The organism is Allobosea sp. 05L423 (genome assembly GCF_056397745.1).
Window position 1 is genome coordinate 115,083 of sequence record NZ_JBFTOA010000010.1, and the last position, 53,155, is coordinate 168,237.

A 53,155-nucleotide genomic window follows, 5' to 3' on the forward strand; every position below is an offset into this window, starting at 1 on the left:
GCGCCTACGGCATGATCCGCTGGAAGCAGGCCGTCGACAAATTCCCCGATTACGGCATGACCTTCGGCAACCCCGACTTCGTGCGTTATGCCGAGTCCTATGGCGCCAAGGGCTCCCGCGTGACCTCGGCCGAGGCGCTGGTGCCGACGCTGGAAGCCGCCTTCAAGGGCGGCGGCGTCCATCTCGTCGACTGCCCGATCGACTATTCCGAGAACACCCGCGTCCTCGTCGAGGAGTTGCGCAACAAGGTGCCGGACGTCGATCTGGCCTGAGCAGTGCTCCGATCTTCGAGAACTTCCGCTTCGTCGCCCATCGCCGGGTCATCCCGGGCGACCGAAGGGAGACCCGGGATCCATGCCGGAGCTATTCCGATATATGTTCCGGCATGGATCCCGGATCTCCGCTCCGCTGCGTCCGGGATGACCCGCGCCTTTTTCGGAAGAGAGAGCCATGCTTCAGGTTGTTCAAGCCTATGACCGCGCCCCGATCACCGAGATCGAAACCGACGACGAAGCCGCGCTCGAGCGCAAGCTCAAGGCGGCGCAGGATGTGTTCAAGGACCGCGACAACTGGCTGAAGCCGCATCAGCGCATCGCGATCCTGCGCAAGCTCGCAAGCCTGCTCGAAGCGAAGCGCGACCATTTCGCCATGCAGATCGCCCGCGAGGGCGGCAAGCCGCTGCCGGATGCGATCGTCGAGGCGAACCGGGCGGTCGACGGCGTCCACAACGCCGCCGACGAGCTGCGCAATTTCGCCGGGCGCGAGATCCCGATGGGGTTGTCGGCCGCCGCCGCCGACCGCTGGGCCTTCACCACCAAGGAGCCGATCGGCATCGTCGCGGCGATCTCGGCCTTCAACCACCCGCTCAACCTGATCGTCCACCAGGTCGCGCCGGCCATCGCCGTGGGCTGCCCGGTCATCGTCAAGCCGGCTGGCACGACGCCGCTCTCCTGTATCGACTTCGTCAAGCTGGTGCATGAGGCCGGGCTGCCGGAGGCCTGGTGCCAGACCTTCGTTCCCACCGAGACCGCGCTCGCCGAGAAGCTCGCGACCGATCCGCGCATCGCGTTCCTCAGCTTCATCGGCTCGGCCAAGGTCGGCTGGTACCTGCACTCCAAGCTCGCCCATGGCGCCCGCTCGGCGCTGGAGCATGGCGGCGTCGCACCCGCTATCGTCGACAAGAGCGCCGATCTCGATGCGATCATCGAGCCGATCGTGAAGGGCGGCTACTACCATGCCGGTCAGGTCTGCGTGTCGACGCAGCGCATCTATGTCCATGAAGCCATCGTCAATGACTTCACCGAGCGGCTCGTCGCCCGCGTCAAGAAGCTGCGCACCGGCGACCCGACGCTGAAGGACACCGAAGTCGGCCCGCTGATCATCCCCAAGGAGGCCGATCGCGTCGCCGCCTGGATCGACGAGGCGGTGAAGGGCGGCGCTAGGCTCGCGACCGGCGGCAAGCGCCTGTCGGAGACGACGCTCGAACCGGCCGTGCTGATCGACCCGGCGCCGGAAGCCCGCATCTCCAGCGAGGAGGTGTTCGGCCCGGCCGTCGCGATCTATCGCTACAGCAAGCTCGACGAGGCCATCGCGCGGGCGAACTCACTGCCCGTCGCCTTCCAGGCCAGCATCTTCGCGCAGGACATAGACGTCGCGCTGCGCGCCGCGAACCGGCTCGATGCCTCGGCCGTGATGGTCAACGACCCCACGACCTTCCGCACCGACTGGATGCCCTTCGCCGGCCGGCGCGTCTCGGGCTACGGCACCGGCGGCATCCCCTACACCATGCGCGACATGACGCAGGAGAAGATGATCCTGCTGAAGCGGCGTTGAGTGCGGGGCGCGGCGGAGCGTGACGCTTCGCCGCGCCCGGCCGATCCGGCAGCATCCGGAGCGACCCGAAAGAAAAAGACCGACGATAGCTACACTTTCAGCAAGTATCCGACGCGATATCGTCAGTTTACGACAATTCTAAACTATCAGGATTTGGTTGACCCTTCTGCAGCGGCTGCCTAGTCACGAGCTGACTGCGCCGCAATTATCTGATCGCGACGCGCAATCGAGTCAGATTCGCCGTGATCGTACCGTTTCTCATCATGCTCCGCGAAGGGATCGAGGCCGCGCTGATCGTCGGCATCGTCGCGAGTTATCTGGTCAGGACGGGGCGGCGCGAATGGCTTCCGGCGCTCTGGGTCGGTGTCGGACTCGCCTGCGCCGTGAGCCTCGCCGCGGGTGCAGCGCTCGACATCATTGCCGGAGAGCTGCCCCAGCGCGGGCAGGAACTGTTCGAGGCTGTCATTGGCCTCATCGCCGCGGCGATGCTGACCTCGATGGTGTTCTGGATGCGCAGGGCAGCACGCTCGATCAAGGGCGAGTTGCATGCCGGCGTCGACGCGGCGCTGGCCGGCGGGCATCAGGGGCTTGCGCTGGTCGGCCTCGCCTTCCTCGCCGTCGTGCGCGAGGGGCTGGAGTCGGTCTTCTTCCTGCTCGCCATCTTCCAGCAGAATGGCGGCTGGGCTCCCGCGCTCGGCGCGGGGCTCGGCATCCTGCTCGCGGCAGCCGCCGGCTACGCCATCTATGCGCTCGGCGTAAAGCTCAACCTGCGCGTCTTCTTCCGCTGGACCGGCATCCTGATCCTGTTCGTCGCGGCCGGACTCGTGGCGAATGCCGTGCGGTCCCTGCACGAAGCCGGGCTCTGGAACCACCTCCAGCAGACCGTCTACGACCTCGGCACGACCCTTCCGGCCGATGGCGCTCTCGGCGCGATCCTTTCAGGCTTCTTCGGCTATCAGGAGCGGGCGGCGCTCGGCGAGGTCATCGCCTATCTCGCCTTCCTGATCCCGATGCTCGCCCTGTTCCTGGCTGGTGGCCGGCAGGAACAGACGGCGGCAGTCGCACCCCGCTCCGAAGCACGACACTCGCCGCGCCTGAGGCTGGCCGGCGCCGGCACGCTGCTCCTCATTTGCGGCGGGGTCGGCGCCTTCATCTATGCGGCGGGCAGCGGCGGCCGGCGCGTCGCCGAGGCGAGCGCGACCGACATCGCCATCGCGATCACCGACCGGACATGCGAGCCCGCGACGCTGACGATTCCCGCCGGCAAGGCGAGCTTCGTCGTGACCAATCGCGGCGAGCGCGTGCTGGAATGGGAAATCCTCGACGGCGTGATGGTGCTGGAGGAGCGCGAGAACATCGCGCCGGGCCAGTCGCGGCGGCTGACGACGCAGCTCCATCCCGGCGAATACGCCATCACCTGCGGATTGCTGAGCGCGCCGCGCGGCCGGCTGATCGTGCAGGCCTCGACAAACCAGCCGCGCCCCGCGCTGACACTGATGGATATGGTCGGCCCGGCCGCCGAATACCGCGCCCTCCTCAGCGAGCGCTCGACTGCGTTCGGAGCCGCGCTCGACGCCTTGGCGCAGGCGCAAGCGGCGCATGATCCTGAGGCCGCGGACAAGGCCCGCCGTGACGCCGCTACCCTCCTGCCGGCACTGCGCCCAGCGGTAACGGGCGATGCCGAACTCGAAGGCCTGTTCGGCAAGCTCGAGGCCGCCCTGGGCGGCAGCGAAAGCGCTCCCCGCGCCGAGCTCAGGCCGACCGCCGACCAGTTCCGTGCGGCGCTCGGCCAGCGTACCGTCCTGCCTGACACGATGCTGGCTGGCGCCATCGCGCTTCTCTCCTCCCCGGACGGAGAGACGGTCTCACCCGAGGCTGTCGCGGCAGCGAGCCATATCGCGCAACTCCTGCTGCCGCTGACGGCACGCATCGACCCCGATCTGGCCGCGCGGACCAAGGCCGTTCTCGTGGCCCTGCCGAACGACGCCAAGCCGGGTGGCACGCTCCGCTCACTGGCCGAAGACCTCTCGGCCATGCGCAAGGCGCTCGCCCTGCCTGAAGCGGAGCGCAGATCATGACCCGACCGGGCAAGACCTTCACAGCCTCGCGGCGATCGCTCCTGATCGGCGGCGCAGCGGCTCTCGGCAGCGCCTCGCTGGCACAGGCGGCAGGCGAGCCGGCACGGAACCCCGCAGCCGCACCTGAAAGCGACGCGACCACCCAACGCCAGCCCTTCCACGGCATTCACCAGTCCGGCATCGTCACGCCGCGCCCGGCGACCGGCCTCGTTGCGGCCTTCGACGTCACCGCCACTTCGCTCGACGAGCTCGAACGGCTCTTCCGGCTGCTCAGCGAGCGCATCACCTTCCTGATGCAGGGCGGGCCGGCTCCAACGGCCGATCCAGGCTTCCCGCCGCCGGACAGCGGCATCCTCGGCCCCGTCATCGCGCCCGACAACCTGACTATCACCGTCGCGCTGGGCGCCTCGCTCTTCGACGAGCGCTTCGGCCTCGGCCCGCTCAAGCCGAAGCGCCTGCAGCGGATGAAGCGCTTCCGCAACGACGCGCTCGACGGCGCGCTCTGCCACGGCGACCTGCTGCTGCAGTTCTGTGCCAACACGGCCGACACCAGCATCCACGCGCTGCGCGACATCCTGAAGAACGCGCCGGACCTCATCCTGCTGCGCTGGAAGCAGGAGGGCACGGTCCCGGTGCTCAAGCCCAAGCCGAGCGAGCCAGCGGAAAGCGCCCGCAATCTGCTCGGCTTCCGCGACGGCACCGCCAACCCCGACGCCGCGGACAAGACGCTGATGGACAACCTCGTCTGGGTCCAGACCGGTTCGGACGAGCCGGAATGGGCCGCCAATGGCAGCTATCAGGTGATCCGGATCATCCGGAACTTCGTGGAACGCTGGGACCGCACGCCGCTCGGCGAGCAGGAGGCGATCATGGGCCGCGAGAAGGCGAGCGGCGCGCCGATCGGCGGCCAGCGCGAATATGACGAGCCGGTCTATGCCGACGATCCCGAGGGCAAGCGCACCAGGCTCGACGCCCATATCCGGCTCGCCAATCCGCGCCGGCCGGAGACGGAAAGCAGCCGCATGCTGCGCCGGCCGTTCAACTATTCCAACGGCGTCACCCGCGCCGGACAGCTCGACATGGGGTTGCTCTTCATCTGCTTCCAGCAGGACCTCGAGCGCAGCTTCATCGCCGTGCAGAAGCGCCTCGATGGCGAGCCGCTGGAGGAATACATCAAGCCCGTCGGCGGCGGCTATTTCTTCGCCCTGCCCGGCGTGCCCGATGCCGGGAGCTATCTCGGCGCCGGGCTGATCAAGGCGGCGCGCGGCATCGCACCCGCCGCGGCCAATAGCCCATTCAGCAACACTTCACCCCGCAAGACAGGAGACTGATATGAGCTTGCGCTTCGCATGGCTGGCCGGGGCCGGCCTGTTCGCCACCGTGACGGCCGGGCCGGCCTTCGCCGTCTCACCGCTCGACCTCGTGGCGCCGGTCTCCGAATACAAGCTCTACGTCTCGCAGGGCGTCGACCAGCTGGTGAAGGACACCAAGGCCTTCACCGATGCGGTCAAGGCCGGCGATCTCGCCAAGGCCAGGGCGCTCTATGCGCCGACCCGCGTTTCCTACGAGAGGATCGAGCCGGTCGCGGAGCTGTTCAGCGACCTCGACGGCAAGATCGACTCGCGCGCCGACGACCATGAGAAGAAGGAGGAGGACCCGGAGTTCACCGGCTTCCACCGCATCGAATACGGGCTCTTCGCCAAGAACAGCACGGAAGGGCTCGCACCCTTCGCCGACAAGCTGCTTGCCGACGTCACCGAGTTGCAGGGCCGTATCAAGGGTCTGACGGTTCCGCCGGACAAGATGGTCGGCGGTGCTGCCGTGCTGATCGAGGAGGTTGCGGCCACCAAGATCTCCGGCGAGGAAGACCGCTACAGCCACACCGACCTCTGGGACTTCCAGGCCAATGTCGACGGCGCCAAGAAGATCGTCGACCTGCTGCGGCCGCTGGTCGCGAAGGAGGACAAGGCGCTCGCGGCCAAGATCGACGCGAACTTCGAAACCGTCGACAAGACGCTGGCGAAGTACAAGCTCGGCGATGGCGGCTTCGAGACCTATGACAAGCTGAGCGAGGCCGACCGCAAGGCGCTCGCCGCGATGATCACCACGCTGGCGGAAGACCTTTCCAAGCTGCGCGGCGTGCTCGGGCTCGGCTAAGTCGGCATCGGGCCTTCAAGGGAAGCGGCTTCCGCAGTTCGGGAAGCCGACCTGACACAGAACGGTCACGCGAGCGCGGCACTCGACAGGCGGAAGCCGATGCGCCATGGACGGCGCATCGGCGACGAACGCCCCTTCGCAGACACGGACAGCCTGCTCTCATGACCGACATTTCCGCCAAGAACCCGGCCGTACAGGGTCGCATCGCCCTGCTGGGCTGCCCGATCGAGGTCGGCGCCTCGCGCCGCGGCGCGCTCATGGGGCCGGCCGGCCTGCGCACCGCCGGCCTGGTGCGGGTGCTCGAAGATCTCGGCTACGCCGTTGCGGACCATGGCGACATCCTCGCGCGTGACCTGAAGCCGGTCGACGGCCCGGCGCCCGACAATGCCCGCTTCTACAGCGAGATCGCCGCCTGGATGCGCGCGCTGAGCGCCCGCGCCTACGAGCTCGCCCGCACGGGCGACACGCCGATCTTCCTCGGCGGCGACCACAGCCTGTCAATGGGCTCGGTCAACGGCGTCGCGCGCCACTGGCAGGAGCAGGGCCGCAAGCTCTTCGTGCTCTGGCTCGACGCCCATGCCGATTTCAACATGCCGGCGATCTCGCCCTCCGGGAACATGCACGGCATGTCCTCGGCCTTCCTCTGCGGCGAGGGCGGCCTCGACGACCTGCTCGGCTCGGAGCCGCGTGCCTCGATCTCCCCGGAGCAGCTCAGCCTGTTTGGTATTCGCTCGATCGACCCGCTCGAGAAGGCTGCAGTGAAGGCGCGCGGCATCGACATCGCGGACATGCGCGCCATCGACGAGCACGGCGTCGGCGTGCTGATCCGCCAGGTCATCGAGAAGGTGCGCGCCGCCAACGGCGTGCTGCATGTCAGCTTCGACGTCGATTTCCTCGACCCGCCGCTGGCGCCGGGCGTCGGCACCACCGTGCCGGGCGGCGCGACCTATCGCGAGGCGCATCTGGTGATGGAGCTGCTGCACGATTCCGGGCTGGTGCGCTCGATGGACATCGTCGAGCTCAACCCCTTCCTCGACGATCGCGGCCAGACGGCCCGCCTCGCCGTCGAGCTCGCCGGCAGCCTGTTCGGCCAGCAGATCACCGACCGGCAGACCCCGTCGAACGCCATCGGCGCGGCCTGAGCATCCTTCAAGATCCGCCAGCCGCCCTCGCGTCATTGCGAGGAGCGACAGCGACGAAGCAATCCAGGAGACGTAGAGCTCTACGATGCTGGATTGCTTCGCTACGCTCGCAATGACGAGCCGGTCGGGGAACCGGCTTCACACGGCCAGCGCGAAGCCGTCCTTGCGGTGGTCGGAGGCGCCGAACATGACGCCGCGCGCATGGTCGACCCAGATCGCCTGGCAGCCACCGAGCGGCTCCTCGGCCCAGACCACATCATGGCCGCGCGCCTTCAGATCGGCGGCGACAGCGGCCGGGATCGTTGTCTCCAGCGAGAGCTTGCCGTCATAGGCGAAGCTGCGCGGGGCGTCCGAGGCCTGCTGCGGATCGAGGCCGCGGTCGAGGATGCCGGAGAGGAAGTGGACGTGACCGGTCGACTGGTACTGTCCGCCCATCACGCCCATCGGCATGATCGGCTTGCCGTCCTTCGCCAGCATGCCCGGAATGATCGTGTGGAACGGGCGCTTGCGCGGCGCGATGGCGTTCGGATGTCCCTCGATCAGCCGGAAGCCGGAACCGCGGTTCTGCAGCATCACGCCGGCCTTCGGCGCGTAGATGCCGCTGCCGAAGGCCGAGAACAGCGAGTTGATGAAGGAGACCATGTTGCCGTCGCCGTCGACGACGCAGAGATAGATCGTGTCCTTGTGCAAGGGCATGTCGAAGGCTTCGGGCGCCGCAGCCTTCTCCAGGCTGATCTCCTTGCGAATGCGACCGACGAACTGATCCGACAGGAAGGCTTCCGTATCGAAGGGGCTCACAGTGGGATCGGCCACGAGGGCGTCGCGCTGGCGATAGGCGGCCTTGCTGGCTTCGGCGAGGAGATGGATGCGGTCCGCCTCGCTGAGCTTCTCATCCTTGAGGTCGAAGCCTTCGAGGATGCGCGCGATCAGCAGCGCGGCGATGCCCTGGCCGTTCGGCGGGCATTCCCAGAGGCGATGGCCGCGGTAATCGGCGCCGATCGGATCGACATAATCCGGCTTCGAGGCGGCGAAGTCTTCGAGCTCGATCAGGCTGCCGGCGGCCTTGAGCACCGCGACCATGTCCTCGGCGGCCTCGCCCTCGTAGAAGGCCGAGCGGCCCTCGCGCGCGATGCGGCGCAGCGTCTTGCCGAGCGCGGGATGGACCATCTTGTCGCCGACCGCCGGGGGATTGCCGCCCGGCAGATAGACGGCGTTGCCGAGGCCGTGCTTCTCGATGCGGCCGCGGGCCTTGGCCCAGTCGAGCGCGACGCGCGGCGTCACCACGAAGCCTTCCTCGGCGGCGCGGATCGCCGGGGCGAAGATCTCATCCAGGCTCTTGCTGCCGTAGTCGGCGACGAGGCGGCACCAGGTGTCGATCGCGCCGGGCACCGTGACGGCATGGGGCGAATCCGCCGCGATCGCCGTCATGCCCTGGCTGAGGAACCAGCCGAGCTCGGCCTTGGCGGCCGAACGGCCCGAACCGTTGATGGCGACCATCTTGCCATTGGCCGGGGCATAGATCGCGAAGCAGTCGCCGCCGATGCCGGTCATGTGCGGATCGACCACGGCCTGGACGGCGACGGCAGCGATGGCGGCGTCGATGGCGTTGCCGCCCTTGCGCAGGATTTCGACGGCGGCCAGCGTCGAAGCCGGATGCGAGGTCGCAGCCATACCGCGGTCACCCACCGCCACCGGCCGGCCCGGCACCATGAAATCGCGATTGCCCCAGCTCATGCGTCGTCTCCGCCTCTGCAGCGCCGTCGCTTCGCGGCGCCTTGTTTCGCACAAGGCTTTGACCGCTGGGGGAAGCGCTGGCAATCCCGCATCGCGCATGGCCGACATAACCGCGCCAAAGACAGGCAGCCCTCATCCTGAGGAGCGCCGCAGGCGCGTCTCGAAGGATGTTCGAGACGCGCCTGCGCGGCTCCTCAGGATGAGGGCTCGCACAGCTGGAGCGCCTTACGAACCAGCGCCAGCGCAGCCGTTGCGATTGACATCGCGGTATGGCGGGCTATCGCGACCCGGAAGGACGGGCCTGACATGCAAGAGTACATCCGCAAGATCATCGGGGCGCGCGTCTATGATGTCGCGATCGAAAGCCCGCTCGACCCGCTGCCGCGCCTGTCGGCGAGACTCGGCGGCAGCGCCCTGCTGAAGCGCGAGGACCTGCAGCCCGTCTTCTCGTTCAAGCTGCGCGGCGCCTACAACAAGATCGCCGGGCTCACCGCGGTCGAGGCCGAGCGCGGCGTGATCTGCGCCTCGGCCGGCAATCACGCGCAGGGCGTGGCGCTGGCGGCGCGCAAGCTCGGCATCAAGGCGACCATCGTGATGCCGCGCACCACGCCGGACATCAAGGTGCAGGCGGTGCGCAGCCTCGGCGGGCGCGTCGTGCTCCACGGCGAGAATTTCGACGAAGCCTATGGCCATGCCCGCAAGCTCGAAGCCGAGAAGGGGCTGACCTTCGTCCACCCCTATGACGATCCGGACGTCATCGCCGGCCAGGGCACGGTCGGCATGGAAATCCTGCGCCAGCATTCCGATCCGATCGAGGCGATCTTCGTGCCGATCGGCGGCGGCGGGCTTGCGGCCGGTGTCGCAGTCTACGCGAAATTCCTGCGGCCCGAGATCAAGGTGATCGGCGTCGAGCCTGAGGACGCCGCCTCCATGGCCGGCGCGATTGCTGCGGGGAAACGCATCGTGCTCGATCAGGTCGGCCTCTTCGCCGACGGTGTCGCGGTGCGGCAAGCTGGCGAGGAGACGTTCCGGCTCTGCCGCGAATGGCTCGACGAGGTCATCACCGTCTCGACCGACGAGATCTGCGCAGCGGTGAAGGACATTTTCGACGATACCCGCGCCATCGCCGAGCCGTCCGGCGCCGTCAGCCTCGCCGGCCTGAAGGCCTATGCGGCGCGCGGGGCCAAGCGGACCGGCGCGCTGATCGCGATCAACAGCGGCGCCAACATGAATTTCGACCGGCTGCGCCATATCGCCGAGCGGGCCGAGATCGGCGAGCATCGCGAGGCCCTGCTCGCAGTGACCATCCCCGAGAAGCCCGGCAGCTATCGCGCCTTCATCCAGCTGCTCGGCAGACGCGCCATCACCGAGTTCAACTACCGCTATTCCGACACCAAGGCCGCGCGCATCTTCGTCGGCGTGCAGCTCTCCGAGGGTGAGGCCGAGAAGCGCCAGATCATCGCGATGCTGGCCGAGCATGGCTACCCGGTTCTCGACATGAGCGACAACGAGCTGGCCAAGCTGCATATCCGCTACATGGTCGGCGGGAAGGCGTCGGGCCTCGGCGACGAGCTGATCTTCCGCTTCCAGTTCCCGGAGCGGCCGGGCGCGCTGCTGAAGTTCCTCAACAGCCTCTCGGCGGACTGGAACATCTCGCTGTTCCACTACCGCAACCATGGTGCCGATTACGGCCGCATCCTCGCCGGCATCCAGATCCCGCAGGCCCAGCGCAGCCAGCTGACCAAGAGGCTCGATGCGCTCGGCTATCCCTATTGGAGCGAGAGCGATAACCCGGCCTATCTCTCCTTCCTGGCGGAAGCGCATGCCGAGGGCTGAGTTTTTACGATCGGGCTGTAAGCTCAGGGCATGACGCTCGAACAACTCCGCATCTTCGTCGCCGTCGCGGAGCGGGAACATCTGACGCAGGGCGCACGTGCCCTCAATCTCACCCAATCGGCGGTGAGTTCGGCGATCGCGACGCTGGAGGCTCGCTACGCCACCAAACTGTTCGACAGGATCGGCCGGCGCATCGCGCTGACCGAGGCCGGCCGGCTCTTCCTGACCGAGGCCCGCGCCGTGCTGGCGCGCGCCGCGGCGGCGGAAGCCGTGCTCTCCGATCTCTCGGGGCTTGCCCGCGGCTCGCTCGTGCTGATGGCGAGCCAGACGGTGGCGAATTACTGGCTGCCGCCGCTGATCCAGCGCTTTCGCCGCGACCACCCCGGCATCGCCGTCACGCTCGCCATCGGCAACACCGAGACGGTAAGCGCCGCCATCCAGAACGGCGACGCCGATCTCGGCTTCATCGAGGGTGAGATCGACGACCCCGCCCTCGCCATGACCGCCGTCGCAGAAGACGAACTCGTCATCGTCGCGCCGGCCGGCCATCCCTGGGCGCAGAGGCCTCCGTCCTCCGCCGAGTTGAAGCAGGGCGCCTGGGTGCTGCGCGAGCCGGGCTCGGGGACGCGGGCCATGTTCGAGGCGGCGCTGCCGGGGCTCGGGCTTGCGCCCTCCGATCTGGCCGTCGCGCTCGAACTGCCGTCGAACGAAGCGATCTGCGCCGCAGTCGCCGCCGGCGCCGGCACGACCGCGATCTCGCGGCTCGTCGCCGCCAATGCTATCGCGGCCGGACGCCTCGTCACGGTCGCGCTACCGCTGCCCAAGCGCCGTTTCCTCGCGCTGCGCCACAAGGAACGCTACCTCGCCAAGGCGGCGGCGGCGTTTCTGGCGCTGGCAGAGACCCGCACGCCCTGAACCCCTGCTGATGACGGCTCGGTCTCGGCCACATCAGGCGGTTGACATTGATGATATGTTATAATGTAACAAATTATCCTTCAGCGAACCGGACTTTTTCCGATGCCTCCATCCCCGCTTCTCGTCGACCGGCGCCTGCCGGTCACGGTCCTCTCCGGCTTCCTCGGCGCCGGCAAGACCACGCTGCTCAACCACATCCTGAACAACCGCGAAGGCCGGCGCGTCGCCGTCATCGTCAACGACATGAGCGAGGTGAACATCGACGCCGATCTCGTGCGCGAAGGCGGCGCCAATCTCTCCAAGACCGAGGAGAGCCTGGTCGAGATGAGCAATGGCTGCATCTGCTGCACGCTGCGCGACGATTTGCTGAGCGAGGTGCGCCGCCTCGCCGAGGCACGGAAGTTCGACTACCTGCTGATCGAGGGCACCGGCATCGCCGAGCCCCTGCCGATCGCCGCGACCTTCTCCTTCCGCGACGAGGAGGACCGCTCGCTCGACGATGTCGCCCGGCTCGACACGATGGCGACGGTGGTCGACGCGCTCAACCTGCTGAGGGATTACGACAGCCGCGACTTCCTCGGCGATCGCGGCGAGACGGCGGGCGAAGGCGACGAGCGCAGACTGGTCGACCTGCTCGTCGAGCAGATCGAGTTCGCCGACGTCGTGGTGATCAACAAGGCGGGCGAAGTCGCGCCGCAGGAACTGGAGAAGGTCAGGCAGGTGGTGCGCGGGCTCAATGCCGATGCGCGCATCGTCGAGGCCGATTTCGGCCGCGTGCCGCTCGATGAGGTGCTCGATACCAAGCTCTACAGTGAGGAGAAGGCGCAAGAACATCCGCTCTGGCACAAGGAGCTCTATGGCTTCCGCGACCATGTGCCGGAGACCGAGGAATACGGCATCCGCTCCTTCGTCTACCGGGCGCGGCGCCCTTTCCATCCGCTGAAGCTGCACGGCTTCATGGGCAAGCACCTGACCGGGGTCGTCCGGGCCAAGGGCCATTTCTGGTTGGCGACCCGGCCGCACTGGGTCGGCGAATATTCGCTGGCCGGACGCGTCACCCGCACCGAAGGCATGGGGCGCTGGTGGGCGGCAGTGCCCAGGGAGCGCTGGCCGGGCTCGGAGGAGTTCCAGTCGCTGATGCGCAAGCACTGGTCACCGACATGGGGCGACCGACGTCAGGAGATGGTGTTCATCGGCGGGCCGGAGATGGACGAAGCTGCGATCCGCGCGGAACTCGACGCCTGCCTCACCGGCAGCGTGACCACCGGGCTGACGCAGGCGCTGCTGGGATTGGAAGACCCCTTCCCGCGCTGGGACCGCGACGCGGCTTGAGCCTCATCTCAATCGAGCCCTCATCCTGAGGAGCCGCAAAGCGGCGTCTCGAAGGATGCTCCGGTGGGCTCGGGAGACTCGCGCATTTCCTGAGGCATCCTTCGAGACGCCATTCCATCGGAATGGCTCCTCAGGATGAGGGCTTCGCAGGTGACGAAGGGGTCCGCGTCTCAGGCCGCCGCGACGGCGCTCGGCGCTGCTCGCATCAGCATGCCGAAGAGATCGCGCGGATCGTCGGGATCCGCGATCAGGTCGAGATCGACATAGGTGCCGGCCTCGCGGATGCGCTCATGGACATAGCGCAGCGCCGAGAAGTCCTCGATCGCGAAGCCGACCGAGTCGAACAGCGTGATCTGACTGGAATCGGTGCGGCCCGTCGCCGTGCCGGCGATGACCTTCCAGAGTTCCTCGACCGGGTGGTCGGGGTCGAGCTGCTGGATATCGCCTTCGATGCGGGTCTGCGGCGGATACTCGACGAAGATCGAGGAGCGCAGCAGCACGTCGCGGTGGATCTCGGTCTTGCCGGGGCAGTCGCCACCGACCGCGTTGATGTGGACGCCGGCGCCGACCATGTTGTCGGTCAGGATCGTCGCGTACTGCTTGTCGGCGGTGACAGTGGTGACGATCTCGGCGCCCTCGACCGCTTCCATCGCGGTGGCGCAGCGCGTGATCCTGAAGCCGTGGCGCGCGAGGTTACGGGCGCATTTCTCGGTTGCGGCGGGATCGACGTCATATAGCCGGAGGTTCTCGATGCCGAGCAGCGCGCGGAAGGCGAATGCCTGGAACTCGGACTGGGCGCCGTTGCCGATGAGCGCCATGGTCGCGGCATGCTTCGGCGCGAGGTGCTTCGCCGCCACCGCCGACATCGCCGCCGTGCGCAGCGCCGTCAGGAAAGTCATCTCCGAGAGCAGGACGGGATAGCCGGTCGCGACGTCCGAGAGCAGTCCGAAGGCGGTGACCGTCTGCAGGCCGGCCTTCATGTTCTTGGGGTGGCCGTTGACGTATTTGAAGCCGTAGAGCTTGCCGTCGCTGGTCGGCATCAGCTCGATCACGCCTTCGAGGCTGTGGGAGGCGATGCGCGGTGTCTTGTCGAAAATCTCCCAGCGCCGGAAATCATCCTCGATATAGCCTGCGATGTCGGACAGCATCCGCTCGATGCCGATCGCATGGACCAATTTCATCATGTGGTCGACGCTGACGAAAGGCACGACATTCAGTTGCTGAACCATAGGATCCCCTGTTGCTCTCGCGAGAGCCCTATAGTGCCCGGCTTCACCGGCAGGCGATAGAAGCCAGATTGACCTGATCGACGCCAAGATTGATCGAAATGAATAGATCCATTATCCACTTCGGACGATGGACGATATCGATCACAAGCTCATCACCCTGCTGCGCCACGATGGGCGCCGCAGCATCTCGGACCTCGCGGCCGATCTCGGGCTGACGCGGGCGACGGTGCGCTCGCGGCTGGAGAAGCTGGAACAGTCGGGCGAGATCATCGGCTTCACGGTGATCCTGCGCTCGGATGCGATCGACCTGCCGGTGCGCGGCATCACCATGATCGAGATCGCCGGGCAGGCCGCGGATTCGGTCATCGCCGCGCTGAGCGGCTTCAGCGAGGTCTCCAGCATCCACACCACCAACGGCAACTGGGACCTCGTGGTCGAGCTCGGCACCTCCGACCTGATCGCTTTCGATCAGGTTCTCAGACGCATCCGCCTGATCCCCGGCGTCACCAACAGCGAGACCAGCCTGCTGCTGGCGACGCCGCGCAGCGTCAAGGCGCGGCTGTAGGAACCGATCCGTCTGAACCACCCCCGTCATCCCGGGCGCAGCGAAGCGAAGACCCGGGATCCATTCCGGAACGCGGCCAATGAATGTTCCGGAATGGATCCCGGATCGGCGCCGCTTACGCGGCTTGTCCGGGATGACGCAGTGGTTCTGGTGAAAAAGCTCCGGTGCATCCTCGTGCAAGAAGCGCCGCCGCATGGCGGCCATCCGCAAACGCGACACGGTGCCCCGTGACAGGCGCGCGCCGCGCCCCTAACGTTATCCCCCGTCAGATACAGCGTCGAGGGCGGCCGGCGATGCATGATCGCGCAAGGCCGCCCGTTCGCGTCGGACATCGACAGTTCCCGCTCGGGGCATGGACCGCCGGCCGCTTTTCGGCCGGTTGTCCTCGCTTTGAGCCAGACGAGGCAGGAGACCAGACATGGCGCATGAGCTCGAATTCTACATCGACGGCCAGTGGGTGAAGCCGTCCGGCAGCCGCACGCTGGGCGTGGTCGACCCGTCGAACGAGGAAGTCTTCGCCACTATCGCGCTCGGCGAGCAGGCCGATGTCGACAAGGCCGTCGCCGCCGCCCGCGCCGCCTTCCCCGCCTTCGCGAAGACCTCCAAGGCCGAGCGCCTCGCGCTGATGCGCCGCCTCGCCGAGGCCTACAAGAAGCGCTATGACGCCATCGCCGACATCCTGTCGCGCGAGATGGGCGCGCCGAAGGAGCTGGCGCACCGGGCACAGGCCGCGATGGGCACCGCGCATCTCGCCAAGATGATCGAGACGCTCGAGAACTTCGAGTTCGAGGAGCTGCGCGGCTCGACCCTGATCGCCAAGGAGCCGATCGGCGTCGTCGGCATGATCACGCCGTGGAACTGGCCGCTCAACCAGATCATGTGCAAGGTCGCGCCTGCGCTCGCGGCCGGCTGCACCATGGTGCTGAAGCCTTCCGAGATCGCACCGCTCAACGCGCTGATCTTCGCGGAAGCCATGGACGAGGCCGGCGTGCCGAAGGGCGTGTTCAACCTCGTCAACGGCGACGGCCCGACGGTCGGCGAAGCCATCTCGCGCCATCCGGGCGTCGACATGGTCTCCTTCACCGGCTCGACCCGCGCCGGCATCCTCGTCGCCAAGGCGGCGGCGGATACGGTGAAGCGCGTGCATCAGGAGCTCGGCGGCAAATCGGCCAACATCATCCTCGACGATGCCGACCTGAAGAAGTCGGTGAAGCTCGGCGTCGAGAGCGTGATGCGCAACTCCGGCCAGTCCTGCAATGCGCCGACCCGGATGTTCGTGCCGGAGAAGCTGCATGAGGAGGCGCTCGCCATCGCCAAGCAGGTGGCCGAGCCGCTCAAGGTCGGCGCTCCCTCGGCGGACGGCGTCTTCCTCGGCCCCGTCGTGAGCGAGGTGCAGTACGAGAAGGTGCAGCGCCTGATCGAGGCCGGCATTAAGGAAGGTGCGACGCTCGTCGCCGGCGGCCCTGGCCGGCCCGAGGGGCTGAACCGCGGCTACTATGTCCGCCCGACGATCTTCGGCGGCGTCACCGACGAGATGACGATCGCCCGCGAGGAGATCTTCGGCCCCGTGCTCTCGATCCTGCCCTACAAGAGCGACGACGAGGTGGTCGAGCGCGCCAACGACACGCCTTATGGCCTTGCGGCCTATGTCCAGTCGGGCTCGCAGGATCGCGCCCGCAAGGTCGCCTCGCAGATGCGCGCGGGCAATGTCTACATCAACTATCCGGCCTGGGACGCAGGCGCTCCGTTCGGCGGCTACAAGCAGTCTGGCAACGGCCGCGAATACGCCGATTTCGGCCTCGAGGAGTTCCTCGAGATCAAGGGCACGGTCGGCTACGCCGCGGCCTGATCGCCTAACGATACGATAGACAACGAGGCCCGGTGGACGCAAAGCCACCGGGCCTTCATTTTATGCTCCATTTCAATCGATTGAGAGACCTCAGCCATGGTCAATCCGAACCGCTATGACGCGATGCGCTACAACCGCTGCGGCCGCAGTGGATTGCAGCTGCCGGCGCTCTCGCTCGGTCTCTGGCAGAATTTCGGCGAGACCGGCAACCACGCGAACATGCGCGAGATCTGCCGCACCGCCTTCGACCTCGGCATCACCCATTTCGACCTCGCCAATAATTACGGCCCCCCGCCCGGCTCGGCCGAGACCGCCTTCGGCGAGATCCTCGCCCAGGACTTCGCGGGCTATCGCGACGAGTTGGTGATCTCGACCAAGGCCGGCTACCGGATGTGGCCCGGTCCCTATGGCGAATGGGGCAGCCGCAAATACCTGATCTCCAGCCTCGACCAGAGCCTGAAGCGGATGAAGCTCGACTATGTCGATATCTTCTATTCGCACCGCTTCGACCCGAACACGCCGCTGGAGGAGACGATGGGCGCGCTCGACGCCATCGTGCGCCAGGGCAAGGCGCTCTATGTCGGCCTCTCCTCCTATAATTCGAAGCGCACGCAGGAAGCGGTCGCGATCCTGCGCCGGCTCGGCACGCCCTGCCTGATCCATCAGCCGAGCTATTCGATGCTCAACCGCTGGATCGAGCAGGACGGGCTGCTCGACACGCTCGATGCCGAGGGCATCGGCTCGATCGTGTTCTCGCCGCTGGCACAGGGCATGCTGACCGACAAGTACCTCAAGGGCGTGCCGGCCGGCAGCCGCGCCGACAAGAAGGCGCCCTCCTTCCGCGACGGCTTCCTCAGCGACGACAACATCAGGCATATCGCAGCGCTGAACGAGATCGCCAAAGCGCGCGGCCAGAGCCTCGCGCAGATGGCGATCGCCTGGGTGCTGCGCGGCGGGCGCGTCACCTCGGCGCTGATCGGCGCGAGCCGGCCCGAGCAGGTGACGGACTGCGTCGCAGCGCTGAAGAACCCGGAGTTCACACCCGAGGAGCTGGCGGCCATCGACAGCCACGCCGTCGATGGGGGCATCAACATCTGGGCGGCTTCGGCGGAGCGGTAGATCGCGCTCCATCGTCATTGCGAGAAGCAAAGCGACGAAGCAATCCAGGGGCGGCAGGGCCGAACGCCTCACCCCGTCCCCTGGATTGCTTCGCTGCGCTCGCAATGACGGGGAAGACGGCACTCGCAGCAACCAAAGCCCTCCCGTCCTGAGCTTCTCGGGTCGCCGCTGCGCGGCGCCCGAGAATGACGGCACGGTTCAATCCTCCTCCGCCACCGCCGCGATCGGCAGCGCGCTGGAGCGCTTCACCTGCCCGAGCGCGAAGCTCGACTCGATCGAGGCGACGCCGTCGAGGCGGGTGAGCTTGTCCTTCAGGAAGCGCTCATAGGCCGGCAGGTCGCGCACGACGATGCGCAGGAGATAGTCGCGCTGGCCGGTCATCAGGTAGCAGTCGACGACCTCGGGCCAGCGCGCCACGGCCTGCGAGAAGCGGTCGAGTTCATCCTCGCGCTGACGCTCCAGCCTGATCGAGACGAAGACGCTGATCGGCAGCCCGACCTTGGTCTGGTCGATGATAGCCGCGTAGCCCTGGATGACGCCGGCTTCCTCAAGCATGCGGATGCGGCGCGCGCAGGGCGAGGCCGACAGCCCGATGCGCTGGGCGAGGTCCTGCACCGAAAGGCGCGAGTTGATCTGCAATTCCGCGATGATCTTGCGATCGAGCGCATCGAGGCGCAGGCGTGCCATTCCCTGTCTCCGGTCCCGGCTGAGATCGCCCTTTTACAGGAGAGCCCACTCGCCACCACTGGCATCTCGGCGAGGACGGATGGCGGCGACGGCATACCGCTGGCGCGAAGGACCCGACCGCGCTATGCGATACCTACAATCCACCGAATGTATGGAAACCAACTTGGCGATGGCCGATAGTGACGAAGCGCTCCACTGGATCGGCCGGCTCGACCCGGCGGCGGGGCCGCGCTACCTCCAGATCGTCGCGCAGCTCGAACGGGCGGTTGCCGACGGGCTGCTCAGGCCGGGCGACCGGTTGCCGCCGCAGCGCCGCCTCGCAGAACATCTCGCGGTCGATCTCACCACCGTGACGCGCGCCTTCGGCGAGGCTCGCGAGCGCGGCCTGATCGACGCCGTGACGGGGCGCGGCTCCTTCATCTCGGCGCGGCGGGAGCAGGAAGGGCCACCGCTCGACCTCAGCATGACCATTCCGCCGGCGCCTAAAGGCTTGCGGCTGGGCGAGTTGATGCAGCGCGGCATCACCGAGATCCTGGCGCGCAGCGATGCCGACCAGCTGATGAACTATCATGGCGGGGCCGGCTCGCTGGCCGAGCGCGCTGCCGGAGCGGCCTGGCTCTCGCCGCTGATGGGCGCAATTCCGCCGCAGCGCATCGCGGTGGTGCCGGGCGCCCAGACCGGGCTCAACGCGCTGCTCTCACTGCTGGCTCGGCCCGGCGACACGATTCTGACGGAACCTCTCGCCTATCCCGGCCTGATTGGCGCGGCGCGGCAGCGTGCTCTCTCCATGGTGCCTGTGGCTGGCGACGCAGATGGCCCGCTCCCGGACGCGCTCGACGAGGCTGCTGTCCGCCATGGGGCCCGGCTGTTCGCCCTCACGCCGACGCTGCAGAATCCGACCTGCATCACCCTGTCCGCGCAACGCCGGCTTGATCTCGTCGCCGTCGCCCGTCGGCGCGACCTCATCCTGATCGAGGACGACCCCTACAGCCCGCTCGCCGGAGATGCCCCGCTGCCGCTGGCGGCTCTGGCGCCGGAGCGGACCTGGCATGTCGCGACCTTGTCGAAGGTGCTGACGCCCGGCCTGCGCACGGCCTTCATCGTCATGCCGGAGGGAGCTGACGGCGCTCTGTTCCTCGCCGCCCTGCGCGCGACGGCACTGATGCCCGCGCCGTTGATGACGGCGCTCGCCGCCCATTGGATCAGGATCGGCGCGGCAAGGGATCTGCTGGATGGCGTGCGGCGCGAGGCGGCCGAGCGGCAGCTGCTGGCGAGAGAGATCCTGCCGGAGACGATGCAGGGCCATCCGCATGCGCTGCATGTCTGGCAACCCCTGCCCGCGCATTGGGAACGCAACAGCCTGATCGAACGCGCCCGCCTCGCCGGGCTCGGCGTGATGGCTGCCGATGCGTTCAGCACGGGCGGCACGGCGCCGGATGCGATCCGGATCGCACTCGGCGCGATCCCCGAGCGGGCGCGACTGGCCGAGGCGCTCAATCTGCTCGCCGGGCTGATCCGCGGCGACGCGCAAGCGGGGCGCTAAGCACGCTGGCCTCGTCAGCTGGAAGCTGCGGGCTTGTCCTGCGGCGTCGGGCGGGCGAGCCGGCCTTCCTCGGCCTTGTGGAAGAACTGCGAGGCGACGAGCCAGCCTTTCAATGGCTGAAGCGGTGGAATGCAGGTCAGCAGGATCAATGGCAGCGTCGTGACGAGATGCACCCAGGTCGGCGGGTTGTAGGTCAGCTCCAGCCAGAGCGGAAAAGCCGCGGCCGGGATGCAGACGAACATCATCACGAAGAAGGCCGGGCCGTCGGCCGGGTCGGCGAAGGAGTAATCCAGCCCGCAGACCTCGCATTTCGGCTTCAGCTTCAGAAAGCTTTCGAACATCTTGCCCTGCCCGCAGCGCGGGCAGCGGCCGCGCAAGCCGGTCTGGAGCGGAGAGAGTGGCGGCCAGTGCTCGCCGGACATGAAAGTTCTCCTCGGGGCGGTGCCGTTCGATCGGCATCGCCCCTCAGATCATTCCAGACAAAGACAATGTCAAGATTGTATGCGTCTTAGCTGACTGCCTGCGCGGATCAGTCGCGGGAGCAGTGGGGCTTCCTGTCCAACCAAATGCGGGTCATCCCGGCTCTTCGCGTCAATGAAGAGTTCCGGAGGCCGAGGCCAATAAAGAGCGTCATTCTCGGGCTTGACCCGAGAATCTCTGGCAAATGAGACACAGGAGCCTCCTCCGGCAGGAGATGCTCGGGTCAAGCCCGAGCATGACGGCGGAGGCGCTCCGGCGGTGATGACTTGCGCCTATTGGGAGAGCGCTGCGCCAACCAGTCTCAAATATGCAGCGCGTGGCCCAGCGCCTTCATCGCGGCCTCCGGGAAGGCCTCGCCGAGCGTCGGATGGGCGTGGATCGTGCCGGCGATGTCCTGCAGCGTGGCGCCCATCTCTATGGCGAGCCCGAAGGCGGCCGAAAGCTCCGAGACGCCCTGCCCCACCGCCTGGATGCCGAGCACGAGATCGCTGCCGGCCTGCGCGACGACGCGCACGAAGCCGGCCTCACCATGGCGGGTCATGGCCCGACCGTTCGCCTGGAACGGAAACTGCCCAATCTTCAGCTCATGACCGGCGCGCTTCGCCTCCTCGGGCGAAAGGCCTACCGAGACGATTTCGGGGTCGGTGAAGCAGATCGCCGGGATGCAGCGCTTGTCCCAGGCGCGCGGCAGGCCGGCGACGATCTCCGCCACCATCTCGCCCTGCGCCATCGCGCGATGCGCCAGCATCGGTTCGCCGGTGACATCGCCGATGGCGTAGATGCCTCGCATCGCCGTCTCGCAGCGCTCGCCGATGCGGATGAAGCGGCCGTCCATGTCGAGGACGAGGTTTTCGAGGCCGAGATCGTCGGTGACCGGCTTGCGGCCGACCGTCACCAGGATCTTGTCGGCCGGCAGGCTGCGCTCGGTGCCATCGGCGGTCTCGATACGCAGGCCGTCGCCTTGCGCCGTGAGCCCGAGCGCCTTGGCACCCGTCAGCACCTCGACGCCGAGCGCGGTCAGGCGCTTCGAGACCGGGCCGGTGAGGTCGGTGTCGTAGAGCGGCAGGATGCGCTCCTGAGCCTCCACCACAGTGACCCTGCTGCCCATCCGGGCGAAGGCGGTGCCGAGCTCCAGCCCGATATAGCCGCCGCCGACCACGACGAGGCGCTTGGGAACCTCCGTCAGCGCCAGCGCGCCGGTCGAGGAGATGACGTTGCCGCCGAAGGACAGAAACGGCAGTTCGACCGGGGCGGAACCCGTGGCAATGACGATCGCCTCGGCCTGGATCGTCTTCGGGCCGGTCTCGGTCTCGACCACGACCGTCTTGCCGTCGCGGAAGCGGGCCTTGCCATGGACGATCTTGACCTTGGCCTTGCGCAACAGGGCAGCGACGCCGTTGTTGAGGCGCCGGACGATGCCGTCCTTCCAGGCCACCGCCTGCTTCAGGTCGAGCCTCGGCTCCGCGGCGGTCAGGCCGAAGGGCGTCTTGCCGGCAGCGGCCTCCGCCAGCTTCTCGAACTCCTCGGCGACATGGATCATCGCCTTGGAGGGGATGCAGCCGACGTTGAGGCAGCTGCCGCCGAGCTTGGTGCTCTCGACGATGACGGTGTCGATGCCGAGCTGGCCGGCGCGGGTGGCGCAGACATAGCCGCCGGGCCCGGCGCCGATGACGAGGAGCTTGCAGGTGATCTCGGTCATGCGCGGCCTCCGTGGCCCAGGCTTTCACGGTCGTCCCAACTAGCGCCCGTCATTGCGAGCGAAGCGAAGCAATCCAGGGGGATTGGGCTGAAGCGTTCCGCCAAGCCCCCCTGGATTGCTTCGTCGCTTCGCTCCTCGCAATGACGGGTAACCGCGTCGCGCTCGATGGCGATCCTCATCACGTCACAGATCCACGAAGAGCGTGGCCGGGTTCTCCAGCAGCTCCTTCAGCCGCTGCACGAAAACGGCGGCGTCCCAGCCGTCGATCACGCGGTGGTCGAAGCTGGAGGAGAGGTTCATCATCTTGCGCGGCACGAAGGTGGTGCCGTCCCAGACCGGGCGCACGACCATCTTGTTGACGCCCACGATGGCGACCTCCGGGTAATTGATCACCGGCGTCGTGGCGATGCCGCCGAGCGCGCCGAGCGAGGTGATGGTGATGGTCGAGCCGGTGAGTTCGTCGCGCGTCGCGGTTCCGTCGCGGGCGCGCTCGGCCAGGCGGTTGAGCTCGATGCCGCAACCCCAGAGGTCGCGCGCCTCGGCATGCTTCACCACCGGAACGACGAGGCCTGTGGGGGTCTGCGTCGCGATGCCGATATTGATCGCCGCATGCTGGCGCACGATCCCGGCATCGTCGTCATAGAGCGCGTTCAGCGCGGGCTGCTCGGCCAGCGCCTTGACCATGGCGCGCATCAGGAAGGGCAGCATCGTCAGCTTCGGCCGCTCCGGCGTCGGCTTCCTGTTCAGGGTCGCGCGCAGGTCCTCCAGCGGCGAGACGTTGACCTCCTCGACGATGGTGATGTGCGGAATGCGCGACTTCGACAGCGCCATCTTCTCGGCGATGCGGCGGCGCAGGCCGACGACCTTGACGTCGGTGACGGCATTCTGCTCGACGAGCCCGCCGCCACGGACCGGCTCCGGCCCGCGCAGCAGGAAGGCGTCGATGTCCTCATGGGTGACGCGGCCGGCCGGGCCGGTGCCCTGGACCTGGCGCAGATCAACCCCGGCCTCGCGCGCCTTGAGGCGCACTGCCGGCGAAGCCAGCGGCTTCTCGCCCGGTGCCCGGCGCTGAGCGGGAGCGGCGCTGGCATGTGCGAGCTTCGGTGGCGGCGGGGGCGGCACAGCCAGCTTGGCGGGAGCGGCAGGCGCCGCAGGCTTTTCGGCCTTGGGCGGCGGCGCGGCGGCCGGCTTCTCGGCAGGCGCGTTTTCGGCAGGCTCTTCAGCCACCGCGCCTTCAGCGCCCGCCACCTTCAGCTTCACGATGGCCGAGCCGATCGCGACGGTGTCGCCGACCTCGGCGCCGACCCAGGTCACCTCGCCCTCGACCGGCGAGGGAATCTCGACCGTCGCCTTGTCGGTCATCACGGCGGCGAGCAGGTCGTCCTCGCGAACGATGTCGCCGACCTTGACGTGCCACTCGACGAGTTCCGCCTCGGCGATGCCTTCGCCGACATCCGGCAGCTTGATGATGCGCTCGCCCATCAGCGTGCCTCCATGATGTCGCGCAGCGCCTGTCCGAGGCGGGCGGGGCCGGGGAAGTAGTCCCATTCCTGCGCATGCGGATAAGGCGTGTCCCAGCCGGTGACGCGCATCACGGGCGCCTCCAGATGGTAGAAGCAATGCTCCTGCACCAGCGCGACGAGTTCGCCGCCGAAGCCCGAGGTCAGCGTCGCCTCGTGCAGCACGATGCAGCGGCCGGTCTTCCCGACCGAGGCAACGATCGCCTCCAGATCGAGCGGGACCAGCGTGCGCAGGTCGATGACCTCAGCATCGATGCCGGTCTCCTCGGCTGCCGCCAGCGCGACATGCACCATCGTCCCGTAGGCGATAATCGTGACGGCGCTGCCCTCGCGCCGTGTCACCGCCTTGCCGAGCGGCACGGTGTAATGGCCTTCCGGCACCTCGGAGAGCTCATGCTTCGACCAGGCCGTGACCGGGCGGTCGTGGTGGCCGTCGAAGGGGCCGTTATAGAGCCGCTTCGGCTCCAGGAAGATCACCGGGTCAGGGTCCTCGATCGCCGCGATCAGCAGGCCCTTGGCGTCATAGGGGTTGGACGGGACGATCGTCTTCAGGCCGGAGACATGGGTGAAGAGCGCTTCCGGGCTCTGGCTATGGGTCTGGCCGCCGAAGATGCCCCCGCCGGTCGGCATGCGGATCACCATCGGGCAGGTGAAATCGCCGGCGGAACGGTAGCGCAGGCGCGCGGCTTCCGAGACGATCTGATCGTAGGCCGGATACATGTAGTCGGCGAACTGGATCTCGACGCAAGGGCGAAGGCCATAGGCCGCCATGCCGATCGCGGTGCCAACGATGCCGGCCTCGCTGATCGGCGCGTCGAAGCAGCGCGAGACGCCGTATTTCTGCTGCAGCCCGTGGGTGCAGCGGAAGACGCCGCCGAAGAAGCCGACATCCTCGCCGAAGACCACGACATCGTCGTCGCGCCCCATGGAGACGTCCATGGCGGAGCGGATCGCCTCGATCATCGTCATGCGTGCCATCGCGTCAGACTCCGATCTGCTGGCGCTGGCGGCGCAGATGCGGCGGCAGCTCCGCATAGACATCCTCGAAGATGTCGCGCGCCGAGGGCTTGCCGCCGGAATGCAGCGTGCCGAAGCTCTCGGCCTCCTTCTGCGCGGCGATGACCGTCGCGAGAATTTCCGCCTCCGCCTGCTTGTGGCGCTCCTCCGACCAGGCGCCGACCGCGATCAGGTGCTGCTTCAGCCGGATCAGCGGATCGCCCAGCGGCCAGTCGTCGGATTCGTGCTTGGGGCGATAGGCGGAGGGGTCGTCCGAGGTGGAATGGGCGCCGGCGCGATAGGTGACGTATTCGACAAGCGTCGGCCCGAGATTGCGGCGGGCACGCTCGACCGCCCATTGCGCCACGGCGTAGACCGCAAGGTAATCGTTGCCGTCGACGCGCAGCGCCGGAATGCCGAAGCCGAGGCCCCTCGCCGCGAAGGTCCCGGAGCCGCCACGGGCGATGCCCTGAAAGGTCGAGATCGCCCACTGGTTGTTGACGACGTTGAGGACGACGGGGGCCTTGTAGGTCGAGGCGAAGACCAGCGCGGCGTGGAAATCCGATTCCGCCGTCGAGCCATCGCCGATCCAGGCGGCAGCGATGCGGGTATCGTTCTTGATCGCCGAGGCCATCGCCCAGCCGACCGCCTGGACATATTGCGTCGCGAGGTTGCCCGAGATCGAGAAGAAGCCGTGCTCCTTGGAGGAGTACATCACCGGCAATTGCCGGCCCTTCATCGGGTCGCGCTCGTTCGAGTAGATCTGGCACATCATGTCGACGAGCGGATAGTCGTGCGCGATCAGCAGGCCGGCCTGGCGATAGGTCGGGAAGTTCATGTCGCCGGGCTGGAGCGCGATGCGGAAGGCGCAGCTCACAGCCTCCTCACCGGTGTGCTGCATGTAGAACGAGGTCTTGCCCTGTCGCTGCGCCATCTGCATGCGCCCGTCGAAGGTGCGCAGCGTCATCATGTGGCGAAGGCCCCGGATCAGGTCCTCATGCGAGAGATCGGGCACCCAGGGGCCGACCGCCTCGCCCTCGCGATCGAGCACGCGGATGATCGAATAGGCGAGGTCGCGGATATCCTTCGGGTCGACATCGACAGGCGGCCGCGCGACCGAGCCCGCCTTCGGGATCACGACATGGGAGAAATCGGGCTTCTCGCCAGGACGACTCGCCGGCCTGGGGACATGAAACTGCAGTGGCTGGGTCGCTGCCGGCGCGCTGCCGGCCTTGTCGCTGCTCATGAGCGCCTCCATCCCTGTCGCTCCAGCATTCCGCCTTCGCACGCATCCCGCAAGCGCCTGTGGCGCTCTTCCGTGATGCGGCAGGACGCACAGCCGGGAGGCGATCGTTCCCCTTGCAACCAACGCTAGCGTTGCAGCCGCGGAGGTTCATTCCGAATTTGCCGGCGCGCGCGAAATCAGACAGAAGATACTTCTGCCCAATCGATAAACCTCGGAATGATCTCCCGATGAACAAAAAGAGCCAGAACGGTCCTGCTCTCGATCTCATCGATCGCAAGATTCTCGCTGCACTGCGGGATGACGGGCGGCTGACCACGCAGGCGCTCGCCGAAAAGGTGGGACTGTCACCCTCCCCCTGCTGGACGCGGGTGAAGCGGCTGGAGGAGTCGGGCGCGATCGAGAGATATGTCGCCCTGCTCGACCACAAGGCGCTCGGCTACAACAACATCGTCTTCGTCGAGATCACGCTCGACAAGCATGACGATCAGGTGCTCGACCAGTGCGGCGAGGCGCTGAGCCGGGCGCCGGAGGTGGTCGAGGCGCATCTCGTGACGGGCGAGTACGACTACCTCGCCAAGGTCGTGGTCAGCGGTACCGACCATTACGAGCGCTTCCTGCGCGGAACGATCTATCGCATTCCGGGCGTGCGCCAGACGCGGACGACCTTCGGCTTGAGGGCGCTGAAGCGGACGCTGTCGGTCGATCCGCTGAAGGTGGCCGGGTGATGCGCCGTCATGCTCGGGCCTGACCCGAGCATCTCTTGCCGGAACGAGCTACTTTAGCCTCATCCTGCCTGAGATTCTCGGGTCTGCGCTTCGCTTCGCCCGAGAATGACGGCCTTCCCCGTCATGCTCGCCCTTGTGGCGAGCATCCACGTCTCGAACACGTCCTTAGACCAGCGAAGACGTGGATGGTCGGGACAAGCCCGACCATGACGACGCGGTCGAGGTTGACCCTACCCCAGCATCTCCCGGACCAGCGGCACGACCTTCTCGCCATAGAGCCGGATGCACTCCATCGCCTTCTCATGCGCCAGCGGGCCGGCGCTGTATTTGAGCTGGAAGCGGGCGATGCCGAGCCCCTTGGCGGTGGCAGTGATCTTGCGCGCCACCGTCTCGGGCGAGCCGAGATAGAGCGAACCGCGTGCAACCTCCTGCTCGAAGTCCTCGCGGGTCATCGGCGGCCAGCCGCGCTCGGCGCCGATGCGGTCACGGTTCGCCTTGAAGGCCGGGAAGAACTCCTCCTTGGCCTGCTCGTCGGTCGCCGCAACATAACCCGGGGAATGCACGCCGATCGGCTTCACCGGCTTGCCGATCTGGGTATAGGCGCGGTGGTAGAGATCGACATAGGGTTTGAAGCGCAGCGGATCGCCGCCGATGATGGCAAGCATCATCGGCAGATCGTAGCGCGCCGCGCGCACCACCGATTCCGGACTACCGCCGACGCCGATCCAGGTCTTGAGCGGTCCATTCTCGACCGGCGGGTAGACGAGCTGGTCCTTGAGCGGCGGGCGGATCGAGCCCTGCCAGCTCACCGGCTGCTGCGGCAGCAGCGCGGCGAAGAGATCGAGCTTCTCCTCGAAGAGCTTTTCATAGTCGCGCAGGTCGAAGCCGAAGAGCGGGAAGGATTCGGTGAAGGAGCCGCGACCCAGAATGACCTCGGCGCGCCCGTTCGAGAGCGCATCCACCGTCGAAAAGCGCTGGAAGACGCGGATCGGGTCGTCCGAGCTCAGCACGGTGACCGCCGAACCCAGCTTGATCCGGCTGGTGCGCGTGGCCATGCCGGCCAGCACCGTTTCCGGCGACGACACGGCGAAATCGGCGCGGTGATGCTCGCCGACGCCGATGAAATCGATGCCGACGCTATCAGCCAGGATGGCTTCCTCGACGAGATTGCGGATCACCTGAGCATGCGGCAGCGGCTTGCCGTCCGCCCCGTTGGTGACGTCGCCGAAGGTGTCGAGCCCGAATTCCAGTTCCTGTGCCATGATCATCCCGAGGCCGCGACGCGACCTGTTGCTTGCCGGCCATCCCGGCCTGAGGGAGTTAGGATCGAGATTGCCTCCACGCAATTCTTGCAGCGTTGCCCCGGCAGCAACAACCTGTTTGCACAGTTGCAACCGCTGCGCTTGCAACGGCTGCGCGCTATGCCGATGCTCGGCGGCCGCGGCGACATCAGCCGTTCCTGAAGCGACGCCATGATCATTCGCCAGCTGGTCTATCTCGATGCGCTTGCCCGCGAGAAGCATTTCCGCCGTGCGGCCGAGGCCTGCTATGTCTCGCAGCCGACGCTCTCTGCCGCGATCGTGCAGCTGGAGGAAGAACTCGGCGTGATGATCGTCGAGCGCGGGCGGCGCTTCCAGGGCTTCACCAAGGAGGGCGAGGTCGTGCTCGCCCACGCCCGGCGCATCCTGGCCGAAGCCGAGGTCATGAAGGATTCGATCGCCGAACTGCGCGAGGGCGTCTCCGGCCGGATCAGGCTCGGCGCGATCCCGACCGCGCTGCCGATGATCGCCCATATCACCGCGCCCTTCTCGGAGCGCTATCCGGCGGTGTCGCTCACCGTGCTGTCGCTGACCTCGCAGGAGATCCAGCAGGGCATCGACGATTTCGAGCTCGATGTCGGGCTGACCTATCTCGACAACGAGCCGCTCGACCGGGTGATCTCGAAGCCGATCTACCAGGAATCCTATGTGCTGCTGACGCGCGAGGACGGGCCGTTCGGCGCGCGCGACACCATCACCTGGGCGGAAGCCGCCGAGCAGAAGCTCTGCCTGCTGACCGGCGACATGCAGAACCGGCGCATCATCGACGGCATCTTCCGCTCGGTCGGCACCGCGCCGCGGCCGATGATCGAGACCAACTCGATCTTCAACCTGTGCTCCCATGCCGGCATCCAGGGCGTCGCCAGTATCGTCTCGCTGCAGCTTCTGGAGTTCTTCGGCATCCCGCTCGGCACCAGGGCGCTGTCGCTGGTCGAGCCCGAGGCGCAACGCACCATCGGCCTGATCGTCGCCGACCGGCAGCCCGTCGCCCCGCTCGCGCGCAACCTGCTGATGATGACGAAACCGGTGACCGATGCGCGGCTGCCGCGCCGGCCCATTGTGCGATAGCCTTCGCCTATCGTCGTAGAAGCGGCGCAGCATTGTGCGGCGCAAAATGGCCTGATTGCGAAATTTTCGGACCGCCGACTTGGCTCACCTGGCCGCCGAGCCCAGTAACTGCGCGAGTTTGATAGTCACAAACTATCATGCAGTTGAAACAAACGATTTGAAATCATTCCAGGATACCCCACCTTTTCCGACAAGAGGCGCCCGGCGAACCGGGCCGATGGAGGAAAGATGGCGGGTTATCCGGCCTGGGATCAGGACAACGCGCGCACGCTCATTGCCAGCCTGGCGCATCTGGAAGGCGCCACGCTTCCGATGCTGCATGCCCTGCAGGACGAGTTCGGCTATGTCGACCCGCAGGCCGTGCCGCTGATCGCGGAGGCACTGAACCTGTCGCGCGCCGAGGTCTATGGCGCGATCTCCTTCTATCACGACTTCAAGACCGCGCCGCAGCCTGCCCGCCTGATCAAGCTCTGCCGGGCGGAAGCCTGCCAGTCGCTCGGCTGCGAAAAGGTCGTCGCTGAGCTTGCCGCCGAGCACGGCATCGTCGTCGACGGTGGACCTTCCGGCGACGCGCTGGTCGAAACGGTGTACTGTCTGGGCAATTGCGCGCTCGGCCCCTCCGCCCTGGTCGATGGCGAACTGATGGGGCGCGTCGACGCAGCCCGCGTGGCCGGGCTCTGCCAGCACGGAAAGGCGCGGTCATGAGCGCCGCCCCGGTTCGCATCTTCATCCCCGTCGACGCGGCCGCCCTGTCGGTCGGCGCGGAGGCCGTCGCACAGGCCGTCGCGGGCGAAGCGGCAGCACGCGGCCTCGCCGTCGAGATCATCCGCAACGGCTCGCGCGGCATGCTCTGGCTGGAGCCGCTGGTCGAGGTCGAGACGGCTGAAGGCCGGATCGCCTATGGGCCGGTCGCGGCTCAGGATGTGCCCTCGCTCTTCGATGCCGGCTTCATCTCGGGTGGCGCGCACCGCTTGAGCCTCGGCAAGACCGAGGAACTGGACTGGATGAAGCGCCAGCAGCGCCTCACCTTCGAGCGCGTCGGCGTCATCGACCCGCTGTCGATCGCCGAGTACCGCGCCCATGGCGGGTTCAAGGGGCTGGAGAAGGCGCTCGGCCTGACCGGCGGCGAGATCGTCGAGGCGGTGAAGGCTTCCGGCCTGCGCGGCCGCGGCGGCGCAGGCTTTCCGACCGGGATCAAGTGGAAGACCGTCCACGATGCCAAGGCGGAGCAGAAATACATCGTCTGCAACGCCGACGAGGGCGACAGCGGCACCTTCGCCGACCGCATGCTGTTCGAGGGCGATCCCTATCTCACCATCGAGGGCATGGCGATCGCGGCGGTCGCGGTCGGTGCGACGCGCGGCTACCTCTATCTGCGCTCGGAATACCCGCATGCCCATCGCACGCTGCAGCGCGCGATCCTCAAGGCGGAGGCGGCCGGACTGATCGGCGCCTCGGTGATGGGCTCGGGCCGCGCTTTCCATCTCGAGGTCCGGCTCGGTGCCGGCGCCTATATCTGCGGCGAAGAGACCTCGCTGCTGGAAAGCCTGGAAGGCAAGCGCGCCATCGTCCGCGCCAAGCCGCCGCTACCGGCTTTGCAAGGTCTCTTCGGCAAGCCGACCGTCGTCAACAACGTGCTCTCCTTCGCGGCCGTGCCCTGGATTCTGGCGCATGGCGCGCAGGCCTATGCCGATTACGGCATGGGCCGCTCGCGCGGGACGCTGCCGGTGCAGCTTGGCGGCAACGTCAAACGCGGCGGGCTGATCGAGCTCGCCTTCGGCATCAGCCTGCGCGAGATCATCGAGGATATGGGCGGCGGCACGCTCTCGGGGCGGCCGATCCGCGCCGTGCAGGTCGGCGGCCCGCTCGGCGCCTATCTCACGGCCGAACAGCTCGACGTGCAGATGGATTACGAGGCGCTGGCGAGCATGCGCGCCATGCTCGGCCATGGCGGCATCGTGGTGTTCGACGACAGCGTCGACATGGCCCGGCAGGCGCGCTTCGCCTTCGCCTTCTGCGCCAAGGAAAGCTGCGGCAAGTGCACGCCCTGCCGGATCGGGGCGACACGCGGCGTCGAGGTGATGGACCGCATCATCGCCGGCGCGGAGGTTCCGAAGAACATCGCCGTGCTGCGCGACCTCTCGAAGCTGATGACCGACGCCTCGCTCTGCGCCATGGGCGGGCTCACCCCCATGCCGGTCCTGAGCGCGCTCAACCATTTCCCCGAGGATTTCGACCGTCCTCCCAGTCCGTTGCAAAAACTTGCGCTGGCGGCCGAGTGAGGAGGCCACGATGAGCCTGATCAAGGAAATCGACTACGGCACGCCGATCCGGCTCTCCGAGCAGACGGTGACGCTGACCATCGACGGCCAGAGCGTCACTGTCCCGGCCGGGACCTCCGTGATGGCGGCGGCGATGAGCATGGGCACCGCAATCCCGAAGCTCTGCGCAACCGACTCGCTCGAACCCTTCGGCTCCTGCCGGCTCTGCCTCGTCGAGATCGAGGGACGGCGCGGCACGCCCGCGTCATGCACGACTCCGGCAGAAGACGGTATGATTGTGCGCACCCAGTCGGAGAACCTGTCCGGCCTGCGCAAGGGGGTGATGGAGCTCTACATCTCCGACCATCCGCTGGACTGCCTGACCTGCTCGGCCAATGGCGATTGCGAATTGCAGGACATGGCGGGCGCGGTCGGCCTGCGCGAGGTGCGCTACGGCTACGAGGGCGAGAACCACGTCTTCGCAGAGGGTAAGGACGGCGCGGTCAACGAGAACTGGCTCGCGAAGGACACCTCGAACCCCTACTTCACCTACGATCCGTCGAAATGCATCGTCTGCAATCGCTGCGTGCGCGCCTGCGAGGAGGTGCAGGGCACCTTCGCGCTGACGATCACGGGCCGGGGCTTCGAGTCCCGCGTTGCGGCGGGACCGACCGACTTCCTCGGCTCGGAATGCGTCTCCTGCGGCGCCTGCGTGCAGGCCTGCCCGACGGCGACGCTGATCGAGAACAAGGTCATCGAGCACGGCCAGCCCGAGCATTCCGTGGTCACGACCTGCGCCTATTGCGGCGTCGGCTGCTCGTTCAAGGCCGAGATGCAGGGTGACCGCGTCATCCGCATGGTGCCCTACAAGGACGGCAAGGCCAACGAGGGCCATAGCTGCGTCAAGGGCCGTTTCGCCTGGGGCTATGCCACCCATACCGACCGCATGACCAAGCCGATGATCCGGACGAAGATCACGGATCCCTGGCGCGAAGTGTCGTGGGAAGAGGCGATCAATTACGCGGCTTCCGAGTTCAAGCGCATCCAGGCGAAGTACGGCCGTGAATCGGTGGGCGCCATCACCTCGTCGCGCTGCACCAACGAGGAGGTCTTCCTCGTCCAGAAGCTGGTGCGCGCCGCCTTCCGCAACAACAACGTCGATACCTGCGCCCGCGTCTGCCACTCGCCGACCGGCTATGGCCTGCGGACGACACTCGGCACCTCGGCCGGCACGCAGGACTTCAAGTCGGTCGCCAAGTCCGACGTCATCCTCGTCATCGGCGCCAACCCGACCGACGGCCATCCGGTCTTCGCCTCGCGGATGAAGAAGCGCATTCGCCAGGGTGCGCGGCTGATCGTGGCCGATCCGCGCCGGATCGACATGGTGCAGTCGCCGCATATCAAGGCGGACTACCACCTGCCGCTCAAGCCCGGCACGAACGTCGCGCTGCTCAATGCGCTCAGCCATGTCGTCGTCACCGAAGGGCTGATCGACGAGGATTATGTGCGCGAGCGCTGCGATCTCGGCGATTTCGAGCACTGGGCCCGCTTCGTCGCCCGCGAGGAAAATTCGCCGGAAGCGAGCGAACAGTACACCGGCGTGCCGGCAGCCGACGTCCGCGGCGCGGCGCGGCTCTATGCGACGGGCGGCAACGGCGCGATCTATTACGGCCTCGGCGTCACCGAACACAGCCAGGGCTCGACTACGGTGATGGCGATGGCGAATTTGGCCATGGCGACCGGCAATATCGGCAGCGACGGCGTCGGCATCAATCCGCTGCGCGGGCAGAACAATGTGCAGGGCTCCTGCGACATGGGCTCGTTCCCGCATGAGTTCTCCGGCTATCGCCACGTCTCGGACGACGCCACCCGGCAGGTCTTCGAGATGATGTGGGGCGTGCCGCTCGACGCCGAGCAGGGCCTGCGCATCCCCAACATGCTCGACGAAGCGGTCGAGGGCACCTTCAAGGGCCTCTATGTGCAGGGCGAGGACATCGCCCAGTCCGACCCGAACACCAAGCATGTCACGGCAGGCCTGGCCGCGATGGAATGCGTCGTCATCCAGGACATCTTCCTGAACGAGACGGCGAAATACGCCCATGTCTTCCTGCCGGGCGCCTCCTTCCTCGAGAAGGACGGCACCTTCACCAATGCCGAGCGGCGCATCAACCGCGTGCGGCAGGTGATGGCACCGCTCGCCGGCAAGGACGAATGGCAGGTCACGATCGAGCTGGCCCGCGCGCTCGGCTACGAGATGTCCTATGGCCATCCCGGCGAGATCATGGATGAGATCGCGCGGCTGACCCCAAGCTTCGCGGGCGTCTCCTACGACAAGCTGGAGAAGCTCGGCTCCGTGCAGTGGCCCTGCAACGACAAGGCGCCGACCGGCACGCCCTTGATGCATGTCGACCGCTTCGTGCGCGGCAAGGGCAAGTTCATGATCACCGAGTTCGTGCCGACCGAGGAACGCACCGGGCCGCGCTTCCCGCTGCTGCTCACCACGGGCCGCATCCTCTCGCAATACAATGTCGGCGCGCAGACCCGGCGCACCGAGAACGGCGCCTGGCATGACGAGGACGTGCTGGAGATCCACCCCTTCGATGCCGAGAGCCGCGGCATCCGCGACGGCGATCTCGTCGCGCTCGCCAGCCGCTCGGGCGACATCGCGCTCAGGGCGGAAATCTCGGAGCGCATGCAGCCCGGCGTGGTCTACACCACCTTCCATCACGCCAAGACCGGCGCCAACGTCATCACCACCGACTTCTCGGACTGGGCGACGAACTGCCCGGAATACAAGGTCACCGCCGTCGAGGTGCGCCGCACCAATGCCTGGTCGGCCTGGCAGGAGAAGAATTTCGAGGAAGACGTGACCCTGCGCCGGATCGCGGAGCGCCTGCCCGATGCCGCGGAATAACCCGCCCGCCCAGCCGCCGGCCTCGGCCGCCGTCAAGGCCGAGCCGCTGCGCTTCGGCGCGGCGCGCGAAGGCGCGCGCGAGATCGAGGTCGCGGTCGAGACGCCCATCAACATCGTCTACGGCAACATGCCCTATGCGGTGATGATGGCGAGCCCGTCGGACCTCGAGGATTTCGTCACCGGCTTCAGCCTGACCGAGGGCATCGTGCGCGGCGCGGACGAGATCCGCGGCATCGCCGTCGAGCCGAAGGACGAGGGCGTGATCGTCACCGTCGAGCTGGCGCCCGGCCGCTTCCGCGAGCATCTGGCACGGCGGCGCAACCTTTCGGGGCGGACGTCCTGCGGGCTCTGCGGCGTCGAGACCATCGAGGAGATCCCGATGGCCGATGCGGCGAGGCGGGCGGCGCGCGCCGTGCCCGGCTCGGCGATCGAGGCCGCACTCGCAGCGCTCGACAAACACCAGCCGCTGAACCAGCTCACCCGCGCCGTCCATGCCGCCGCCTGGTGCGATGCCTCCGGCAACGTCATCGCGGTGCGCGAGGATGTCGGCCGCCACAACGCGCTCGACAAGCTGATCGGCGCTCGCCTGCGCGCCGGGGCCGATGCCAGCGACGGCTTCCTGCTCGTCACCAGCCGTGCCTCCTTCGAGATGGTCGAGAAGGCCGCGATCTTCGGCGCCGGCACGCTGGTCGCGATCTCCGCACCGACCTCGCTCGCGATCGAGCGTGCCCGGCATCTCGGCCTGACGCTGGCAGCGGTGGCACGCCGCGACGGCTGCATCGTCTTCACCGGCGCCCTCGCGCCCGAGCGCGAGACTGTCGCCCGATGATGGAGGCCGGCCTGAGCACAGAAGACACCCCCGGCGAGCCCCACGACGAGAACATCGCGAAGCTCCGGCGCATGGCGGGGCAGATCGCCGATTTCTTCAAGGCCTATCCGGAGGAGGAGGCCGCCGCCTCCGTGGCCGATCACATCAACCAGTTCTGGACCGGGCGCATGCGCGGGGACTTCCTCGCCGCCTTCGCCGCCCGTCCGGAGGACCTCCCGCCCCTGCTGCGGCACGCCCTGCCGCGGATCAGGCCGGGGCGCGGAGGTTAGCAAGCAAGGCGCCGCCAGCGCGGTGCATCGAGAAGTTCAACGAGCCGGGACACTACCCGGCCCGAACGGCGAAGCCATGGGGAAAGGAAACGGGGAATGAGCGTCGCACAGGATATCGGACAGATCGGGGGCGGCATCGGCCTGCTCGACCGCGAACGAACCATCGCCAAACCGGGCTTCAACCGCTGGCTCGTGCCTCCGGCCGCGTTGTGCATCCATCTTTGCATCGGCATGGCCTATGGCTTCTCGGTGTTCTGGCTGCCGCTGAGCCAGGCGATCGGCATCACCAAGCCGGTGGCCTGCGCCGCCGATGTCGGCCTCGCCGCCTCGCTGTTCACCACGGCGTGCGACTGGAAGGTCGCCGATCTCGGCTGGATGTACACGCTGTTCTTCGTGCTGCTCGGCTCCTCCGCGGCGATCTGGGGCGGCTGGCTCGAGCGCGTCGGACCGCGCAAGGCGGCCTTCGTCTCGACGCTGTGCTGGTGCGGCGGCCTGCTGATCTCGGCGCTGGGCGTCTACTGGCACCAGCTCTGGCTGATGTGGCTGGGCTCCGGCGTCATCGGCGGCATCGGGCTCGGTCTCGGCTACATCTCGCCGGTCTCGACGCTGGTGAAGTGGTTCCCGGACCGGCGCGGCATGGCCACGGGCATGGCGATCATGGGCTTCGGCGGCGGCGCGATGATCGGCTCCCCGCTGGCGGACATGCTGATGAACTATTTCAAGACACCGGCCTCGGTCGGCGTCTGGCAGACCTTCGTCGCGATGGCCGCGATCTATTTCGTCTTCATGATGGCCGGCACCTTCGGCTATCGCGTGCCGCCGGCGAACTGGCGCCCGGAGGGCTGGACGCCGCCGGTGACGCAGAACGCCATGATCACCTCCGGCCACGTCCATCTGAAGGACGCGCACAAGACACCGCAGTTCTGGCTGATCTGGGCCGTGCTCTGCCTCAACGTCTCCGCCGGCATCGGCGTGCTCGGCATGGCCTCACCCATGTTGCAGGAGATCTTCGCGGGATCCCTGATCGGCAAGCCGGAGATCGGCTTCGCCGCGCTCGACGCCGGGCAGAAGACGCAGATCGCCACCATCGCGGCGGCCTTCGTCGGCCTGCTCTCGCTGTTCAACATCGCCGGGCGCTTCTTCTGGGCCTCGCTCTCTGACAAGCTCGGCCGCAAGCTGACCTATGCCACTTTCTTCGGGCTTGGCATCCTGCTCTACGGCCTGTCGCCCTGGGCGGCGCATGCCGGGTCGCTGGCGCTGTTCGTCGGCTTCTTCTGCATCATCCTGTCGATGTATGGCGGCGGCTTCGCGACCGTGCCGGCCTATCTCGCCGACATGTTCGGCACGCAGTTCGTCGGCGCCATCCATGGCCGGCTGCTGACGGCCTGGTCGACCGCCGGCATCATCGGCCCGGTGGTGGTGAACTACATCCGCGAGGCGCAGATCAATGCCGGCGTGCCGCGCGCGCAGGTCTATGACCGCACCATGTACATCCTCGCCGGCATGCTGGTGCTGGGCTTCCTCTGCAACCTGCTGGTCCGCCCGGTCGCGGCGAAATGGTTCATGAAGGATGCCGAGGTCGCGGCGCTGCAGAAGCGGTCGACGAGCGTTGACGCGGCGGTCCATTACGGCTCCCACGGCATCGGCAAGGGTGGCGTTGACGGAGGCGCCCTGCTCGCCTGGGCCGTGGTCGGCCTGCCGATCGCATGGGGCGTCTGGATCACCCTGTCGAAATCGCTGGCGCTGTTCCGCTGAGCAGATCGCAAACGCCATCTATGAAGGCCCGCATCGAGCGATTGGTGCGGGCTTCTCTGTTAGGCGGCAGGCGATAAGCGCCGAGCGAAATGTCTCGAGCGGGTGGGAAGCAGGCCTTCGGCGGTTGCCTGCCGCACCGGTCCGGCTCATCCGCCGCGACACCACCCACCCGCGACGCTCCCCGAGCTCAAACGCCCGAACGGCTCCTAATAGTGCTTCGAATAACGATAGTGCTGTGAATACGGGTCGGAGTACGGATCGAACGACCGGCAGTCCAGCCAGTATGCCGATTGGATTGTCCGATTGACCGGCACAGCGCAGACGGAGGCGAGATCCGGGCTCCTGTATTCCGTCACGGCACAGCCCGACGACAAAACTCCGATGGCGACGAACAGGCACGCGCGTTGGATCGTTCTCATCTTCCCGTCTCCCATTGCGGACTCTGCTCAGACGCCTCGCTGCGAAGTCACCCTTTGCGAACTTGACCCATACCGGTGGCCGGGCTGGGGCCGGGAGCTACTTATCTATTCTGCCTATTTCTCTATGATCAGTCCATTCGAGCACAATTTCCCTTCCCTCCGAGCGCCGATCACCAGCAAGTGAACCCGAGGCGCCCTGAAGCCGTTATCGAAGGGTAGCTTTCCAGCCGCAGCATATCCATCCAACCAGAACGGGAGTCAGCATCATGGCGATCAACAGGACCGGTTCGGCCCATTGGGAGGGCGGCATCAAGGACGGCAAGGGCGCGATCTCGACCGAGAGCGGAGCGCTCAGCTCTTATCCTTATGGCTTCTCCAGCCGCTTCGAAGGCAAGCCCGGCAGCAATCCCGAGGAGATCATCGGCGCGGCCCATGCCGCCTGCTTCACCATGGCGCTCTCGCTGATCCTGGGCGAGGCCAATCTCAAGGCCGATGCGCTCGACACCACCGCGCGCGTGACGCTCGACAAGCTCGACGACGGCTACGCCATCACCGCGATCCACCTGACGCTGAAGGGCAAGGTGCCCGGCGCCGACCAGGCGACCTTCCAGTCGCTGGCCGACAAGGCCAAGGCGGGCTGCCCGGTCTCGAAGCTGTTCAAGGCTCCGATCACGCTGGAAGCGACGCTGGTCGGCTAAGTGGTGTATCTCGCAACGTCATGCTCGCCCTTGTGGCGAGCATCCACGTCTTGAACACCGCGCGGGCCGAAACGAAGACGTGGATGGTCGGGACAAGCCCGACCATGACGAAAACGCCGGGCATCAGGCGAAGTGGCAGGACACCTCGACACCGCCGATCGGCCGCAGCTCCGGCCGCTCGGCACGGCAGCGATCCGCGGCCTGCGCGCAGCGCGGATTGAAGCTGCAGCCCGCCGGCGGCGCGATCGGGCTCGGCACCTCGCCGGACATCGGCTTGCGCGCCCGGTTCGGTTTCTCGACATCGGGGATCGTGTCGAGCAGCAGCCGCGTATAGGGATGGCGCGGCCGGGTGAAGACCTCCTCGGCCGGCCCCGCCTCGACGAAGCGGCCGAGATACATGATGGCGAGATCGTCCGACATGTGCCGGACGACCGAAAGATTGTGGCTGATGAAGAGATAGGTCAGCCCGAACTCCTTCTGCAGCCGGACCATCAAATTGAGGATCTGGGCCTGCACGGAGACGTCGAGCGCCGAAGTCGGTTCGTCGCAGACGAGGAAGTCGGCCTCCGTGGCGAGGGCGCGTGCGATCGAGATACGCTGGCGCTGGCCGCCCGAGAAGGCATGCGGATAGCGGCTCGCATCGGTGCGGGAGAGGCCGACGACCTCGAGCAGATCGCCGACGCGCTGCTGGACCGCCGCGTCGTCGGGCCTGAGCTTCAGCTCGCGGATCGGCTCGGCGATGATGTCACCGACCCGCCAGCGCGGGTTGAGCGAGGCATAGGGGTCCTGGAAGATCATCTGCACGCGCGGCGGCCCGAACGAGCCATCGCCGCGGCGGATATCGCGGAAGTTGAGCTTGCCCTCGGTCGGCCGCTGCAACCCGACGACCATACGCGCCAGCGTCGATTTTCCGCAGCCGGACTCGCCGACGATGCTGAAGGTGGTGCCGCGCCTCACCGTGAAGGAGATGTTCTCGACCGCGCGCAGGATGCGGCGCGGCTCCTTCGAGAACAGCCGGGACAGGGCCGGCGCCGAGACGTCGAAGCGGCAGGATGCAGAGGCGACGTCGAGAATGATGTCCTCCCCTCCTCCACCGATTGCACCGCGCGAGCGCTCATCCTGAGGAGCCAGGCGTGAGCCTTGCGTCTCGAAGGATTTTTCAGAGCGCTCTGGCGCATCCTTCGAGACGCCGCGGCGCGGCTCCTCAGGATGAGGGCTCGCGGTAGGAGCTTCCATATGCTCACGCATGCGCCGCCTCCTTCAGCGGAAAATGGCAGGCTGCGGCATGGGCCATCACCGGCAAGCCCGGCTTGTGGTCCCGGCAGAAGGCCTCGGCCCGGCCGCAGCGCGGGTTGAACGCGCAACCGGGCGGGATGGCGTTAAGGCGCGGCATCGCGCCGTCGATCTGGTTGAGATGCTCGTGGCGGGCGTGGACGCTGGGGATCGAGGCCATCAGCCCGGCGGTGTACGGGTGGCGCGGACGGCGCACGACCTCCTCGACCGGCCCCATCTCGACGATGCGGCCGGCATACATCACGGCGACCCGGTCGGCCGTCTCGGCGATCACGCCCATGTCGTGCGTGACCAGCATGATCGACGTGCCGTGCTCCCGGCAGAGCCGCTTCAGCAGCGTGGTGATCTGCGCCTGGATCGAGACGTCGAGCGCGGTCGTCGGCTCGTCGGCGATGATCAGCGAGGGCTCGGCGCAAAGCGCGAGCGCGATGACGACACGCTGGCGCATGCCGCCGGAGAACTGGTGCGGGAAATGGTCGATGCGCGTCTCGGCGGCGGGGATGCCGACCTCCTTGAGCAAATCGAGCGCACGCTTGCGCGCCTGCGCCCGGCTCACCGGCAGATGGGTCATGATCGTCTCGACGATCTGGTCGCCGACCTTGAGCAGCGGGTGCAGCGAGGTCAGCGGATCCTGGAAGATCGCTCCGATGCGCCGGCCGCGCAGCTTGCGCATCGCCTCGGCCGGCAGGTTGTCGATGCGTTGGCCCGACAGATGGATCTCGCCGCCGGCGATGCGCCCCGGCGGGTCGAGCAGGCCGATCACCGCCGTGCCGGTCAGCGACTTGCCCGCCCCGGACTCGCCGACCATGCCCAGAATCTCCCCCGGCGCGATGTCGAAGGTGACGCCGTCGAGTGCCGTCAACGGGCCGTGGCGGCCGTCGAAGACGATGCGCAGGTCACGCACGGACAGGAGAGGCGCGGCGGCGGAAGCGGTCATGCGATGGCCTCGCTGCGTTCGACCGGATAGCTCGACGAGAAGATCTCGCTCATCGGCGGATGGCCCAGGGTGCGCTCGGGATAGCGCGTCATCACGCCCTCGAACTGCTTCTGGGCGCGGGCGTTGTCGGCGGCCTCGTCCTGGCCCGGAACGACCCGGTTCTCCATGACGAAGCGCCCATCGATCACCACCGCCGAGAAATCCCGGCCATGGCCGGTCAGCATCATCGTCTGGATGGGATCGATGACCTGGCCGCTATGCGGCCGGTCGAGTTCGAAGACGGTGATGTCGGCGCGCGCGCCCGGCTGGAGCCGGCCGAGATCGGGCCGCTGCAGGGCATCGGCCCCACCGACGGTCGCGGCGTCGTAATAGTCCTCCGAGCGCACGGCGCCGACATTGCCGGCCATGGTGCGGGCGAGGATCATGCCGGTCTGCAGGTTCATCACCATGTCCGGCGGGCTGGTATCCGTGCCCATGGCGATATTGAGCCCCATGGCGCGGTAGCGGCCGAAATGGTCGATAGCATTGCCGTGCCGGCCCGATACCAGCGGGCAATGCACGATGCTGGCACCGGAATCCCGGATGATCTCGAGGTCGCGGCCGGGCCTCTCGATCAGCCGGCTGCCGGAAACGACCGTGCCATGCGGCAACAGGCAGCGTTCGTTGAGGAAGCCGAGGCTCTCCAGCCATTCCGGCGGGCTCATGCCGTGCTGGGCGAGGACGAGGTCGTACTCGATCTTCGACTGGCAGCAATGCAGCCGCACCGGCACATCGAGCTCGCGCGAAGCTGCCGCCGTGCGGCGCAGCAGCTCGGCCGTGGAGGTCTCGATGCGGTCCGGCGCGAACATCGCCCGGATCAGCCCGCCCGCCTCGCCTTCATGACGCCCGGCGAAGTCGATGGCCGCGTCAAGCTCAGCGAGGCCGCGCGCCTCGTCGTAGTAGGTGACGATGCGCCCGTCCGTCTCGGCCAGTTGGTTGCCGGTGCGATAGGCCGGGCCGAGATAGACGCGCAGGCCGAGATCGGCAGCGGCTTCCGCGGCATCTTCGAATTCCTGCACCGTCTCGCCCCAGGCACGGTAGAACAGCGAGGCGATCGGCAGCGCCGTGGTGATGCCGTTGCGGATCAGCGAGGCGAAGGCATAGCGCTTCTGGAAGGCCAGTTCCTCGCGGGAATACATCTCGTAGGGACCGGCCTCGAGATAGCTGCGCGGCCAGACCCTGCCCTTCTTCCAGGCCGGCTGGTTGTCATAGGCGAGGATGGTCGTGTCGAGGTCGGAAAGGGCGTCGCAATCGACGAAGCCCGGCCCGATCAGGGCGTTGCCGTAGTCGACCCGGCGCGCGACTTCGCCGGGGAAGCCGTGGCCGACGAAGACGATCGCGCCATCCTCGAACACGACTTCGCCGTTCTCGTAGAGGCGATGGCGCCCGTCCTTGTGGCCGACGACCCAGCGCGCGGTCATCAGGATGCGGCCCTGCGGCCGCCTGGCTGCCTGCAGGCTCACGGGGCGGCCCTCACCGAGACGCCGTCGCGGGCGACGACGCGGCCGCGTTTGACGACGCGGCGCTTCGGAGAACGGGTGACGATCAGCTCCGCCAGCGTCTGGCCGGGCATGATGACGAAATCGGCGGCCTTGCCCTCGACCAGACCGTAGTCGGCGATCTCCATCACCTTGGCGCCTTCGGTCGTGCAGACGTCGAAGGCGAGCTTGAGCTCGTCGTCGCGGCGGAAATTGTTGCGCAGGCCGACGAACATCGCGCGCTCCACCATGTCGGCATTGCCGTACGGGCCCCAGGTGTCGCGGATGCCATCGGAGCCGGAGCAGACGCGCACGCCGGCCTCGAGCAGCTTCCTGACCGGCGGCGCGGCGCTGCGGGACGGAGCCGTCGTCATGATCGCGATGTCGAGTTCGGCAAGCTGCTCGATCAGCGGATCGACCAGCGCCATGTCGGGCGACCCCAGGCAGAAGGCGTGGCTGACCGTGACCTTGCCCTTCATGCCGAGCGCGCGGGTGCGCTCGATGATCAGGTCCATCGAGAAGGCGCCCATCTCGCCGGGCTCGTGCAGGTGGATGTCGAGCGGCTTGCCATAGGTCTGGCAGAGGCCGAAGACCGCATCGAGATGGCCCTTCGGGTCGCGGTCGATGCCGCAGGGATCGAGGCCGCCGACGATCTCGCAGCCGGCCTTCATCGCCCGATCCATCAGCGCCAGCGTGCCGGGGCGGCGCAGCAGGCCCGATTGCGGGAAGGCGACGAGCTCGATGTCGACGATGTCGCGGTATTCGTCGCGGGTCTTCATGACGCCCTCGACGCCCCAGAGCCCGTGCTCGGTATCGATGTCGACATGGCTGCGGATATGGGTCGTGCCCATCAGCGAGGACTGGATCGACTGCCGGGCCGCCTGGCGGGCCGGGTCGATATCGAGCCGCTTCTTGTTCTCCCGCTCGTTGTCGATCTTGTCGAGGAGCTTCGGGCCGACCTCGTTGACGTACCAGGGCAGGCCCCAGAGGCTCTTGTCGAGATGGGTATGCGCCTCGACGAGGCCGGGAATGACGATCTCGCCGCGGCCGTCCTCGACCGCCACCCCTGCGGGCGCGGCGATGTCCTTCGCCATGCGGCTGATGCTGCCGTTCTCGACCAGGATGTCGAGGGCTGCCCCGGCGTTCGGGCGGACGTTGCGGATCAGGAGGGAAGCAGTCATCGCAGGCGTATCCTCGTGGTTTCTTGTCAGCGAAGCTTCGGGTTGAGCGCGTCGCGCAGCCAGTCGCCGAGCAGGTTGACCGAGAGCACGATCAGGCCGAGCTGCAGCGAGGGGAAGACGACGAGCCACCAGGAACCGGAGAACAGGTACTGGTTGCCGATGCGGATCAGCGTCCCCAGCGAGGGCTGAGTGATCGGCATGCCCACCCCCAGGAAGGACAGCGTCGCCTCCGAGAGGATGGCGAGGCCGAGATTGAGCGTGGCCGAGACCAGCACCGGCGTCATCGTGTTGGGCAGGATGTGACGGCGCATGATCCGCGTCGCCGGCACGCGGATGATCCGGGCGGCGAGGACATATTCCTTGCGGCGCTCGACCATGGTCAGCGCGCGCACGGTGCGGGCATATTGCACCCAGCTCGTCAGCGCGATCGAGAGCACCAGCACCACCGCGGCGAAAGGCTCGCGCAACCCCGGCGGCAGCATCTCGCGGAAGATCGCCGAGACCAGGATCGCCATCAGCAGCGTCGGGATCGAGAGCACGGTATCGCCGAGGCGCATCAGCAGGTTGTCGACACGCCCGCCATAGAAGCCGGCGCAAAGCCCGATCGAGACGCCGACCAGCATCGAGACGACGACCGCGGAAAAGCCGATGATCAGCGAGATGCGCGAGCCGTAGAGGATGGCGGAGAACACATCGCGGCCCTGCGGATCGGTGCCGAGCAGGAAGGGCCATTCGCCGCCCTCCTGCCAGATCGGCGGGATCTCGGCCTTGTCGATGAAGATCTGCGTCAGGTCATAAGGGTTCTGCGGCGCGATCAGCGGGGCGAAGAGCGCGCTCAGCACCAGCAGCGCCAGCACCAGCGCCGAGAGCCAGGCGACCGGGGTGTGGCAGAAGCTCCAGCCGATGTCGCTGTCGAGGAAGCGGCGCAGGCGGCCGGGTTTCTTGATAGTGTCAGCGGGCCGGGTCTTCTCAGCGAGCATTGGCGCCTCCCGTGAGGGCGTCCTCGCGCAGGCGCGGATCGACCCAGGCATAGGTCAGGTCGACCAGCGTGTTGAGCGTGACGAAGATGAAGGAGACGACGATCAGATAGGCCGCCATCACTGGGATATCGACGAAGGTCACGGCCTGAACGAAGAGCATGCCCATGCCCGGCCACTGGAACACCGTCTCCGTCACCAGCGCGAAGGCGATGAGGTTGCCGATCTGCAGGCCGGTAACGGTGATGACCGGCATCAGGCAGTTGCGTAGCGCATGGCCGAAATGGATGGCGCGGGACGGCAGGCCGCGCGCCCTGGCGAAGCGGATGAAGTCGGTGCGCATGGTCTCGAGCATCTCGGCGCGCACAAGGCGCATCACCAGCGTGATCTGGAAGAGCGAGAGCGTGATGCCGGGCAGGATCAGCGCCTTGCGCCCGGAAGAGGTCAGGAAGCCGGTGCTCCACCAGCCGATCTGGACGACCTCGCCGCGGCCGAAGGCCGGGAGCCATTGCAGCGAGACCGAGAAGACCAGGATGAAGAGGATGCCGAGCGCGAAACTCGGCAGCGAAACGCCGAGCACCGAGACGAACTCCAGTGCCTTGGCCAGGAAACTCTCTCGTCGGATGGCGGTATAGACGCCGAGCGGAATGCCGACGGCGAGCGACAGGAAGGTCGCGACCAGAACGAGCTCGAAGGTCGCCGGGAAGCGCTCCGAGATCAGCGTGAAGACGTCCTGCTGGTTGCGGTAGGAGATGCCGAAATCGCCGCGCGCGGCATTGCCGACAAAGGTCGCGAACTGCATCGCGAAGCCCTTGTCGAGGCCGAGCCGGACGCGCAGCTCGTCGCGCTGCTGCTGGCTCGCCTGCTCGTTCAGCATCAGCTCGACGGGGTCGCCGACGAAGCGGAAGATCAGGAAGGCGAGGAAGGCCACCGCCACCATGACGCCGGCGGCGTTGAGCAGTCGCTTGAAGAGAAAAGCCGGCATGGAAAGCTCCTGCGTTCCGGCGTCATTCCCGGGCTTCGCAGAGCGAAGACCCGGGAATCTCAGGACGAGAGGGCGCTGGTTTCCGAGATAGCCGGGTCAAGCCCGGCCATGACGTCGCGCCTGCCTCACTTCATCATGGTCAGCCAGAGGCGCGGCTTGTTGTCCGAGGCCTGCACGGTCGAGGCCACGGTCGAACGCATCGCCCAGGCCATCGGCTGCTGATGCAGCGGGATGAAGAGGTGCTCGGCCTTGGCGATCTTGAGCGCTTCCTTCATCAGCTCGATGCGCTTGGGTGTGTCGAGTTCGACGCCGGCCTTGTCGACCAGCGCGTCGATGCGCGGATCACCCCAGTTGCCCCAGTTGAAGACGCCGCCCGTGCCGCTCCTCGAGCGCATCACCTGCACCAGCAGCGAATAGGCGTCGATCATCGGCTCGTTCGCCCAGCCGAAGGAGATGACGTCGAAGTCGCCCTTGACGCGCTTCGGCGCCTGCTGGCTGCGCGGCGCCATGCTGAGATTGGGCTTGAGGCCCGCGCGCGACCACATCGAGGCGACCGCCTGGCAGAATTCCTCCTCGTTGACGAGAGAGTCGCTCTGGCAGTTCATCTGGAAGGAGAAGCCGTTGGGATAGCCGGCCTCGCCGAGCAGCTTCTTGGCGCCGTTCAGGTCGAAGGGCAGCCGCTCGTCCTGCGACGGCTCGTAGCCGGGGATCGCGGGGGCGACGAGCGCGCCGGTGTTGCGCGAGAGGCCGCGCATCGCACGCTTCTGGACGGCGTCGATGTCGATGGCGCGATAGAGCGCCTCGCGCACCTTGATGTCCTTGAAGGGGTTCTTGTCCTTCACGTCGCTCTCGAAGAGCTTGTCGGTCAGGTTGAACGCGAAGAAGACCGAGCGCAGCTCGTTGGTCTGCAGCACCTTGACGTCCGGCGAGGCGGACAGGCGCGGCAAGTCCTGCAGCGGGGCGACATTGGTGAAGTCGATTTCGCCGGAGAGCAGCGCCGCGACGCGCGTCGAGGACGAGGTGATCGGCGTGAACTCGATCTTGTCGATGTTGTGCTTCGGCTTGTCCCACCAGTTCGGGTTCTTCGCGAAGACGGTCTTGGAGTCGGCGCGGCGGCTTTCGACGAAGAACGGGCCGGTGCCGTTGGCGTTGTCGGTGGCATAGCCCTTCACGCCCTTGCCGGAATCGGTCGGCAGCAGCGAGTTGTTGGCCTCCATCCACTCCTTGTCGAAGATGAAGATGTTGGTGAGGTCGTTGAGCAGCAGCGGATAGGGGCCGTTGACCTCGATCTCGACGGTGTAGTCGTCGATCTTCTTCGAGGATTTGTAGGCCGGCAAGTTGCCCTTGAGCGGCGAGTCGGGATGGGTGACGCGCGCCAGCGAGGCGATGACGTCATCGGCCGTGAAGGGATTGCCGTTGTGGAACTTGACGCCCTGGCGCAGCTTGAAGCGCCAGACGGTCGGCGACACGGTCTCCCATGACTCCGCCAGCGCCGGCTCGATCTTGAGGTCGCCGGTGTAGCGCACCAACCCCTCATAAACATGGTTCAGCACCGACAGGGTGAAGGTCTCACCGAAGGAGTAGGGATCGAGCGAGGCGATTTCGCGCGCCGACCCCCATTTCAGCGTCTTCGCCTCGGCGGTGCCCACCAGGGCGAAGGCGGCAACGGCCGCCAGCAACCAGGCCTTTTTCATCCAACTCTCCCCTTTTGTGTTTCGGCCCCGCCGCAGCGGGCCCGGATCGTCGTTGCCGCCTGTTTAGGCACCGTGGCGTTTTGGTCGCCATCTCGTGTGCGATTATTGAACAAACTTGCATACGATGAAAAGATCGTATTGTATGCGATTATTGAACACAAGCAGAAACTGGATCGGAGCCCGCGATCGTGACATTGACGCCCCCGCAAATGGTCAAATCAGGACGAGGGAAAGCCGACATGGGCGAGCGTCGTACGCCGGTTCTGCGGGCAGAATCCGTATACAGGGCGCTCCGGCGCGCGATCATCGAGCAGGCACTGAAGCCCGGCGTGAAACTGCCGGAGGATTCGATCGGGGAGCAGCTCGGCGTCAGCCGCACCTTGGTGCGTGAGGCCTTCGGGCGCCTCGCCGTTGAAGGACTGGTGGAACTCAAGCCCAATCGCGGCGCCTCCGTCGCCTATCCGACGCTGGAAGAGGCGCGCGACGTGTTCGAGGTCCGGCGCGGGCTGGAGCGGCTGGTCGCTGAGAACCTCGCCGGGCGACTGACGGCCTCCCAGGCGGCCGAGCTCGAAGCCCATGTCGAGCAGGAAGAGAAAGCACACGAGCAGGACGGGCCGGAATCGATCCGCCTCTCCGGCGAGTTTCACATCAAGCTCGCGACGATGACCGGCAACGCGCTGCTGCTGCGCTATGTCCAGGAAGCGTCGTCGCGCTGCTCGCTGATCCTGGCCATCTACGGCCGCCCGCATTCGAGCGAATGCGCGGTCTCCGAGCACCGCCAGCTCATCGAGGCATTGCGCTCCGGCGATGCGACCCGCGCCGCCGATCTCATGGACCATCATCTGCGCGCGGTCGTGACCCGCGCCTTGCTGACGCCGCGCGTCGAGCGGGACATCCGCGACGTGCTTGCCCCCTATGCCCGTAGCGAAGGATTGACCCCATCGTGACCGCACACCCGTCCGGACAGCCGCGCGCCGAGACCGCTCCCGGCATCGTCACCTTCGACTTCGCGTCGCTCACCCCGCGCGAGCGCTACAAGCTGCTGATCGGCGCCGTCGTGCCGCGCCCGATCGCGCTGGTCACGACGATCGACGAGAATGGCACGGTCAATGCCGCCCCCTTCTCATTCTTCAACTGCCTGTCCGCCGATCCGGCCATCCTCGCGCTCGGCGTCGAGTACCGGCCGACCGGAGCGCAGAAGGACACGGGCCGCAACGTCAGGCAGACCCTGGCCTTCACCGTCAACATCGTCTCGGACGCGCTCCTGGAAGGCATGAATGTCTGCGCTGTGCCCTTCGAGCCCGGCGCCGACGAACTGGCCGAAGCCGGATTGACCGCCATGCCCGGCGTCAAGGTGCCCTGCCCCTGGATCGGACAGGCACCGGCAGCTTTCGAATGCCGGCACCACACGACGCTCGGCATTGGCAATTCGCGCGAGATCATCCTCGGCGAGGTCGTCTACGCCCATTTCCGCGCCGACACGGTCGATCCGCAGAAGCTCTATGTCGACCCGGCCGCACTCGACGCCGTCGGGCGCATGGGCGGGCACGGCTATGCGACGACCCGCGATTATTTCGATCTCCCGACCATGTCGGTCACGACCTGGCGCGCGGATCCGGCGGCGGCGAACCGGCGCAGCTGACACCTTCGCCAGGCCCTTTCTGCGCCTGGCAGAACGGCTTGCCGCGATCAGGCACAAATCCATGCACTGGACGCAGGCCAATTAGTCTTTGGTCTACTCGACCTGCGCCAGGAACATTCCGCCCCCTGCGATCAAGCCATGGCAGGTGCGGCCCTGATGCGCCATCCTCGCACAAACCGGTCCCATCGGCCAGATCAAGGCCGAATGATCGGCGGGTGGGCGACCTAAGCTTTCAGGGAGGATGGGGCCATGTCCGGGATCATGCGCACCAGGCGCAGCAACGCATGTCGCCTTCCGAGAGGTGACGCATGACAGCCATGACCGAGATCTCCGACTTCAAGGTCGAAACGTCCGACGGCGCCACGCTGCACGCCTTCAAGGAAGGGCATGGCCAACCGCTGCTTCTGGTCAGCGGCTTGAGCGGCACTGCCGCATTCTGGAAGAACATCGCGGCGACGCTGTCGCGCTCCTTTCAGGTCATCCGCTTCGATCAGCGAGGCATCGGCGCCAGCACGCGCGGCGAGGCTCCCTGCGACATGGAACACCTGGCCCGCGACAGCCTCGCCGTGCTCGACGCAGCCGGCGTCGGGCGCGCCGTGGTCCTCGGCCATTCGACCGGCGGCTGCATCGCCCAGACGATCGCCAAACTCGCGCCGGAGCGCGTGGACGGGCTGATCCTCAGCGCGAGCTGGTTTGCGCCGAGCCGCTTCCTCAACGCCCTGTTCGGGGCACGCCTCGCGATCCTCGAGGCCGACCCCTACGCCTATGCCGCCATTTCGGTGCTCAGCGGCTATCAGCCCCGCTGGATCGAGCAGAACTGGCACATCTATGACGATGCGATGGAAGCGGCCCCGGTCAGCGAGCAAGCGAAGATCGTGACCCGCGAGCGGCTCAACGCGCTCCTCGCCTTCGACGGCTCCGCCGATATCGGCTCGCTGCCGATGCCGATCCTGATCCTCGGCACGCGCGACGACATGGTCGTCCCGGTCCACTATCAGGAAGCGCTGGCCGCAGCGCTGCCCGGCTGCCGGCGGGCGATCATGGAAACGGGCGGGCATCTTTTCCCGGTGTCGCGGCCGGACGCCTTCACGGCGACCGTGGCGGAGTGGATCGGCGAGCTCTGAGGCCGAGATCTGAAGCAAGGCGCGGCGCGGCGAAATGGCCCATGCGACGCCGCGCGGCTTCGGGTTAAATGAGAACGCCTCCAAGTCGAAAGACCTGCCTATGCGCGCGATTCTCCCGAGCCTTCTCCTTCTCCTGCCCTTCCTTGCCCAACCCGCCGCCGCGCAGGACGCCGCCGCCGGCGAACGATCCTTCAACAAGTGCCGCGCCTGCCATCAGATCGGCGAAGGCGCGCGCAATCTCGTCGGCCCCGAGCTCAACGGCCTGATCGGCCGGCATTCGGGCGCGGTCGAGGCCTACAGCTATTCGACCGCCAACAAGAGTTCCGGCCTGACCTGGGACGAGACGACCTTCACCGACTACATCAAGGACCCGAAGGCCAAGATTCCCGGCACCAAGATGATCTTTGCGGGCATCAAGAGCGAGAAGGAGATCAAGGACCTGATCGCCTTCCTGAAGCAGTTCGACAAGGACGGCAAGAAGCTCTGACGCCCGTCCCGGCCTGCCCGGATTTGGTCCTCGGCGCCAGCCTGTCGTATCTCCTTCTGCCTGATCGACAAAGGAGAGCCTGATGGCCGCCCCCGTAACCCGGGTGAGACCCCTTTCCGCGCTGCGGGACTTCCTGCACAGCGAGGCCGCCGGCGGCATCATCCTGATGGTGGTCGCTGCGCTCGCCCTCGTCATCGCCAATTCGCCGGCGGCGCCGCTCTATTTCGGCACGCTTAAGAGCTATGTGCTGGGCCTCTCCGTCCTGCACTGGATCAACGACGCGCTGATGGCGGTGTTCTTCCTGCTCGTCGGGCTCGAGATCAAGCGCGAGATGCTGGACGGCCAGCTCTCGACCTGGGGGCGGCGGGTGCTGCCCGGCTTCGCCGCGCTCGGCGGCATGATCGCGCCGGCGCTGATCTATGTCGCCTTCAACCTGGGCTCCGGCGAGAGCCTGCCCGGCTGGGCGATCCCCACCGCCACGGACATCGCCTTCGCGCTCGGCGTGCTCTCGCTGCTCGGGCCGCGCGTGCCGGCTTCTCTCAAGGTCTTCCTCACCGCGCTCGCCATCCTCGACGACCTCGGCGCGGTGATCATCATCGCGGTGTTCTACACCGCCGAGCTGTCGGGCCTGTATCTCGGCCTCGCCGCGGCGGTGCTCGTCATCCTGACGGCGCTCAACCGCCTCGGCGTGATGCGGCTCGCGCCCTATCTCCTGCTCGGCGCGGCGCTCTGGTACTTCACCCTGAAGTCCGGCGTGCATGCGACGCTGGCCGGCGTCGCGCTGGCCCTGACCATTCCGCTGAAGCCGTCCCCGGCCCGGCCCGACGACGCCAAGTCTCCGCTGCACAAGCTCGAACACGGGCTGCACCCTTATGTCGCCTTCCTGGTCATTCCGGTCTTCGGCTTCGCCAATGCGGGCGTCTCCTTCAGCGGCCTCGGCCCCTCGACGCTCGCCGCGCCGGTGCCGCTCGGCATCATGCTCGGCCTGTTCCTCGGCAAGCAGATCGGCGTCTTCGGCTTCGGCTGGGCAGCGATCCGCGCCGGCCTCGCCGATTTGCCGGCACGCGCCTCCTGGCCGCAGTTCTACGGCATCGCCCTGCTCTGCGGCATCGGCTTCACGATGAGCCTGTTCATCGGCCTGCTCGCTTTCCCGGATTCCGAGGCGCTGCAGAACCAGACCAAGATCGGCGTCCTTGCCGGCTCGCTGCTCTCCGGCATCGGCGGCTGGCTGCTGCTAAGGCTCTGTCCGGGCGAGGTTATGCGCAAGAAGCAAGGCTGACCTGTTCACTTTTTCGGCAGAATGCCTCTTCCATTTTCGCGAAGCGATGCAATATTCATTCGCTTCAGCGGCCATTCCCGATTCGCAGCCGCGAGGGAGTCTGCAACCAGCCAGGAGCGTCCAGAGCCGATGAAGAAGGCAAAGCGGAAAACGGGGGAGAAGCGGTCGCAGATCGCGGCCATGCCGATCCGCCACGCTGCCGACGGCTCGACGGAGATTCTGCTCGTCACATCGCGCACGACGCGCCGGTGGATCGTGCCCAAGGGCTGGCCCATGAAGGGCCTCAAGGACTATGACGCCGCGGCCCGCGAGGCCTTCGAGGAGGCCGGCGTCATCGGCCGCATCAGCCGCGAGCCGGCGGGGCGCTACAATTACTGGAAGCGCATGAGCGACCATTTCGTGCTCTGCGAGGTCAATCTCTATCTGCTCGAGGTCGAGCAGCAGCTCGACAGCTTCTCCGAGCAGCATCAGCGCGACCTGCACTGGTTCAAGCTGGCCGACGCCGCCGACATCGTCGACGAGCCCGAGCTCAGCACGGCCATCCGCAAGCTGGAACGCATGCCCGCCCTGGCGGCATGAGGCTGCCTGTCGATGCATGAATGCAGCCGCTTCCGCCTCGCATATGGCATATCGTCCTGACGCCAAGGTTCGCGGATAAGTTGAGCCCAATAAAAAGCGATAACGAATTGGTGTAGATTCCACCCGGACACCGCAGTTTGCGCACTGCAAAACATCTTCAACTGGCAGAATCTGCCCAAATGACGTAAAGTCATCCTTTCCGGACCAAAGGGCCAGAGAATGCCCGACCAGACTCGCCATGATGCATGGCAGGCCGGCGAGAATTACGATCGCTATATGGGGCGCTGGAGCCGCGAGCTCGCGCCCCTTTTCGTCGATTGGCTGAACCCCCTGCCCGGCTTCGAATGGCTCGATGTCGGCTGCGGCACCGGCGCGCTGACCGAAGCGTTGCTGGGCGGCGCGGTGCCGGTCAGCGTCATCGGGATCGACCCCTCGGAGGGCCTCCTGGCGGTGGCGCGCGAGCGCGTGACCAACTGGCGCGCCAGCTTCCGGCAGGGCAGCGCCGAGGCGCTGCCGGTCGAGACCGCGAGCTGCGACGCCGTCGGCTCGGCACTGATGCTCAACTTCGTGCCGGACCGGGACAAGGCGCTGGCCGAGATGCGCCGCGCGGTGCGGCCGGGCGGGCTCATCAGCTTCTATGTCTGGGACTATCCTGGCGGCGGCGTCCAGTTCGTGCGCACCTTCTGGACCGCGGCGACGGCGCTCGACCCGAATGCGGCGGAGTTGAACGCGGACAGGCGCTTTCCCTTCTGCACGGCGGAGGGCCTGACCGAGCTCGCCGCCTCGGCCGGGCTGATCGATATCGCCTGCGAGCCGATCACCGTGCCGACGCTGTTCCGCAGCTTCGACGATTTCTGGCAGCCCTTCACCCTCGGCACCGGCCCGGCGCCGGGCTATTGCGCGAGCCTGCCCTTGGCGGCGCGCGAGCGGCTGCGGCAGCGACTGCGCGAAAGCCTGTCGTTCGCGGCCGACGGCACCATCCCGATGGAAGCGCGCGCCTGGGCGGTGCAGGCGATCTCGCCCTGAGGCAAACGCGCCGGGACCCGCGTCCCCGCCGGGCTTTTCTCCAATGCCGCGCCATGACGCTTGCCTCCCGCGTCATGCCCGGGCTTGGCCCGGGCATCTTCGAACAGGAGGCCCCGGAGCCTTGTCCGGCCCGCGATTCTCGCCCCCCCTCGGGTCACCCGAGAATGACGGGCGTGGGGCCCGCATTGACGCGCATGCCTTCGCCCGCCCGCGCTTT

Annotated in this window: 46 protein-coding genes and 1 pseudogene (1 of these 47 running past the window's edge); 30 read left to right on the forward strand and 17 right to left on the reverse strand. The window is 67.0% G+C overall.

Annotated elements, in window-relative coordinates; all coding sequences use genetic code 11:
- The 7 genes and pseudogenes from AC1DNE_RS20400 to rocF all read left to right on the forward strand — a co-directional run.
- Positions 1-272: the final stretch of an acetolactate synthase large subunit gene (locus AC1DNE_RS20400; RefSeq protein WP_476765635.1), read on the forward strand. Its footprint begins 1,384 nt before the window's first position; only the last 272 of its 1,656 coding nucleotides appear in the window; its start codon lies off the left edge, out of view; the stop codon is at positions 270-272.
- A gap of 178 nt (positions 273-450) precedes the next feature.
- Entirely contained in the window at positions 451-1,833 is a 1,383-nt protein-coding gene (locus AC1DNE_RS20405; protein ID WP_441473085.1) for an aldehyde dehydrogenase family protein, read from the forward strand.
- A 242-nt stretch (positions 1,834-2,075) separates the two neighbouring features.
- A pseudogene (gene efeU, locus AC1DNE_RS20410) lies at positions 2,076-2,861 on the forward strand (iron uptake transporter permease EfeU); the annotation flags it as partial.
- Positions 2,844-3,911: a cupredoxin domain-containing protein gene (locus AC1DNE_RS20415; protein ID WP_476765654.1), complete on the forward strand. Its 1,068-nt coding sequence runs from the start codon at positions 2,844-2,846 to the stop codon at positions 3,909-3,911. The pseudogene efeU and the gene AC1DNE_RS20415, both read left to right, overlap by 18 nt.
- A complete protein-coding gene (gene efeB, locus AC1DNE_RS20420) occupies positions 3,908-5,242 on the forward strand; it encodes an iron uptake transporter deferrochelatase/peroxidase subunit (protein WP_476765636.1) in 1,335 nt (444 codons plus the stop codon). The genes AC1DNE_RS20415 and efeB overlap by 4 nt, the downstream gene beginning before the upstream one ends.
- A 1-nt stretch (position 5,243) precedes the next feature.
- On the forward strand, positions 5,244-6,068 hold the full coding sequence (gene efeO / locus AC1DNE_RS20425; RefSeq protein ID WP_441473087.1) for an iron uptake system protein EfeO: 825 nt from the start codon (positions 5,244-5,246) through the stop codon (positions 6,066-6,068).
- Positions 6,069-6,229: 161 nt separating this feature from the next.
- Positions 6,230-7,210 (forward strand): arginase, encoded by a 981-nt coding sequence (gene rocF, locus AC1DNE_RS20430; protein WP_441473088.1) that lies wholly within the window; start codon positions 6,230-6,232, stop codon positions 7,208-7,210.
- Between the two features lie 138 nt (positions 7,211-7,348).
- Here the strand turns inward: rocF and ggt are convergent, their stop codons facing one another.
- Complete coding sequence (ggt, locus tag AC1DNE_RS20435) at positions 7,349-8,944, reverse strand: gamma-glutamyltransferase (RefSeq protein ID WP_476765637.1); 1,596 nt, start codon at positions 8,942-8,944, stop codon at positions 7,349-7,351.
- Between the two features lie 279 nt (positions 8,945-9,223).
- Here ggt and ilvA point away from each other — a divergent pair, with 279 nt between their 5' ends.
- The 3 genes from ilvA to AC1DNE_RS20450 all read left to right on the forward strand — a co-directional run bounded on the left by ilvA (position 9,224) and on the right by AC1DNE_RS20450 (position 13,027).
- The gene (gene ilvA / locus AC1DNE_RS20440; protein ID WP_476765655.1) at positions 9,224-10,780 is read left to right on the forward strand and encodes a threonine ammonia-lyase, biosynthetic; all 1,557 of its coding nucleotides are present in this window, start codon (positions 9,224-9,226) and stop codon (positions 10,778-10,780) included.
- Between the two features lie 30 nt (positions 10,781-10,810).
- Positions 10,811-11,695, forward strand: a complete 885-nt coding sequence (locus AC1DNE_RS20445) for a LysR family transcriptional regulator (RefSeq protein ID WP_441473090.1) — start codon at positions 10,811-10,813, stop codon at positions 11,693-11,695.
- Positions 11,696-11,797: 102 nt separating this feature from the next.
- Complete coding sequence (locus tag AC1DNE_RS20450; protein WP_441473091.1) at positions 11,798-13,027, forward strand: GTP-binding protein; 1,230 nt, start codon at positions 11,798-11,800, stop codon at positions 13,025-13,027.
- Between the two features lie 170 nt (positions 13,028-13,197).
- Here AC1DNE_RS20450 and AC1DNE_RS20455 read toward each other — a convergent pair whose 3' ends face one another.
- The gene (locus AC1DNE_RS20455) at positions 13,198-14,256 is read right to left on the reverse strand and encodes an ornithine cyclodeaminase (protein WP_441473092.1); all 1,059 of its coding nucleotides are present in this window, start codon (positions 14,254-14,256) and stop codon (positions 13,198-13,200) included.
- A 127-nt stretch (positions 14,257-14,383) separates the two neighbouring features.
- On the opposite strand from AC1DNE_RS20455, the gene AC1DNE_RS20460 reads away from it, so the two are divergent.
- The 3 genes from AC1DNE_RS20460 (at position 14,384) to mgrA (ending at position 17,789) form a co-directional block, all read left to right on the forward strand.
- Positions 14,384-14,821 (forward strand): Lrp/AsnC family transcriptional regulator, encoded by a 438-nt coding sequence (locus tag AC1DNE_RS20460; protein WP_149131182.1) that lies wholly within the window; start codon positions 14,384-14,386, stop codon positions 14,819-14,821.
- 418 nt (positions 14,822-15,239) lie between these two features.
- Complete coding sequence (locus tag AC1DNE_RS20465) at positions 15,240-16,670, forward strand: aldehyde dehydrogenase family protein (protein WP_476811477.1); 1,431 nt, start codon at positions 15,240-15,242, stop codon at positions 16,668-16,670.
- A gap of 96 nt (positions 16,671-16,766) precedes the next feature.
- Positions 16,767-17,789 (forward strand): L-glyceraldehyde 3-phosphate reductase, encoded by a 1,023-nt coding sequence (mgrA, locus tag AC1DNE_RS20470; protein ID WP_476765639.1) that lies wholly within the window; start codon positions 16,767-16,769, stop codon positions 17,787-17,789.
- A 198-nt stretch (positions 17,790-17,987) separates the two neighbouring features.
- Here mgrA and AC1DNE_RS20475 read toward each other — a convergent pair whose 3' ends face one another.
- On the reverse strand, positions 17,988-18,476 hold the full coding sequence (locus AC1DNE_RS20475) for an Lrp/AsnC family transcriptional regulator (protein ID WP_441473095.1): 489 nt from the start codon (positions 18,474-18,476) through the stop codon (positions 17,988-17,990).
- 169 nt (positions 18,477-18,645) lie between these two features.
- Here AC1DNE_RS20475 and AC1DNE_RS20480 point away from each other — a divergent pair, with 169 nt between their 5' ends.
- Positions 18,646-20,019: an aminotransferase-like domain-containing protein gene (locus AC1DNE_RS20480; RefSeq protein WP_476765640.1), complete on the forward strand. Its 1,374-nt coding sequence runs from the start codon at positions 18,646-18,648 to the stop codon at positions 20,017-20,019.
- Between the two features lie 14 nt (positions 20,020-20,033).
- Here AC1DNE_RS20480 and AC1DNE_RS20485 read toward each other — a convergent pair whose 3' ends face one another.
- From AC1DNE_RS20485 to AC1DNE_RS20505, 5 genes are all read right to left on the reverse strand, one after another.
- On the reverse strand, positions 20,034-20,441 hold the full coding sequence (locus tag AC1DNE_RS20485) for a DUF983 domain-containing protein (RefSeq protein ID WP_441473097.1): 408 nt from the start codon (positions 20,439-20,441) through the stop codon (positions 20,034-20,036).
- 359 nt (positions 20,442-20,800) lie between these two features.
- Positions 20,801-22,198 (reverse strand): dihydrolipoyl dehydrogenase, encoded by a 1,398-nt coding sequence (gene lpdA / locus AC1DNE_RS20490; RefSeq protein ID WP_476841171.1) that lies wholly within the window; start codon positions 22,196-22,198, stop codon positions 20,801-20,803.
- A gap of 183 nt (positions 22,199-22,381) precedes the next feature.
- Entirely contained in the window at positions 22,382-23,680 is a 1,299-nt protein-coding gene (locus tag AC1DNE_RS20495; protein WP_441473099.1) for a dihydrolipoamide acetyltransferase family protein, read from the reverse strand.
- Positions 23,680-24,696, reverse strand: a complete 1,017-nt coding sequence (locus AC1DNE_RS20500) for an alpha-ketoacid dehydrogenase subunit beta (protein ID WP_441473100.1) — start codon at positions 24,694-24,696, stop codon at positions 23,680-23,682. Before AC1DNE_RS20500 ends, AC1DNE_RS20495 begins: the two co-directional genes overlap by 1 nt.
- Positions 24,697-24,700: 4 nt before the next feature.
- Positions 24,701-25,960: a thiamine pyrophosphate-dependent enzyme gene (locus AC1DNE_RS20505; protein ID WP_441473101.1), complete on the reverse strand. Its 1,260-nt coding sequence runs from the start codon at positions 25,958-25,960 to the stop codon at positions 24,701-24,703.
- Positions 25,961-26,187: 227 nt separating this feature from the next.
- On the opposite strand from AC1DNE_RS20505, the gene AC1DNE_RS20510 reads away from it, so the two are divergent.
- Positions 26,188-26,685 carry an Lrp/AsnC family transcriptional regulator gene (locus AC1DNE_RS20510; protein WP_441473102.1) on the forward strand — a complete coding sequence of 166 codons (498 nt, stop codon included), beginning with the start codon at positions 26,188-26,190 and terminating at the stop codon, positions 26,683-26,685.
- Between the two features lie 230 nt (positions 26,686-26,915).
- Here the strand turns inward: AC1DNE_RS20510 and AC1DNE_RS20515 are convergent, their stop codons facing one another.
- Complete coding sequence (locus AC1DNE_RS20515; RefSeq protein WP_441473103.1) at positions 26,916-27,947, reverse strand: LLM class flavin-dependent oxidoreductase; 1,032 nt, start codon at positions 27,945-27,947, stop codon at positions 26,916-26,918.
- A 210-nt stretch (positions 27,948-28,157) separates the two neighbouring features.
- Between AC1DNE_RS20515 and AC1DNE_RS20520 the strand changes: the two genes are divergently transcribed.
- The 8 genes from AC1DNE_RS20520 to AC1DNE_RS20555 all read left to right on the forward strand — a co-directional run bounded on the left by AC1DNE_RS20520 (position 28,158) and on the right by AC1DNE_RS20555 (position 38,217).
- Positions 28,158-29,072, forward strand: a complete 915-nt coding sequence (locus tag AC1DNE_RS20520) for a LysR family transcriptional regulator (RefSeq protein WP_476765642.1) — start codon at positions 28,158-28,160, stop codon at positions 29,070-29,072.
- 228 nt (positions 29,073-29,300) lie between these two features.
- Positions 29,301-29,777 (forward strand): NAD(P)H-dependent oxidoreductase subunit E, encoded by a 477-nt coding sequence (locus tag AC1DNE_RS20525; protein ID WP_476765643.1) that lies wholly within the window; start codon positions 29,301-29,303, stop codon positions 29,775-29,777.
- Positions 29,774-31,354, forward strand: a complete 1,581-nt coding sequence (locus AC1DNE_RS20530; RefSeq protein ID WP_476765644.1) for a formate dehydrogenase beta subunit — start codon at positions 29,774-29,776, stop codon at positions 31,352-31,354. Before AC1DNE_RS20525 ends, AC1DNE_RS20530 begins: the two co-directional genes overlap by 4 nt.
- A 10-nt stretch (positions 31,355-31,364) precedes the next feature.
- Positions 31,365-34,247, forward strand: a complete 2,883-nt coding sequence (fdhF, locus tag AC1DNE_RS20535; protein ID WP_441473107.1) for a formate dehydrogenase subunit alpha — start codon at positions 31,365-31,367, stop codon at positions 34,245-34,247.
- Positions 34,234-35,076, forward strand: coding sequence for a formate dehydrogenase accessory sulfurtransferase FdhD (gene fdhD / locus AC1DNE_RS20540; RefSeq protein ID WP_441473108.1), 843 nt, complete (start codon positions 34,234-34,236; stop codon positions 35,074-35,076). Before fdhF ends, fdhD begins: the two co-directional genes overlap by 14 nt.
- Positions 35,073-35,345, forward strand: a complete 273-nt coding sequence (locus AC1DNE_RS20545; protein WP_441473109.1) for a formate dehydrogenase subunit delta — start codon at positions 35,073-35,075, stop codon at positions 35,343-35,345. Before fdhD ends, AC1DNE_RS20545 begins: the two co-directional genes overlap by 4 nt.
- Before the next feature lie 96 nt (positions 35,346-35,441).
- Positions 35,442-37,100: an OFA family MFS transporter gene (locus AC1DNE_RS20550; RefSeq protein WP_476765646.1), complete on the forward strand. Its 1,659-nt coding sequence runs from the start codon at positions 35,442-35,444 to the stop codon at positions 37,098-37,100.
- Between the two features lie 685 nt (positions 37,101-37,785).
- Positions 37,786-38,217 carry an OsmC family protein gene (locus tag AC1DNE_RS20555; protein WP_441473110.1) on the forward strand — a complete coding sequence of 144 codons (432 nt, stop codon included), beginning with the start codon at positions 37,786-37,788 and terminating at the stop codon, positions 38,215-38,217.
- Between the two features lie 123 nt (positions 38,218-38,340).
- On the opposite strand, the gene AC1DNE_RS20560 is transcribed toward AC1DNE_RS20555, so the two are convergent.
- The 7 genes from AC1DNE_RS20560 to AC1DNE_RS20590 form a co-directional block, all read right to left on the reverse strand.
- Positions 38,341-39,465 (reverse strand): ABC transporter ATP-binding protein, encoded by a 1,125-nt coding sequence (locus AC1DNE_RS20560; protein ID WP_441473111.1) that lies wholly within the window; start codon positions 39,463-39,465, stop codon positions 38,341-38,343.
- The gene (locus AC1DNE_RS20565; RefSeq protein WP_476765647.1) at positions 39,458-40,447 is read right to left on the reverse strand and encodes an ABC transporter ATP-binding protein; all 990 of its coding nucleotides are present in this window, start codon (positions 40,445-40,447) and stop codon (positions 39,458-39,460) included. The genes AC1DNE_RS20560 and AC1DNE_RS20565 overlap by 8 nt, the downstream gene beginning before the upstream one ends.
- Complete coding sequence (locus tag AC1DNE_RS20570; RefSeq protein ID WP_476765656.1) at positions 40,444-41,907, reverse strand: amidohydrolase family protein; 1,464 nt, start codon at positions 41,905-41,907, stop codon at positions 40,444-40,446. The genes AC1DNE_RS20565 and AC1DNE_RS20570 overlap by 4 nt, the downstream gene beginning before the upstream one ends.
- A 38-nt stretch (positions 41,908-41,945) precedes the next feature.
- Positions 41,946-43,145 carry an amidohydrolase family protein gene (locus AC1DNE_RS20575; protein WP_476765648.1) on the reverse strand — a complete coding sequence of 400 codons (1,200 nt, stop codon included), beginning with the start codon at positions 43,143-43,145 and terminating at the stop codon, positions 41,946-41,948.
- A gap of 26 nt (positions 43,146-43,171) precedes the next feature.
- Positions 43,172-44,125 carry an ABC transporter permease gene (locus AC1DNE_RS20580; protein WP_441473114.1) on the reverse strand — a complete coding sequence of 318 codons (954 nt, stop codon included), beginning with the start codon at positions 44,123-44,125 and terminating at the stop codon, positions 43,172-43,174.
- Complete coding sequence (locus AC1DNE_RS20585) at positions 44,115-45,107, reverse strand: ABC transporter permease (protein ID WP_441473115.1); 993 nt, start codon at positions 45,105-45,107, stop codon at positions 44,115-44,117. Before AC1DNE_RS20585 ends, AC1DNE_RS20580 begins: the two co-directional genes overlap by 11 nt.
- Positions 45,108-45,232: 125 nt before the next feature.
- Positions 45,233-46,801 carry an ABC transporter substrate-binding protein gene (locus AC1DNE_RS20590; protein ID WP_441473116.1) on the reverse strand — a complete coding sequence of 523 codons (1,569 nt, stop codon included), beginning with the start codon at positions 46,799-46,801 and terminating at the stop codon, positions 45,233-45,235.
- A 239-nt stretch (positions 46,802-47,040) separates the two neighbouring features.
- Between AC1DNE_RS20590 and AC1DNE_RS20595 the strand changes: the two genes are divergently transcribed.
- The 5 genes from AC1DNE_RS20595 (at position 47,041) to nhaA (ending at position 51,333) form a co-directional block, all read left to right on the forward strand.
- On the forward strand, positions 47,041-47,748 hold the full coding sequence (locus tag AC1DNE_RS20595; RefSeq protein ID WP_441473117.1) for a GntR family transcriptional regulator: 708 nt from the start codon (positions 47,041-47,043) through the stop codon (positions 47,746-47,748).
- The gene (locus AC1DNE_RS20600; RefSeq protein WP_441473118.1) at positions 47,745-48,443 is read left to right on the forward strand and encodes a flavin reductase family protein; all 699 of its coding nucleotides are present in this window, start codon (positions 47,745-47,747) and stop codon (positions 48,441-48,443) included. The genes AC1DNE_RS20595 and AC1DNE_RS20600 overlap by 4 nt, the downstream gene beginning before the upstream one ends.
- 308 nt (positions 48,444-48,751) lie before the next feature.
- Entirely contained in the window at positions 48,752-49,567 is an 816-nt protein-coding gene (locus AC1DNE_RS20605) for an alpha/beta fold hydrolase (protein WP_476765650.1), read from the forward strand.
- Positions 49,568-49,667: 100 nt separating this feature from the next.
- Positions 49,668-50,054, forward strand: coding sequence for a c-type cytochrome (locus AC1DNE_RS20610; protein WP_441473120.1), 387 nt, complete (start codon positions 49,668-49,670; stop codon positions 50,052-50,054).
- Between the two features lie 82 nt (positions 50,055-50,136).
- Positions 50,137-51,333, forward strand: a complete 1,197-nt coding sequence (nhaA, locus tag AC1DNE_RS20615) for a Na+/H+ antiporter NhaA (RefSeq protein WP_441473121.1) — start codon at positions 50,137-50,139, stop codon at positions 51,331-51,333.
- 5 nt (positions 51,334-51,338) lie between these two features.
- Here nhaA and AC1DNE_RS20620 read toward each other — a convergent pair whose 3' ends face one another.
- Positions 51,339-51,515, reverse strand: coding sequence for a hypothetical protein (locus AC1DNE_RS20620; protein WP_441473122.1), 177 nt, complete (start codon positions 51,513-51,515; stop codon positions 51,339-51,341).
- Here AC1DNE_RS20620 and AC1DNE_RS20625 point away from each other — a divergent pair.
- Together AC1DNE_RS20625 and AC1DNE_RS20630 are read left to right on the forward strand one after the other, a co-directional pair.
- Positions 51,514-51,912 (forward strand): NUDIX hydrolase, encoded by a 399-nt coding sequence (locus tag AC1DNE_RS20625; protein WP_441473123.1) that lies wholly within the window; start codon positions 51,514-51,516, stop codon positions 51,910-51,912. The two genes, AC1DNE_RS20620 and AC1DNE_RS20625, sit on opposite strands and share 2 nt — an antisense overlap.
- Positions 51,913-52,131: 219 nt before the next feature.
- A complete protein-coding gene (locus tag AC1DNE_RS20630) occupies positions 52,132-52,938 on the forward strand; it encodes a class I SAM-dependent methyltransferase (RefSeq protein WP_476811456.1) in 807 nt (268 codons plus the stop codon).
- Positions 52,939-53,155: the final 217 nt, after the last annotated feature.

Bases quoted from the DNA above. Each gene is read 5' to 3' on its own strand.
- AC1DNE_RS20405 (WP_441473085.1), top strand. From the start codon at position 451: ATGCTTCAGGTTGTTCAAGCCTATGACCGCGCCCCGATCACCGAGATC.
- AC1DNE_RS20415 (WP_476765654.1), top strand. From the start codon at position 2,844: ATGCTCGCCCTGTTCCTGGCTGGTGGCCGGCAGGAACAGACGGCGGCA.
- efeB (WP_476765636.1), top strand. From the start codon at position 3,908: ATGACCCGACCGGGCAAGACCTTCACAGCCTCGCGGCGATCGCTCCTG.
- efeO (WP_441473087.1), top strand. From the start codon at position 5,244: ATGAGCTTGCGCTTCGCATGGCTGGCCGGGGCCGGCCTGTTCGCCACC.
- rocF (WP_441473088.1), top strand. From the start codon at position 6,230: ATGACCGACATTTCCGCCAAGAACCCGGCCGTACAGGGTCGCATCGCC.
- ggt (WP_476765637.1), bottom strand. From the start codon at position 8,944: ATGAGCTGGGGCAATCGCGATTTCATGGTGCCGGGCCGGCCGGTGGCG.
- AC1DNE_RS20445 (WP_441473090.1), top strand. From the start codon at position 10,811: ATGACGCTCGAACAACTCCGCATCTTCGTCGCCGTCGCGGAGCGGGAA.
- AC1DNE_RS20450 (WP_441473091.1), top strand. From the start codon at position 11,798: ATGCCTCCATCCCCGCTTCTCGTCGACCGGCGCCTGCCGGTCACGGTC.
- AC1DNE_RS20455 (WP_441473092.1), bottom strand. From the start codon at position 14,256: ATGGTTCAGCAACTGAATGTCGTGCCTTTCGTCAGCGTCGACCACATG.
- AC1DNE_RS20460 (WP_149131182.1), top strand. From the start codon at position 14,384: ATGGACGATATCGATCACAAGCTCATCACCCTGCTGCGCCACGATGGG.
- AC1DNE_RS20465 (WP_476811477.1), top strand. From the start codon at position 15,240: ATGGCGCATGAGCTCGAATTCTACATCGACGGCCAGTGGGTGAAGCCG.
- mgrA (WP_476765639.1), top strand. From the start codon at position 16,767: ATGGTCAATCCGAACCGCTATGACGCGATGCGCTACAACCGCTGCGGC.
- AC1DNE_RS20475 (WP_441473095.1), bottom strand. From the start codon at position 18,476: ATGGCACGCCTGCGCCTCGATGCGCTCGATCGCAAGATCATCGCGGAA.
- AC1DNE_RS20480 (WP_476765640.1), top strand. From the start codon at position 18,646: ATGGCCGATAGTGACGAAGCGCTCCACTGGATCGGCCGGCTCGACCCG.
- AC1DNE_RS20485 (WP_441473097.1), bottom strand. From the start codon at position 20,441: ATGTCCGGCGAGCACTGGCCGCCACTCTCTCCGCTCCAGACCGGCTTG.
- lpdA (WP_476841171.1), bottom strand. From the start codon at position 22,198: ATGACCGAGATCACCTGCAAGCTCCTCGTCATCGGCGCCGGGCCCGGC.
- AC1DNE_RS20495 (WP_441473099.1), bottom strand. From the start codon at position 23,680: ATGGGCGAGCGCATCATCAAGCTGCCGGATGTCGGCGAAGGCATCGCC.
- AC1DNE_RS20500 (WP_441473100.1), bottom strand. From the start codon at position 24,696: ATGGCACGCATGACGATGATCGAGGCGATCCGCTCCGCCATGGACGTC.
- AC1DNE_RS20505 (WP_441473101.1), bottom strand. From the start codon at position 25,960: ATGAGCAGCGACAAGGCCGGCAGCGCGCCGGCAGCGACCCAGCCACTG.
- AC1DNE_RS20510 (WP_441473102.1), top strand. From the start codon at position 26,188: ATGAACAAAAAGAGCCAGAACGGTCCTGCTCTCGATCTCATCGATCGC.
- AC1DNE_RS20515 (WP_441473103.1), bottom strand. From the start codon at position 27,947: ATGGCACAGGAACTGGAATTCGGGCTCGACACCTTCGGCGACGTCACC.
- AC1DNE_RS20520 (WP_476765642.1), top strand. From the start codon at position 28,158: ATGATCATTCGCCAGCTGGTCTATCTCGATGCGCTTGCCCGCGAGAAG.
- AC1DNE_RS20525 (WP_476765643.1), top strand. From the start codon at position 29,301: ATGGCGGGTTATCCGGCCTGGGATCAGGACAACGCGCGCACGCTCATT.
- AC1DNE_RS20530 (WP_476765644.1), top strand. From the start codon at position 29,774: ATGAGCGCCGCCCCGGTTCGCATCTTCATCCCCGTCGACGCGGCCGCC.
- fdhF (WP_441473107.1), top strand. From the start codon at position 31,365: ATGAGCCTGATCAAGGAAATCGACTACGGCACGCCGATCCGGCTCTCC.
- fdhD (WP_441473108.1), top strand. From the start codon at position 34,234: ATGCCGCGGAATAACCCGCCCGCCCAGCCGCCGGCCTCGGCCGCCGTC.
- AC1DNE_RS20545 (WP_441473109.1), top strand. From the start codon at position 35,073: ATGATGGAGGCCGGCCTGAGCACAGAAGACACCCCCGGCGAGCCCCAC.
- AC1DNE_RS20550 (WP_476765646.1), top strand. From the start codon at position 35,442: ATGAGCGTCGCACAGGATATCGGACAGATCGGGGGCGGCATCGGCCTG.
- AC1DNE_RS20555 (WP_441473110.1), top strand. From the start codon at position 37,786: ATGGCGATCAACAGGACCGGTTCGGCCCATTGGGAGGGCGGCATCAAG.
- AC1DNE_RS20560 (WP_441473111.1), bottom strand. From the start codon at position 39,465: ATGCGTGAGCATATGGAAGCTCCTACCGCGAGCCCTCATCCTGAGGAG.
- AC1DNE_RS20565 (WP_476765647.1), bottom strand. From the start codon at position 40,447: ATGACCGCTTCCGCCGCCGCGCCTCTCCTGTCCGTGCGTGACCTGCGC.
- AC1DNE_RS20570 (WP_476765656.1), bottom strand. From the start codon at position 41,907: ATGACCGCGCGCTGGGTCGTCGGCCACAAGGACGGGCGCCATCGCCTC.
- AC1DNE_RS20575 (WP_476765648.1), bottom strand. From the start codon at position 43,145: ATGACTGCTTCCCTCCTGATCCGCAACGTCCGCCCGAACGCCGGGGCA.
- AC1DNE_RS20580 (WP_441473114.1), bottom strand. From the start codon at position 44,125: ATGCTCGCTGAGAAGACCCGGCCCGCTGACACTATCAAGAAACCCGGC.
- AC1DNE_RS20585 (WP_441473115.1), bottom strand. From the start codon at position 45,107: ATGCCGGCTTTTCTCTTCAAGCGACTGCTCAACGCCGCCGGCGTCATG.
- AC1DNE_RS20590 (WP_441473116.1), bottom strand. From the start codon at position 46,801: ATGAAAAAGGCCTGGTTGCTGGCGGCCGTTGCCGCCTTCGCCCTGGTG.
- AC1DNE_RS20595 (WP_441473117.1), top strand. From the start codon at position 47,041: ATGGGCGAGCGTCGTACGCCGGTTCTGCGGGCAGAATCCGTATACAGG.
- AC1DNE_RS20605 (WP_476765650.1), top strand. From the start codon at position 48,752: ATGACAGCCATGACCGAGATCTCCGACTTCAAGGTCGAAACGTCCGAC.
- AC1DNE_RS20610 (WP_441473120.1), top strand. From the start codon at position 49,668: ATGCGCGCGATTCTCCCGAGCCTTCTCCTTCTCCTGCCCTTCCTTGCC.
- nhaA (WP_441473121.1), top strand. From the start codon at position 50,137: ATGGCCGCCCCCGTAACCCGGGTGAGACCCCTTTCCGCGCTGCGGGAC.
- AC1DNE_RS20625 (WP_441473123.1), top strand. From the start codon at position 51,514: ATGCCGATCCGCCACGCTGCCGACGGCTCGACGGAGATTCTGCTCGTC.
- AC1DNE_RS20620 (WP_441473122.1), bottom strand. From the start codon at position 51,515: ATGGCCGCGATCTGCGACCGCTTCTCCCCCGTTTTCCGCTTTGCCTTC.
- AC1DNE_RS20630 (WP_476811456.1), top strand. From the start codon at position 52,132: ATGCCCGACCAGACTCGCCATGATGCATGGCAGGCCGGCGAGAATTAC.